Genomic DNA, 55,623 nt, shown 5'->3' with positions numbered 1-55,623 from the left:
GAGGGGCACGCCACCGAGGAGCGGCGCAGCACCCTGGGCCGCACCGGCCGCCTGACCGGCGACCTCGGTGACGGTGCCCTCCTTCTGCACCGAGTCGGTGGCGCCGCTGACGGTGTCGACGATCGGTTCGACACCCTGCGGCGCCGCCTCAAGCACCTGGTTGACGCCACCGTCGAGGCTGAAAACGGGGGCCGTGGCGGTGGTAACGGCGAAGGCGGGAGCAGCCGTTCCGAGAGCAACCACGGAACCGGCAACGAACGCAGCTGTCTTCGCGTACTTCACTTTTCGGGTTCCCTTCTGCGGCGGCATCTGTTTCGGTCGCGTCCCCGCGCCGCACAAGTCTTCTTTACCTGTGACCTCTGCCGCTTTCGCCCTGGGTAACGATCCGATTCCGGCCGGGCAACTGTGTGGTCTCCTTTTTCTGTCGGACCACTCGATCGATTGCATGACTAATCACCGGAACGAGTGTCGTCGGGGTTCCGGGGCCGGAATCAGTGGTGCACTGTCAGGTGCTCCGTTCTGCGCAGCTGTCCGGGTGTCAGCCTCCAGCCGCCGGCGCTCCGCGCCCCGGGCCGGTGGAATGTCTCCGGTCGTTCCGCCGCACCCGGGCAGTGCCGCGTACCTCCGGAACGGAGAACGCAGAAAAGAGGAACGCCCCGGATCGCAGGAGATGCGATCCGGGGCGAACCGGCAATGAGCACGGGGCTCCGCCGAAAGCGGTCAGCTGTTGGCGCAAGCGCTGCCGAATGCCGGGTTGAGCAGACCGATCACACTCAGGGTGTTGCCACAGGCGTTGACCGGAACGTGAATCGGAACCTGGATGACGTTGCCCGAAAGGAGGCCCGGGGAGTTGAGAGCGGAACCATTGGCACCGGAGTCGGCGAAGGCGGGCGTAGCGGCACCGATCGCCATCAGCGTTCCGGCGGCGATAGCGGCAACCTTGGTGTACTTCACTTTCATCCCTTTCTTTGACGGAGTCCGGAGCGGTCACGACTTTCGTGCCGCACGAGCGCGGTCCTGATCGCTCGTAACTCCGCCACTGTAATTCGTAACGATGTAAGACCGTGCGCGAAACTCTTCAAGGAAAGAATTCGCGGAAATCCGCCCGAATGACGCAATACCCCGATCGCCCGGCGCCACCGCCGGAATCATCCGGCATCTCCGATGCGCCGAGGGAGTGGCGGGCAGCAGCAGGCCCGGGCCGCGCAGGGGAGGAACGCCGGCGGCCCGGGCCAGTTCGGTGCAGCTGGATCAGCTGTTCGAAGCGCCGTTGCCGGAGAGCACCGGGATGTTGTCCAGGATGTGCGACAGGGGCTCGTCACCCTTGGCCTGGGTGGAGTTCTCCGTGCACTGCTGGTTCTGCGGCGAGGACAGGACGTTGACGTCCTGGACCGCGACCGGGACGACGCCGAGGAGCGAACCGGCGTTGACCTTGGCCGGGAGGCCGACGCAGGGCTTGTTCAGGCTGCCCTGGACCAGACCGAACTGCGGGCTCCAGTCACCACGGGTCTCGGAGTTGCCGAAGGACTGCGAGGTGCCGTTGCCGTTGACCGACGTGGTGCCGGTGTCGTTGCCGATGGCCATCGCCTGCGGAGCGAGCGTTGCCGAGATACCGACAATGGAGGCGGCGACGGCACCCGTAGCCAGAACCTTCTTGATCACGATTAACCCTTCTCGTACTTGACGCCCCGTGTCGGAGCGCCCTGCCCAACTCGGCGCAGGACGTTTGGTTCTCTTCATTCACCCGAACGCCCAGGCGTCACGGACACTCGTACGAAGGCGCGTCAGGAAACTCACAATTCCACCTGGACAACGGGCTGACGAACATGCGTGCGTCAGCCGTCCGGGTGGTCACGCAATTCCCGTGGACTTTCGAGTTTCCTTCACCAATTCCCCATCGTTACGACTGTCGACAAGCGCACTTTCGGAGCGTGTCCGGCGCAGATTCACCGATTCCGTCGCGACGCGACCACTGCTTGTCGACCACAAACATGGAGAACCGTCGGGTCGGCAACCCCGGGCGGTTACTGCCACCGCCTAGTGAGAGAAATGCGGGCATTCCGCCCGCGCACGATGTCTTAAGAAAGGGCAACCAATGCGTAAAGCCTTGAGTAAAAGCATGATCGTCATGGCGGCGGCGTCAGGAATCCTGACCGCGGCGGGCGGCTACGCGTTCGCGGATGCCTCGGCCGACGGGGCGTCCGCCAATTCGCCGGGGGTCGGCTCCGGCAATGCCGTGCAGGTGCCGGTGCACGTTCCCGTCAACCTCTGCGGCAACACGGTCAATGTGGTCGGGCTGCTGAACCCGGCCTTCGGTAATGAGTGCGAGAACGCCGACAGCGGTCGGGGCGACGTCGGGACCCGGGGCGCGAGCGCCGAGGGTTCAGCCACCGACTCCCCCGGGGTGCTGTCGGGGAACCTGGTCCAGGCTCCTGTCGATGTCCCGGTCAATGCCTGCGGCAACTCCGTCGATGTCGTCGGTGCGCTGAATCCCGCGTCCGGAAACAAGTGCGGCAACGGGGACCGGCCGTCAACGACCGTGCCGCCCACCACCGTTCCCCCCACCACGGTGCCCCCCACCACGGTGCCGCCCGTCACCGTTCCCCCCGTGACGGTGCCCCCCGTCACCGTTCCCCCCATCACGGTGCCGCCCGTCATCGTTCCCCCCATCACGGTGCCGCCCATCACGGTGCCCCCCGTCACCGTTCCCCCCGTCACGGTGCCCCCCACCACCACCGTGCCGCCCACCACGACCGTTCCCCCGACCACCACGGTGCCCGTCACCGATACGACAGTGCCGCGCACCCCGAACTTCCCCGACTCGCAGCTGGCCCACACCGGGGCTGCCGACCTCGGCCTGGCGGCCGGAGCGAGTGTCGCCCTGCTGCTCGGCGGCACGGTGCTGATGCGTCGCGCCCGCGCCGGGCAGAAGTGACGTAGCAGCTGGATCGCGGACAGGTCCGGTAGGACGGCTTCGGCCGTCCTACCGGACCTGTTTCCGTAGGTACGGCCCGTCAGAGGCGGGCCAGCCCGGCGCGGTCCAGGCACGCGGCGATCCTCGCGGTCTCCGCGGCGTCCAGGCGGCGCATCGGCGGACTCATCACATTGATGGTGATGACGCCGCGCAGCATCAGCGCCGTCTTGAACGCACCGAGGCCGGCGGCGGTGGCGGAGGCCGTGCCGGGGCTGACCGCGCGAATGATGTCGAACAGGTCGACAAGGCGGTCCTGTTCGGCTTTGGCGGTGGCCCAGTCACCCCGTACCGCGGCCTCGTGAAGACGTACGTACCCGTGCGGGTCGACATTGCCCAGCCCGGGAACGGAGCCGTCTGCGCCGGCGAGCATCATCGCGTCGACGACCAGCTCATGGCCGGTGAGCACGGAGAATCCGGGTAGTTCGCGAGCGCCGAGGGCGAGCCGGCGGAACGAGCCGTCGTCACCGCTGGAGTCCTTCACTCCGGCCAGCACACCGTCCGCGGCGAGCTCCAGCAGGAGTTCCGGACCGAGCTTGCTGTGGACGCAGACCGGCACGTCGTACGCGAGGACCGGCAGGTCGAGGGCGGCGGCGACGTCACGGAAGTGCCGGTCGATCTCGGTGTCGTGGGTGCGGGTGTAGAACGGCGCGGTGACGACGACCGCCTCGGCTCCGAGCGCCGCGGCGACGCGGGCCCGTTCGATGGCGCGGTTGGTGGTGGTCTCGATCGCACCGACGAGGACCGGGACCTGTCCGGCGGCCGCGGCCGTGATGACCTTGATGACCTCGTCCTGCTGCCCGGGCGTCAGATAGGCCGTCTCGCCCGAGCTGCCGAGGGCGAACAGTCCGCTGACCCCGCCGTCCAGCAGATGGTCGACGACCCGCTCCAGGGAGGGCCGGTCGATCTCGCCGTCCGCGGTGAGCGGGGTGACGACGGGCGGAATCACTCCGGTGCGGCGGAGGGTTCGGGCGGTCATGCGGTGCTCCTTGTCGACGGTACGGGAGCCGGTGCCCCGGTGGGGGACCCGGGGGTCTGCGGATGGACGCAGTGCCAGCGGTGCTCGGCACTGCCGGCGGTCATGGCGGGAAAGACCGTGGCGCACGCTTCGTCCGCCTTCCAGCAGCGGGTGCGGAACGGGCAGCCGGACGGCGGGTTGGTGGCCGAGGGGACGGGGCCGGTCAGCACGATCCGTTCGGTGGTCTCCAGCAGGCTGGGGGTCGCGGAGAGCAGTGCCTCGGTGTACGGGTGCGCTGGGGCGCCCGCTACATCCGCCGCGCGCCCCTCCTCGACGATGCGGCCGAGATAGAGGACGGCGATGCGGTCGGCGAGGTAGCGCACGGTCTGGATGTCGTGCGAGATGAACACCATGCCGAGACCCAGGCGTTCACGCAGGTCGACCAGGAGGTTGAGGACCTGGGCGCGGACCGAGACGTCGAGGGCGGAGGTCGGCTCGTCCGCGACGATCAGCTCCGGTTCGAGGGCGAGCGCGCGGGCGATGGCGACACGTTGACGCTGGCCGCCGGAGAGCTGTCCGGGCAGGGCGGCAAGGGTGTGGCCGGGCAGCCCGACCAGGTCGAGCAGCTCCTCGACGCGTGCCTCGCGCTCCTCGCGCGTACCGCGCCGGTGCACGTCGAGGGGGTCGCGCAGGATCTGGCGGACCGTGAGCCGCGGGTTGAGGGCGGTGGACGGGTCCTGGAAGACGACGCCGACGGCGGAGCCGAATTCGTCGCGGCGCCGGTCGGCGGACATCTCCCACAGGTCACTGCCGTGGAAGTGGACCTGGCCCTCGGTGGGCTTCTGCAGTCCGGTCAGCACGCGGGCGAGGGTGGACTTGCCGCAGCCGGACTCGCCGACCAGGCCGACGATCTCACCGCGCCCCACCTCCAGGGTGGCGTCGGTGAGGGCATGCACCGCGTCGCGGCGGAACACCCCGCCGCTGCGGGCCTTGTGGCGTACGTGAACGCCGTCGAGCCTGATCACAGGGCGCTCCCTTCCAGCAGTACGGCCTGCGCCGGGTGGTGGCAGGCGAAGCCGTGGTCGTTCGTGGTGCCACGCCGCGTGAGACCGGGGGTGGTGGTGCGGCACAGCTCGGTGGCTGCGGCGCAGCGCGAGGCGAAGCGGCAGCCCTCGCCGAAGCCCTGCGGGGCGGGGACGATGCCACGGATCTGGTGCAGCCGGCCGGCGCCCGCTTCCAGGGAGACGACCGAGCCCAGGAGGCCACGGCTGTAGTGGTGGGTGGGATCGGTGAGCACGGAGCGGGTGGCGCCGATCTCGGCGAGGCGGCCCGCGTACATCACGGCGACGCGGTGCGAGAGGTCGCCGACGAGCGCGAGGTCGTGCGAGACGAGGACCATGGCGAAGCCGAGCTCGTCGCGGAGCCGGACGAGGAGTTCGACGACCTGGGCCTGGACGGTGACGTCGAGGGCGGTGGTCGGCTCGTCCGCGATGAGCAGACGCGGACTGCGGGACAGGGCCATGGCGATCAGGACACGCTGGCGCTGGCCGCCGGAAAGCTCGTGCGGATAGCTGCGCAGGGTGCGTTCGGGGGCGAGGCCGACCAGTTCGAGGAGTTCGGCGGGGGTTTTCGTGCCGCCGCGCGAGGTGAGCTGCTTCAGCTGGGTGCCGACGAGTACGGACGGGTTGAGGGAGGAGAGCGCGTCCTGGTAGACCATCGCGATCTCGGGGCCCATCAGGGCGCGGCGTTCCTTCGGCGGGAGTTTCAGCAGGTCCCGTCCGCGATACAGGATCTCGCCGCTGACCTCGGCGTTGCGGGCGAGGAGGCCCATCACGGCGAGGCTGGTGATGGACTTGCCGCAGCCGGACTCGCCGACCAGGCCGAGGGTCTCCCCCTCGTGGACGGTGAAGTCGAGTCGGTCGACGACGGGGATGGCGCCGTAGCGGTCGGGGAAGCGGATCGCGAGGTCGCGTACGACGAGGAGTTCGGCGGCGTCCTCACGTACCGCAGTGATGGTCGGCTCGGTGGCGTCGATGCGGTTCGCGAGTTTGGTGAGGGCGGCGTCGATGTCCACGGTGGACGTGGCCTCGACGGGGTCGGGGGCCGTGGCCGTGGTGGGGTCGGTGGCGGCGCGGGCGCTCTTCGGCGCGGCGGAGGCGTCGGTGAGCCCCTCGGAGAGGATGTTGAGCGCGAGGACCGTGATCAGCAGCGCGAGGCCGGGGAAGAAGGTGGCCCACCAGCCGCCGGCCAGGAGAATCTGCCGGCCGTAGGCGAGGACGCTGCCCCAGCTGGGGTCGGGGTCCTGCACTCCGGCGCCGATGAAGGAGAGGCTCGCCTCGAAGATGATCGCCTCGGCGACCATGACGGTGGCGAACACCATGACGGGGGCCATGCAGTTGACGGCGACATGGCGGAGCACGATGTAGCCGCGGCGGGCGCCGATGACCTTCTCGGCGGCGACGTAGTCCTCGCCGTACTGGGACAGCACATTGGCGCGGACCACGCGGGCCAGCGACGGGGTGTAGACGAACGCGATGGTGAAGATGATCACCGGGATGCTGGTGCCGAAGACCGCCACGAGGACGGCGGCCAGTGCGATCGGCGGGAACGACATCACGACGTCGAGGGTGCGCATGACGGACTCGTCGCCGAGCCTGCGGGAGGTCGCGGCGAGCGAACCGAGGACGGCGCCGACGGCCAGGGCGACGGCGGTCGCACCGAGTCCGATGATCAGTGAGTAGCGGGAGCCGTGCACGACCCGGGCGAAGACGTCGCGGCCGGCCCGGTCGGTTCCGAACCAGTGGGCGCCGCTGGGCGCTTGCACCGGGGTCCCGGTGGTCAGCGGGTCCTGGGTGACCAGCGGGGCGAGAACGGCGCCGAGGATGACGACGAGCAGCACGCCGAGCGCGATGCGGGAGGTGACCGGAAGGGCGCGGAACGCGATGCCCGGTCGGGACAGTCTGTTGGCCAGTCGGCCCGTGGCGAACATGTCACACCGTCCTGATGCGCGGATTGACCAGCAGATAGAGCAGGTCGACGATGACGTTGACCACCAGGAACGCGATGGCGATGGTCAGTACGGTGCCCTGGACCAGGGCGACATCGCCGCCGGTGACACCTTCGAGGATGAGCTTGCCCATGCCCGGCAGGTCGAAGATCGCTTCGATGACGACGGCGCCGCTGAGCAGGTAGCCGACCTTGATGCCGAGCACGGTCAGCGGGGTGACGAGCGCGTTGCGCAGCACCGAGCGGATGACCAGGAGCGGCGGAAGTCCGTTGCCGCGGGCGGTACGAACGTAGTCACGGTCGAGTTCGGCGACCATCGACGTCCGTACGAGACGGGCGAGCGAGGCGGACACCGGGAGTGCGAGTGAGACAGCGGGCAGCGCCATGGTGGTGAGCCAGCCGCTGAAGGAGTCGGCGGGGTTGGTGTATCCGCCGGTCGGGAAGACCGGCGTGTTCAGTGCGAACTGCTGGATGAGCAGCACCCCGAGCCAGAAGGACGGGATGGCGACCCCGGCCATGGACAGCACCCGGAAGAGCTGGTCGGGCCAGCGGTCCCGGTACATCGCGCCGGTCACACCGAACAGGACGGCGAGGACGACCGCGAGGATCAGCCCGAGGAACGTCAGCTGCACGGTGAGCGGGAAGGCGGCGGTGATCCGGTCGAAGACGGGCTGGCTCGGCGGGACGGTCATCCCGAGGTCGAAGTGGAGCAGTTGTCCGAGGAAGTGGACGTACCGCACGGGCAGCGGGTCGTCCAGCCCGTTGGCCTCGGCGAAGGCCGCACGGGCCTCGGGGCTGGCGCTCTCCCCGAGCGCGTTGAAGGCCGGGTCGACCGGCGAGAACTGCAGCACCACGAAGACGAGCAGCGCGATGCCGAGGATCATCACCGGCATCATCGCGACGCGGCGCAGCGCAAGCCGGAGAAAAGCAACCATCGTCGGGTTCCTTGTGGTTGGTCGGCCGGGTCCGGTCCACCTGGCTGGGGTGGACCGGACCGGGTGATCGGGTGCGGTGGTTCGGCACCGGGTGATCAGGCGTGGGGCTCCGTCGCCGGAGGCCCGTCGGACGGATGCACGGCGGCGGAGGACGGGCGCGGCGTATCCCCCGCCGGCCCGGTCGGGCGTCGCGCGGTCAGGCGCGGCTGACGTCCAGGAACGACAGGCCCGTGGTGGGCAGCGGCTTGAAGCCGGGCAGGGCCTTCTCGTTCCAGGCGGTGGGCAGCTTTCGGTGCAGGATCGGGTAGAGCGCGGCCTCGTCGGCGACGAGGTCGGTGACCTGGCCCCACAGCTCCTTGCGCTTCGTCTCGTCGACTGCCTGGGCGGCCTTGTCGAGGAGCTGCTTGACCTGCTTGTACGCGGCGGACTTGCCCCAGCCGTACCGGCTCTCCGGCCAGAAGCCGTAGTAGAACCAGCGCAGCAGCAGATCGGCGTCGTTGCCGAAGACGGACGGGTCGCCGGGGGCGACGAGGACGTCGAAGGCGCCCTTGTCGATCTTGGCGTACTGGGCGGGCGACTGCGCGATGTCGAGCGTGACCTCGACGCCCGCCGCCTCCCAGCTCTCCTTCAGCAGAGGAGCGATGTCCTTGACCCAGCCGGTGTCGGTCGTGAGCACCGTGAAGGACAGGTCCTTGACGCCCGCGTCGGCGAGCAGCTTCTTCGCCCTGGCCACGTCGTGCGTGTAGACGGTGGCGGCCTTGTGGTAGTCGGGGTGGGTGGCCGGGACATAGCCCGTGGCCGCCGCGGCGTTGCCGACCATCGCGGTGGAGATGATCTTCTCGGTGTCCAGGGCGTAGTGCAGCGCCTGGCGCACCCGCTTGTCGGCGAACCGCTTGTCGGCGGTGTTGAACATCAGGAAGAGCAGCCCGAAGGACTGCACCGACTCGGTCTTCGTCGAGCCGGAGAGCCGCTTCACGTCGATGTACGGGACGTCCTCGATGGCCTGGACCCGGCCGGACTCCATGGCGCTGACGCGCGCCGACTGGTCCGACATCAGGCGCCAGATCATCTTCTTGGCCTTGGCCGGGTGCGGGCCGTTGTACTTGTCGTAGGCCTCGAAGACGATCTTGTCCTCGCGGGTGGCCGAGACGAACGCGTACGGCCCGGAGCCGACCGGCTTGGCGTCGAACGCCTTGGGGTCGGGTTCGACGATCTTCCTCGGGACGATCCGGGCCACGGCGATACGGGACGGGAAGAGCGCGAAGGCGTACTTGAGCTTGAACTCGACCGTGCTCGCGTCGACGGCCTCGACCGTGTCGATGAACGGCACGAACTGCGCCATGAGCGAGGCGTTCTTCGGGTCCAGGATGCGTTCGAAGCTGAACACCACGTCGTCGGCGGTGACCGGCGATCCGTCGTGGAAGGTGGCGCCCTTGCGGAGCGTGGCCCGGTAGGTCGTGGCGTTGATCTTCTTCGGCATCTCGGTGGCGAGCGCGGGGCGGGCCACGAGCGTTGCCGGATCGAGATCCACAAGGCCTTCGAAGATGTGCATGTTGGCGGCGTACGGAGTCGCGCCCGAGGTGATCATCGGGTCGAATCCGGTCGACAGGGGGTACGAGAGACCGGCCTCGATGAGGCCGCTGCCGCCGCCCTTGCCCGACGAACCGTCGGTGGTCGAGGTCGGTCCGCCGCATGCGGAAAGGCTCGCCGTGATGGCTGCTGCCGCACCGACAGCAGTGGTGTAACGCAGGAAGGTGCGGCGCTCGACACCGGCTGATCTCAGCTCGGGCACGGGTCCTCCAGGGACGTCAGGGGTGGGGCGGAAGGGCGGGAAGGAGCGAGGGCGGAAGCAGGATCACGAGGATCGCGAAGCCCGAAGCATAAGACGTCAGATGTCTGATGCCTTGATAGCGTGGGAACGTAGCTTGACAATGGAGAGGGGTCAAGAGGTGGGGAGTTCACATATGTCCGGTACGAGGCCCGGCCGGCAGCTGCTCCGGCAGGAAGTCGTCGAGGGCATCAAGCGCTACATCCTCGAGGAGCGACTCCGCCCCGGGGACCCGCTGCCCACCGAGCCGGCCCTGTGCGAGGCGCTCGGCGCCAGCCGCTCCAGCGTCCGCGAGGCCGTCAAGATCCTCAATGCGCTGGACATCGTCGAGGTCCGCCACGGGCACGGCACATACGTCGGCCGGCTGAGCCTGTCCGCCCTGGTGGAGAGCCTGACCTTCCGCGGGCTGCTCTCCCCCGACGACGACTTCCAGGTGATGGCCGACCTCGTCGACGTACGCGAGCTCTTCGAACGCGGGATGGCCGACCGGATCGTCTCGCTGCTGACCCCGGAGCAGCTCGACTCGCTGGAAGGCCTGGTGGCCACCATGCGCGCGACCGGGGCGCAGGAGGGGAACGGCTTCGTAGAAGCCGACCGGGCGTTCCACGCACTGCTGGTGGCACCGCTCGGCAATCAGCTGATCGGCCAGCTGTCGATGGCCTTCTGGGACGTGTACACGATCGTCGCGCCGCATCTCGACGGGTTCACGCATGCCGACGAGACGGCGACGATCGCCGCCCACCAGAACATCGTGGACGCCGCGCGGGCCGGTGACATCGCCGGGTTCACGAAGGCGCTGGGCGAGCACTACGCGCCGGTCAGGCGGCGGATCGCGGAGGCCCGCGCCCGCGACGCGGCAGCCGTGGACTGACCGGGGCGCCGACGCCCACCGGGGAACGGAGCCAGGCCCTGCCGCTCGCAGGACCTGGCCCTGCGGACCCTTGACGAGTGCCGCGGTGGCTCCTAGGGTCCGTGTGCCAACAGGACATCAGACGTCTTCTGTCTGGCTCTCATCCTGGCGCGCAGTACGCCGCACCCCCACACCATCCCGCGAGGACTCCTCCATGCCATGGACGGGTCACTCGCCCGCGGACTGCGCGGTGCCCTCCCTGTTCGCGGGGCGACCGGCCGAATGGACCGCCCGCCCCCCACCGAGAAGAGGAATCGTTCATGCAGCGCAGAGTCTCCGTCGCCCTGCTGTCCGCCGCCCTGATGGTGCTGGCCACCACCGGCACCGCGCACGGCGCGGCGGCCCCCGCCGCAGGCGAACTGACCTCCCAGGACCTGACCGTCGCGGGAGTGGGCTCGCCCCACTACCGCATCCCCGCCCTCACCACCTCGGTCAGGGGCACCCTGCTCGCCGCCTACGACGCCCGCCCCACCCTCGGCGACCTGCCGAGCCATATCGGCATCGTGCTGCGCCGCAGCACCGACGGCGGCGTCACCTGGCAGGCACAACAGGTGGTCCGCAAGGAGGCGGCGCCCAACGGCTACGGCGACCCGAGCCTGCTCACCGACCGGACGACCGGCCGGATCTTCCTCTTCTACGCGGGTTCGGTGAACCAGGGCTTCTTCGGCTCCGGCACGGGCAATGACGAGACCGACCCGAACATCCTGCAGGCCGATTACAGCTACTCGGACGACGACGGTGTGACGTGGACCCACCGCCGTATCACCAAGCAGATCAAGAACCCTGCCTGGGCAGGCATGTTCGCGGCTTCCGGCGAGGGCATCCAGCTGCGGCACGGTACATACCGGGGCCGGCTGATCCAGCAGTACGCGATCCGCAACAACGGCGCCAACTACGCGGTCAGTGCGTACAGCGACGATCACGGCGAGACCTGGCACATGGGCAACCCCGTCGGTCCGGGCGGCGACGAGAACAAGACCGTCGAACTGTCCGACGGCACGGTCATGCTCAACAACCGGTCCAGGCCCTACCGCACGATCGCCCACTCCACCGACGGCGGCGTCAACTACACCCCGTTCACCCAGGACACCAGTCTGGTCGACCCGGCGAACAACGCGTCCGTCATCCGCTACAACCCCGGAGCCCCGGCGTCGAACCCGCAGTCGTCCTGGCTGCTGTTCAGCAACACCGAGGACACTTCGGCGCGGCGCAACCTCACGGTGAAGATGTCCTGCGACAACGGGAAGACCTGGCCGATCAGGAAGGTCGTCGATCCGGGCGCCGCCGCCTACTCGACGCTGACGCGGCTGCCGGACGGCCGGGTGGGGCTGCTGTACGAGCGCGCCGACTACCAGCACATCACCTACGCGTCGTTCGATCTGAAGTGGCTGGCCGGCACCTGCGCGGACATCACCCTCACCCCGCCCGCGGCCCTGACGGCAGGCACCAGCGCCGAGATGACGGTCCGGGTCGTCAACAGGATGAACGTACGGCGGAGCCAGGGCACGCTCGACCTGACCGTGCCCGGCGGCTGGGGGACGCAGCAGGTGACGGTGCCCGCGCTCAGGCCGGGCCAGGGAGCCGACGTCAAGGTGCCGGTCACGGTCGCGGCGGGCGCCTCAGGGAGCGCCACGCTGACAGCCACCTACCGGACGGACGGGAAGCAGGCTTCGGGAAGCCGGACGGTGACGGTCACGCCCGTCGGGTAGGTGGCGGCACCCGCGTACGCATGGCCCCGTCCCCGGGCAGCACGTACGCGGGTGCTCCTTCAGCGGCCGCCGGACACCGGCAACCGCGCCACACCGGTCAGCTCCGCCATGTCGACGATCCGGTCGGCTGCCGCCGCCACCACCGGATCGTGGGTCGCGACGACGGTGACGCACCGGTCCCGGCGGGTGCGGTCGGCGAGGAGAGCGGCCAGTTCGCCCGCCTGCGAGCGGTCGACGGCCGCGGTCGGTTCGTCGACCAGCAGCAGCTTCGGCGCGAGGAACAGTGCGCGGGCCAGGGCGACGCGCTGGCGTTCGCCGCCGGAGAGCTCTTCCGGGCGGTGGCGCAGGCGGTGGCCGAGGCCGACCTCGGTCAGCGCTTCCTCGGCGCGGGCACGGTACGCGCGAGGGCGCCTGCCGCTGATGTACACGGCGGCCAGGAGCTGTTCGACAGCGGGCAGCCCGGAGAGCAGGTTGCCGCTCTGGAACATGTAGCCGATCCGTTCGCGGCGGATCGCCGCACGCTGTGCGTCGGTGCGGGTCGCCAGGTCCTCGCCGTCCAGCAGGACCTGGCCGGCGGTGGGCCGCAGCAGGGCGCCCGCGGCGGCGAGCAGGGTGGACTTGCCTGATCCGGACGGGCCGACGAGCGCGGTCGTACAGCCCGGCTCGAAGGTGACGTCGAGACCGTCGAGGACGGTGGTCCGGGCGTCGGCGCGACCGAATTCGACGGTGACGCCGGCCAGTTCGAGGCTCATCGGTTGGCTCCCAGCATGGTCAGTGGGTCGGCGGTGGTGACCCGGCGCAGGGTCAGGGCGGTGCCCGCGAGGCCGACGGCGGCGACGGTGCACATGGTGACGGCGAGCGTGGCGGCGGGCAGACTGAACGGCACCTGCTCACCGACCAGCAGCCCGACAGCTGCGGCGAGAACGGCACCCGCCGCGGTGCCGAGGACGACGACCAGCGCGGCCTGGAGCACGGTGTGGGCGAGCAGCCGCCTGCGGGAGGCGCCGAGGGCGCGGAGCAGGGCCAGTTCGGGCCGGCGCTGCACGGTCCACACCGCGAAGAACGCGCCGACGACAAGCGGGGCGATCAGGTAGAGGAAGACCTGGATCGAGTTCATCGTGACGCGCTCACCGGTGTAGCCGGGGGCCGCCTCGTACGCCTTCTCCTTGGTGAGCGTCGTGGTGGAGAGCCGCTGGTCCAGGGCGGCGAACGAGCCGCCGCCGGAGTCGCGTACGGCCAGGGCGCTGAACTGGTCGGGGATCGTGGCGGTGGCGGAGGCCGGGGCGCCCGGGGTGCTGAAGCGGATGCGCTGCCAGGTGGTCAACGGGACGTAGGCGGCGGGAACATGCCCGTAACTGGAACGGTCGGTGAGGCCGGTGACGTGCAGCCGGATGCCGAGCCGGTCGACGACGAGGGTGTCCCCGACCCGTACCCCCTCGTCGGCGAGCTTGGCGGAGATCACGATGCTGTCGGCGGCGGTGCGGTCGAGGCCCCGGCCCGCGGTGACGGACGGGGCGAGGAAGGAGCCGGGTTCGACGCCGAAGGCGGCGAGGTCGACCTCGGCGCCGCGGTCCGTCGTGCCGCGGGTGATGGAGACGCCCAGGGGGGTCGTGTCGGCGTCGGCTTCCTGGCGCCAGGCGGCCGCCGCCCGGTCGTCGAGGAGGCTACGGGCGAATTGGTCGGACCGGGCGTCGGAGGAGAACACCAGGTGCGTGGCCGGGAGGCGGCGCAGGGCCGAAACGGTGTCGTCGCCGAGGCCGGTGGTGAAGCCGGAGACGATGCCGACGAGTGCGGCGACGAGCACCACGACGGACCCCATGAGCAGAAAGCGGCCACGGGCTGCGCGCAGCTCCAGCAGTGCGAGGAACACGGCGGTTCCCTTCGAGGATCGATGTTAGGGACGGTGCGTCGCCAAGATAGATGATGGCGACGCGCCGTCGCCAAGTGGGTCCCCCGACGGCTTCGCTCAAGCAGGGGAGACCCCGTCCGAGGACGCCCGGCCGCCTTGCGATCGCACCCACCGGACGGCACTCCTCACGGGGCGGACATTGCCGGTCACGGCACTGAGAGGAGCTCGCGAAATGGGAGTCCGATCAGCTCGCGGCGTCTGGTGCGTGCGATCGCAAGGCGCTGGAAGGTCCTCGGACGGGGTCTCCCCTGCTCGAACGAAGCCGAGAGCTCGGGGAAGGAGCTACTAGGGCATTTCGGCAACGCAGCGAGCGTGCGTGCCAGGCGTCGCGAGCCGGGCGCCCATTTTGTGAGCTCCTCTAAACTGGGCCGGTGCCCAAGATCAGCGCCGCCACGGTCGCCGAGCACCACGCCCAGCAGCGGCTGGCCCTGGTGCGGGCGGCACGCGCACTGCTGGAGGGCGGCGACGCGGAAGCGGTGACCTTCACGGCGGTCGCCAAGGTCACGGGCCTGGCCCGCAACAGCGTCTACAAGTACTTCCCCGGCCGCCCCGAACTGCTCGCCGCGGTCGTCGAGGACGCGATGCCGCGCTGGACGTCCGCCATCAGGGCGGGCATGTCGGCGGCCGCCACGCCGGAGCAGAAGATCGCCGCGTATGTGACGTCGCAACTGGAGCTGGTACGCAGTGGCGAGCACCGGATCGCCCAGGCGCTGGCCGGGGTCCGGGATGCAGCCGTGGTGAGGGAGAGCGCGGCGCAGGCGCACCGGGAACTGCTCACTCCGCTGACAGGTGCGCTGGCGGAGCTGGGGGATGACGATCCGCGGCGTACGGCGATGCTGCTCCAGGGGATCGTCAATGCCGCCACGACGGCGATCGAATCGGGGGACGACGCGGTGACGGTGACGGGGCGGGCCGCGCGGATGGCGGTTGCCGCCGCGATGGGGAGCACCGCCTCGGCGTGAGGTGTGCCCGGTGACGGGGTTGCGCGGCCTTCGGCTCGGCTCCGCCTCACATCGCCTGACGGGCCGCCCGGTTGCACCCTGCCGGGCGCGATGTGCCCGGCGGGCTCGACTCCGGTCAGCGTTCGAGGCGCGTGCGGATGCCGTCGAAATGTGTGCGCATCGCTCGCACCGCTCGTTCCCCGTCGGCCGCCGCGACAGCCGCGACGATCTCGCGGTGCTGGGCGCAGGTGACCCCGGGGGCCTGGTGGCCGTCGTCGAGATCCTCGCGCACCCGGTCCATGGCCGCCCAGAACGCGTCCAGCACCTCGCTCAGCAGGTGATTGTCGAGCGAGGAGTACAGCGCGAGGTGGAACGCGCGGTCGGTGGAGCGCGCGACACGTCCGGTGCGCGCCTCGACCTCCATCTTCGCCACGAGCCCGTGCAGCACGGCCAGATCCTCTTCCGGCATGCCGGCCGTGACGGCTCCGACCAGCCCCGCCTCCAGCGCCTCCCGAACCTTCATCAGCTCGGCGAGCCCGGGCTCCCCCCGGCGGTGCCGGACGGCCGCACGGAAGGCGAGCGCCTCGACGAACGGCGAGAGGGAGAGCGAGCCGACGAACATGCCGTAGCCGCGGCGGATCTCCACGACGTTGACGGCCTGGAGCGCCTTCAGGGCCTCGCGCACGGAGACACGCCCGACCCCGAACATCTCCATCAGCTCGGCCTCGGTGGGCAGCGCGTCGCCGGGGCCGAGTCTGCGTTCCAGGATCAGCTCCTTGACCTGGCGTTCTATGTCCTGAGCCATGGTGGGCCGCGCCACAACGTCCTCCTGAGGTGCTGTTGCCCCTTGACCGGTCGCAGGAGCATCTGTTTAAGGTGAGGTCAGACATAGGACATCTTACGTCTCATGTCTCGATCTGCGCAGCCGCCACAGGCCGCGATCGGTGTACCGACAAGCTGGAGCCTTCACCCATGCCTCTGACCGCACCGCTGCACGGCGTCGTCCCGCCGGTCTGCACCCCGCTCGACTCCCACGGGGAGGTCGACACCGCCTCTCTGGCCGCGCTGGTCGAGCACCTCATCGGCGGGGGCGTGCACGGACTCTTCGCGCTCGGTTCCACCAGTGAGGTCGCCTACCTCACCGACGAGCAGCGCGCCACGACGCTGGAGACCGTCGTCCGTGTGACCGACGGCCGCGTCCCGGTACTGGCGGGTGTCATCGACACCACCACCGCACGCGTCGCCGAGCACGCCAGGACCGCCGCCGGCCTCGGCGCGGACGCACTGGTCGCGACTGCGCCGTTCTACACCCGCACCCACGGCAAGGAGATCGCCCAGCACTTCCGCCGACTGCGGGCGGCCGTCGATCTGCCGCTGTTCGCCTACGACATCCCGGTCGCCGTCCACAGCAAGCTTTCCTCCGCGCTGGTGCGCGAACTCGCCGAGGACGGCACGCTGGCCGGCCTCAAGGACAGCAGCGGCGACGAGGGCGGGCTGCGCCGGCTGATCGTGGAGCTCGGCGGGCGCGAGGGCCGCAGGGAGGGACCGGCTCCGGAGTTCAGCATCCTCACCGGTTCCGAACTCACCGTGGACGCGGCGCTGCTGGCCGGCGCCGACGGTGTCGTGCCGGGCATCGGCAATGTCGACCCGGCCGGGTACGTCCGGCTGTACGACGCCGCGCGGGCCGGCGACTGGGCGCTCGCCGCGAGGGAGCAGGAGCGGCTCGTCGCGCTGTTCGCCATGGTCGATGTCGGCCCGGAGGCGGACATGGGCCGCAGCTCGTCGGCGCTCGGGGCGTTCAAGGCCGCACTGCAGCTGCTCGGGATCATCGCGTGCGGCGACACCGCGTTCCCGCAGATCCAGCTGAGCGACGAGTCGGTCGCCCTGGTGGCGCAGCGGCTGCGCGCCGCAGGCCTGCCCACGGTCCGATGAGCCAGAGCCCGCCGTCCTCGGCCACCGGTGCCCCAGTGATCGGACTCGACCTCGGTGGTACGAAGATCGCCGCCGCGCTCTTCGGCGCGGACGGCACCGTCCTGGCGCGGCACACCCGGCCCACCCCGGCCCGGGACGGCGCCACGGCCGTGCTCGACGCGCTCGCGACGGCGGCCGCCGAGGTCGACCCGGCGCGGCTCGCCACCGCGCTCGGCATCGCCGCCGCCGGAGTCGTCGATCCCCGCACCGGCAGGGTCACCAGCGCCACCGACTCGCTCCGCGGCTGGGCGGGCACCGCGCTCGGTGCCGGGCTCGCGGACCGTACCGGACTACCGGTGGCCTGCGACAACGACGTACGCGCCACGGCCGGGCCGGAGCTCGCCGCGCTGGTCGCGGAGGTTTCGGCCCATGCGTCACTGCTGTTCGCGGCCATCGGTACCGGTGTGGGCGGTGCGGTTGCCGTCGACGGCCGGATGCTGCACGGCGCCTCGGGCATCGCCGGCCATCTCGGCCATCTGCCGAGCCCCGAGGCGGCGGGGCTGCCCTGCACCTGCGGTGCCACCGGCCACCTCGAGGTCATCGCCTCGGGCCCCGGCATCACCGCCCACTACGAACGGCTCACCGGCACCTCGGTGGACCGGCTCGAAACCGTTGCCGAGCGGGCCGGGCGGGGCGACGCGGACGCCGTCCACGCCATCACCACCGGCGCGGCGGCCACCGGCCGGGTGCTCGGCGGGCTCGCCAATGCCCTCGGCCCCGACCGGGTCGTCATCGGCGGCGGGGTCCCCCGGATCGGCCCGCTGTACGGCGATGCGCTCGCCGCGGCGTTCGCCGCCGAGCTGATGCCGCCGATGCGGGGACTCGCACCCGTCGCGCCACTGTTCGGCAACGACGCCGCGGTGCTCGGGGCCGCCGCCCTGACCACCACCCTCCCTCTCCACCACCCAGGAGTTCTCCGATGACCGCGCAGGAACTGGCCGCCTCCCTCCAGGGCAAGCTGATCGTGTCCTGTCAAGCACCTCCCGGTGACCCGATGCGGGAGACCGGCACCCTCGTCCGGCTCGCGCAGTCCGCCGCAGCCGGTGGCGCCGCCGCGATCCGGGCCAATGAGCCGGAGGTCGTCGCCGCGATCGCCGCGGCCGTCGACCTGCCGGTCATCGGGCTCTGGAAGGACGGCGACATCGGCGTCTACATCACCCCGACCGTCCGGCACGCCCTGGCGATCGCCGCGGCGGGCGCCGCCGTCGTCGCCGCCGACGCCACCGACCGGCCGCGCCCCGACGGGTCGGCCTTCGCCGACTTGGTCACCGCGGTCCACGAGGCCGGTGCGCTGGTCATGGCCGATGTGTCGACGCTCGCCGAGGGCCTCGCCGCGGCCGCCCAGGGCGCGGACTTCGTCTCGACGACGCTGTCGGGCTATGTGCCCGGGACGCCGAAGCAGACCGGACCCGATCTCGACCTGGTGGCGGCGCTGTCCGCAGCGATCGACGTCCCGGTGGTCGCCGAAGGCCGTATCAACACCCCCGAAGAGGCCGCCGAGGCCCTGGACCGCGGTGCCCACAGCATCGTCGTCGGCACCGCCATCACCGCTCCCACCGCCCTGACCACGCGCTTCGTGGCGGGCATAGCCCGGCCCTGAACCAGCCCCCACCACGCGGGCGGCCGCTCGAGGGCGAGCGCCGTGCCGCATCCTGGAGACACCGTGCAGACCACCACACCCCCCGCGCTCCCCTGGTACCGCGAGGTGAGCCCCACCCAGTGGAAGTCGTTCTTCGCCGCCTGGATCGGTTACGTCCTCGACGGCTTCGACTTCGTGCTGATCACTCTCGTCCTCACCGAGATCAGTGACGACTTCGGTCTGAGCACGGTGCAGGCGGCCAGTCTGATCTCCGGTGCGTTCATCACCCGCTGGCTGGGCGGTGCGGTGCTCGGCGCCGTCGGAGACCGGTTCGGGCGCAAGCTCTCCATGATCCTGTCGATCCTGCTGTACTCGCTCGGCACCTTCGCCTGCGGGTTCGCCTGGAACTATCACAGCCTGTTCGCCGCCCGGCTCGCCATCGGCATGGGCATGGCCGGTGAGTACAGCGCCAGTTCCACGTACGTCATGGAGAACTGGCCGGCGAAGCTGCGCAGCCGGGCCAGCGGCTTCCTGATCTCCGGCTTCTCGGTCGGCTCGGTGCTCGCCGCGCAGGTCTACAACTGGGTCGTGCCGTCGCTCGGCTGGCGCTGGATGTTCTACCTGGGCCTGATCCCGATCGCGATCGCGCTGTGGATGCGCCGGGCGCTCCCGGAGGCCGAGGAGTGGACGGAGTCCGTCGCGGACAAGGGCGCCAAACCCAATCCGTTCCGGCCGCTGTTCGTCACCCGCGCCCGGGCCACCGTCAACACGGTGCTCGTCGTCCTCGCCACCGTCTCTCTCTTCATGATCTTCACCCCGACCGGTACGGGGATGGTGCCGGTGCTGTCGGTGGTCGCCGGCCTGACGCTCGCGGCATTCGCCGTGCAGCTGGGCGGGAAGCGCAGCTGGCTGCTGTATCTGTCGATGATCGTGACGCTGTTCTTCGCGTTCCTGTACTCGTGGCCGATCCAGGCGTTGCTGCCCACGTATCTGAAGACGGAGCTGGGCTACACCCCCGACCAGGTCACCGATGTCCTCTACTTCGCGGGCTTCGGCACGATGGTCGGCTGCTGGACGGCGGGCTTCCTGGGCGACCGGATCGGCGCCAAGAAGGCGTACGCCCTGACGCTGCTGGCATCACTCGCCTTCGTCTATCCGGTCTTCGCCGTGCACAACAATCTGCTGCTGCTCGGCGTCCTGCTCTTCCTGCTGCAGGCGACGAGTTTTGGTATCTCGGGGCTGCTGCCGCGCTACATCGGCGGCCACTTCCCGACCCGGAGCCGGGGCGCGGCGCTCGGCTTCACGTACAACGTGGGAGCGCTGGGCGGCGCCGTCGCACCGGTGCTCGGGGCGCATCTCGCGTCCGGCATGGACCTGGGCCAGGCACTGGCCGTGCTGACGTTCGCGGGCACGGTGATCGTGGTGCTGCTGGTCGGGTTCGATGTACCGGCACGGCTGAACCGGCTCACGGACCCGGATGCGGAGTGGGACCATCTGGCGGTGCCGCTGGACTCGGAGCGGGTGGCCTGAGACCGGCCGCGACCCCCGTCGGCCGGGCTCGCACGCAGCCCGGCCGACGGGGGTCGCGGCCATGGAAAGGCGGGGCGCGGCTACGGATAGAAGTGCGTCAGCGACTCCGCCACGCACGCCGGCTTCTGTGACCCTTCGAGCTCGAAGGTGAAGGCCCGGGTCATCTGTACGCCGCCCCGCGCGACCTCCTTCACCTCGGCGACCGCGGCATGCAGCCGGACCCGGCTGCCGACCGGCACGGGAGCCGGGTAACGGACCCGGTTGACGCCGTAGTTGAGGGCGCGGCCCACACCCTCGACCCGGAGCAGTTCGCCGAACATCGGGATGCCCCAGCTCAGCACCATGTATCCGTGGGCGATGGTGCGTCCGTACGGGCCGGACGCGGCGCGCTCGACGTCGGTGTGGATCCACTGGTGGTCCCCGGAGACGTGCGCGTACGCGTCGATCAGCTCCTGGGTGATCTCCTTCCAGTCGGAGTGCCCGAGGTCGCGCCCGCTCAGAGCGAGGATGTCCGGGATGCCGTTCACGGTCAGCGGCATGGCGGCCGGCCTCCGTATCTCTTCTCGCAGGGGTGGGGGTCAGGCGGTGGCGGTGGCGGCGCGCGGTACGGAGACCGGCTCCGTCGCCTGCTCGTCGTGGTTGGGGCGCTTGAGCAGGAGCAGCATGCAGCCCAGGGTCAGCGCCACCTGGAAAATCGCGTAGACGATGACGGCGGTGATCGAGCCGGTACGGTTCAGCAGGTACTGGCCGATGATCGGGGTCGTACCGCCGAGCAGCGTGCCGCAGAGCTGGTAGCAGAGGGAGATGCCGGTGTAGCGGAGGTGGGCCGGGAACCGGCTGGCCAGCATGCCGGCCAGGGCCGCGTAGTAGAGGCAGTGCGGGATGGTGGCGACGGCCACGCCGACCATCGCGAGACCGTAGTTCTCGGTGCGGATCAGCAGGAACATCAGCGGCATCAGGATCAGTTCGGGCAGCAGCATCACCGTCACCGCGCGGGACCAGCTCTTCATCCGGGTGGCGATGAGCGCACCGAAGGGCTGCACGACGATCTGGGTGATGTTGGCGACGAGAATGATCGTCAGGAACGAGCTGCGGTCGAAGCTGAGCGACGAGGTGGCCCAGGACAGGGCGAACGTCGACTTGAAGTACGTCGCCGACAGACCGATGGTGCAGGCGCCGATGCCGAGGACGATCAGCATGGGGTGGGAGCGCAGGACCTCGGTCAGCGGAACCTTGACGACCTCCTTCTTCTCGATGAGCTTCGCCATCGCCGGGGACTCGGCGACCTTCAGCCGGACGAAGAGTCCGACGATGACGAGGGCGGCGGAGAAGAGGAACGGCACACGCCAGCCCCAGGAGACGAACGCCGAGTCGGGCAGCTGGCTGATGGCGAGGAAGCTCAGGGTGGAGAGCGTGTTGCCGACGGGCGAGCCCTGCTGGGCGAACGCCCCGTACAGCACGGACTTGCCCTTGGGAGCGTGCTCGGAGGCGATCAGGACGGAGCCGCCCCACTCGCCGCCGAGGCCGATGCCCTGCACCATGCGGATGCAGATCAGCAGGATCGGGGCGGCGACGCCGATGGAGGCGTAGCTCGGCAGCAGACCGATCGCGGTGGTCGAGATGCCCATCATCAGCAGGGTGATGACCAGGGTCTTCTTGCGGCCGAGGCGGTCGCCGTAGTGGCCGAAAATGATGCCGCCGAGGGGGCGGGCGAGGAAGCCGACCCAGAAGGTCGCGAAGGCGACCAGCGTTCCGATCGGTCCGTCCAGTTCGGGGAAGAACACCTTGTCGAAGACGAGTGCTGCCGCGGTCCCGTAGATGTAGAAGTCGAACCACTCGATGGTCGAACCGATGAAGGCACCGAATCCGGCCCGGTTGGCGGCTCTGGTTCGCTCTCGCGCGGTGGCGGTGGACGCACTCATGGTGGCTCCCGTGAACGTCATGGATCAAGCGGATGGCAGGGGGAAGGGAAGGGGCGTCGCCCGAGACGCCCGTTGCCGCACGGGGAAGTGGGGGACGGCGGCGTGGGTGATGGCGGTTACGGTGCCAGCCGGGACCCAGAGCGGTCCAATACCGAATTACCGGGGCAGTGAGACGCTGTGCGTCTCACTGCCGATCGGCTGCCGTGCGTACGCGTCAGGCCGCGATGCGTTCGAAGACGGCGGCGAGGCCCTGTCCGCCGCCGATGCACATGGTCTCCAGGCCGTACCGGGCCTCGCGCCGGTGCAGCTCGCGGGTCAGCGTGGCGAGGATGCGGGCGCCGGTGGCACCGACGGGGTGTCCCAGGGAGACTCCGGAGCCGTTGACGTTGATCCGCTGCTCGTGGTCGATGTCGCCGAGTCCCAGTTCACGCGTGCAGGCGAGCACTTGGGCGGCGAAGGCTTCGTTCAGCTCGATCAGGTCGAGGTCGGCCAGGGTGAGTCCGGCGCGGGCCAGGGCCGCACGGGTCGCCGGGACGGGCCCTATGCCCATCGTCGCGGCCGGGACTCCGGCTCGCGCGAAGGAGACCAGCCGCACCAGCGGGTTCAGCCCGAGGCGTTCGGCGGTCGCCGCGCTCGTCACCAGACAGGCGGCGGCCGCGTCGTTCTGACCGCTGGCGTTCCCCGCGGTGACGGTGGCGTCCGGGTCGGACTTCAGCATGATCGGCCGCAGCGCGGCGAGCTGTTCGGCGGTGGTGTCGGGGCGCGGGTGCTCGTCCGCGGTGACGGTCGTCTCACCCTTGCGGGTACGCACGGTGACGGGGACGGTCTCCGCGTCGTACCGCCCCTCCGCCACGGCGCGGGCGGCGCGCTGCTGCGAGCGCAGGGCGAGGGTGTCCTGGTCGGCGCGGCTGATGCCGTACTCCCGCCGCAGGTTCTCCGCGGTCTCGATCATCCCGCCGGGGACCGGGTGGTTGACGCCTCCCGCGGTGACCCGGCCGCGGGCCAGCGAGTCGTGGAGCTGCAGCCCGGGGCCCTTGATGCCCCAGCGGCCGTCGTGCGTGTAGTACGGGGCGGCGCTCATCACGTCGACGCCTCCCGCGATCACGACCTCACTGAAGCCGGCCCGGATCTGCATCGCCGCGTCGAGCACGGCCTGCAGTCCGGAGCCGCAGCGGCGGTCGATCTGCGCACCGGTCACGGATTCCGGGAGCCCGGCGTCGAGGGCGGCGACCCGGCCGATGGCCGGGGCTTCGGAGGACGGGTAGGCGTGGCCCAGGATGACCTCGTCCACGGCGGCCGGGTCGACGCCGGTACGGGCGACGATCTCGGCGATGACGCGCGCGGCGAGAGCGGCCGGGGTCTGCTGGGCGAATGCCCCGCCGAAGCGGCCGATGGGCGTGCGCAGCGGTTCACAGATGACGATGTCGAGCTGCTGGTCGGGCACGGCGGGACCTTCCGGTGGCGAGGGGTGTGTGCGCCGACCCTCGCACTTCGCGACTGAGTCGGTCCAATATCCACTTCGCCCTGGTTCAAGACGTTGCGCGTCTCAATCGGCTGCGGCCGGGTGCACGGGTGTCGGCAGGGCGTCCTCCGCCACCGCGAGCACCGCCCGCAGAGCGGCGGACGGGTTGTCGGCCCGCCAGGCCAGCGCCGCCTGGAGCCGGATGGGCGGCCCGGCGAGGGGCCGGTAGACGAGCCCGTTCTGCTGGATGTGCTGGACGGAGGTGACCGTGAGCGTCACACCGACGCCCGCGGCGACGAGCGCCAGGATGGTGTACGAGTCGGGGGCCTCCTGCACCACACGCGGGTTGAACCCGGCCGCCTCGCAGGCCCCGACCATCGCGTCCCGCACGGTGGAGCCGGTGTTGGCGGGGAAGGAGACGAAGGGCTCCTCGGCGAGGACCTCGATGGGGACACTGTCCAGCTGGGCGAGCCGGTGGTCGGAGGGCAGCGCGCACACCAGCTCCTCCTCGTCGATCACCCGGTACGCCACGCCGGGCTGGGTCACCGGGAGCCGGATGAACCCCAGGTCCAGTGATCCGTCGGCGACCCTGTCGAGGGCGACGTTGGCGTACGTCTGCCCCTTCATGACCAGTTCGAGTGCGGGGTGGGCGGCGCGCACGGCCCTCGTGAGGAGCGGCAGCGTCTCGTGACTGGAGGCGCCCGCGAAGCCGATGCTGACCCGTCCGTACTCGCCGCGCCCGGCGGCCTTCGCGGCACGAACCGCGGTGTCGAGGTCGTCGAGGACGGTCCGCACCGGCTGCAGGAAGGACTCCCCCGCGCTGGTGAGCCGTACCGACCGGGTGTTGCGCTCGAAGAGCTGGACCCCCAGCTCCTTCTCCAGCTGGCGGATCTGCTGGCTCAGGGGCGGCTGGGCCATCTGCAGCCGCTTGGCGGCCCGGCCGAAGTGCAGCTCCTCGGCCACGGCGACAAACGCGGACAGATGACGCAGCTCCATACCCGGCCTTCCGCTCACCGGCCTCCGGACCGGATTCATTAATCCATCGTCTCGATGCGACCTTAATTTGGTATTGGACAGCAATCAATAGCCGCTGACACGGTGGAACGACGCGCACGCACCGGCAGAGGAGCACCGTGGCCACGACGGACCGCAGGGACAAAACGATGTCGATGAAGGCGGCGATCGCCACCTTCGTCCACGACGGCGGCACCGTCTGCCTCGAAGGCTTCACCCACCTGATCCCGACCGCGGCGGGCCACGAGATCATCCGCCAGGGCCGCCGGGACCTCACCGTCGTCCGGATGACCGCGGACATCGTGGTGGACCAGATGATCGCCGCGGGCTGCGTCTCACGACTGGTCTCGTCCTTCGTGGGCAACTCCTCCGCCGGTTCGCTCGGCGAACTGCGGCGGCGCATCGAGACCGGCGACCCGGCACCGCTCGCCTTCGAGGAGTACAGCCACTACGGGATGATCTGCCGTTATCTCGCCGGTTCCCAGCGGCTGCCGTTCTATCCGCTGCGCAGCTACGGCGGAAGCGATCTGCCGTCCGTCAACAGCGATCTCCGGAAGGTCACTTCGCCCTACCCGGGGCCGGACGGCGAGGCCGAGCAGATCTATGTCGTCCCGCCCGTCAACCCGGATGTGACGATCATCCACGCGCAGCGCGCCGACCGGAGCGGCAACACCCAGATGTGGGGTCTGACCGGCATCCAGGCCGAAGCGGTGTACGCGGCGGACAAGGCGATCGTCGTCGTGGAGGAGATCGTCGACGACGAGGTGATCCGCTCGGACCCGAACCGTACGCTCGTCCCCGCCCATGCGGTCGACGCGGTCGTCGCCTGCCCGCGCGGCGCCCACCCGTCCTTCGCACAGGGTTACTACGACCGGGACAACGCCTTCTACCGGGCCTGGTCGCACATCAGCAAGGATCCGGAACGGCTCCAGGAGTGGCTGGACGAATGGGTGCGCGGCACCGCCGACCATGCCGAGTACGTCGACAAGCTCGGCGAGGAGTTCTGGGCGGGGCTGGCGGTCGGCGAGGCGCTCAGCCGGCCCGTGAACTACGGACGCCGGCTGTGAGTACGAAAACGGGACACGAGAAGGAACGGGTCATGACCACCATCGCACCGGACACCATCACCTCGTCCGAGCTGCTCTCCGTCGTCGCCTCCCGCGAACTGGCCGCGCGCCGCACCGTGTTCGCCGGGATCGGCCTGCCGACGCTCGCCACCGAACTCGCGCATCTGACGGTGGCCCCGGAGATCGAGGTCGTCTACGAGTCGGGAGTCTGCGGCGCACACCCCTCGCACCTGCCGGAGACCATCGCCGACGCGGTCCTGATCACGGGCGCCGAAGCGGTTCTGTCGATGCCCACCCTGTTCGGCTGTGTGCTGCAGGGTGGCCACATCGACGTGGGGTTCCTCGGGGCCGCGCAGATCGACCGGTGGGGCAGTCTCAACACGTCCGTGATCGGCGACTGGGACAGTCCGTCGGTCCGGCTGCCCGGCTCGGGCGGCGGTATCGAGGTGATGGCCAACTCCCGTGAGGTCTTCGTGGTGATGCGCCGCCACAATCCGCGTTCCTTCACCGAAACGCTCGATTTCTGCACCACCCCCGGCCCCGACCGCGCGCTGGCCGAAGGCATCAGGCCGCTGGGCGCCGGTGTCACCCGGGTCATCACCGAACTGGGCATCCTGGCCCGCGCGGGCGTCGGCGAGGAGCTGCGGCTGGTCGCCGTCCACCCGGGCGTCACCGTCGAGCAGGTACGGGCGGCCACCGGCTGGGATCTCGAGGTCGCCGACACGGTGGCGACCGTGCCGCCGCCGACCGCGGCCGAACTTCGGCTGCTGCGCGAGGACGTCGACCCCGAGCGCGTCTATCTTCGTTGAGTTCCGGGCAGGCCCCAGCCGTCCCGCCCACCGACAGCACCGCCGAGAGGACCCCAACCGCCATGCGTATCAGGATCGTCGGCGCCGGAGCCATGGGCCGCGGCATCGCCCAGTGGGCTGCGAGCGCCGGACACACCGTCGAGCTGTGCGATGTACGCCCGGAGGCGGTGACGGCCGCCGTCGACTTCGTGCGGTCCATGCTCGACCGCGCCGTGCAGAAGGGCAGGCTCTCCGCCGAGGAGTCCGCCGCCACTGTGGAGCGGTTGGTGCCGCTGGACGACCCGTGGGCGGACGGACCGGACTGCGAGCTGGTCATCGAGGCGGTACGGGAGGACCTCGCCACCAAGGCGGAGGTCTTCGGCCTGCTGGAACGGGCGCTGCCCGCCTCGACGGTCTTCGCCACCAACACCTCCTCGCTGTCGGTCACCCGGATCGCGGCGGAGCTGAAGGACCCGACACGCCTGGCCGGGCTGCACTTCTTCAACCCGGTACCGCTGATGAAGATCGTCGAGATCGTGCCGGGCGCGGCCACCCGCCCGGAGATCCCGCCGCTGCTCACCGCGCTCGTCGAGGGCTGCGGCCACCGTGCGGTGACGGTCGCCGACACGCCCGGTTTCCTGGTGAACCACGCGGGTCGCGGCCTGGTGACCGAGGCACTCGCCCTGCTGGAGGAGTCGGTCGCCGACCCGGCGGGCATCGACCGGATCGCGCGGGACGTGCTCGGCCTGCGGATGGGTCCGTTCGAGCTGATGGACCTCACCGGTCTGGATGTGACGGCCGCCGTCATCGACTCGATCTGGCAGGGCTTCCGGTACGCGGACCGGCTCCGTCCCTCCTACCTCACCCCGAACCGGGTGGTTGCGGGACTGCACGGCCGCAAGACCGGGCGCGGCTGGTTCGCGTACGGCCCCGACGCACCGGCCCCGGTTCCGGAGCCGCCGGTCACGGGGGATGCGGACCGCCCGGTGTACGTGGTCGGGGGCGCGGCGGACCCGGACGCGACCGCACTCCGGCGGACGCTGACCGCGACGGGCGCCGTCGTCGAGAGCGGTGCGGAGCCGTCCGCCGATGCGCTGGTGCTGGTCCCGGTCTGGGGTACGACGGTGGCCGCCGCGGTCGCCGCGCACGGACTGCCCGCCGGACGCACGTTCGGCGTGGACCCGCTGGCGGCGGTCGGGAAGCGCCGGGTACTGGCCGTGACCCCGGCGGCGGACCCGGCTGCCGCACGGGATGCCCGCGCGGTGCTGGCGCGGCCGGCGGAGGACGGCGACGAGCCGTACGCGGTGTCGGTGGTACGGGACACGGCGGGTTCGGTCGCGCAGCGGCTGCTGGCCTCGATCGTCTCCGTCGCCGCATCGATCGCCGAGCGTTCCCTCGCCACCCCGGCGGACATCGATCTCGCCGTCACCACCGGTCTCGGCTATCCGGTCGGGCCGCTGGCCTGGGGGGACCTGATCGGCGCGGACCGGATGCTGCGGCTGCACCGGTCGCTGCACGCGACGACCGGCGACCCGCGTCACCGCCCGACCCGCTGGGTCACCGAACGCGCCCAGCTCGGCCTGGCGCTGGCGGACCCGGGCACGGTGCCCGCCGACTGCCTGGACCACGAGACGCGTGAGGAGGTGTCCGGCGGGTCAGGGCCGGACAGGGCCTAAGGGGTCCCGTAATCCCTGGTGGATCAGCGCGCGGCGTCGGATGCGGTGCATCGCAAGGCGGAGGAGCGTCCTCGTACTGGGCGTATTCGGGCGCTGCGACAACGCAGCGACGTGCCGCAGCTGTCGTCGTGCGCCCGCCAGGGTTACGGGACAGCCCTTGGTGCCGTGACCGGCAATGTCCGCCTTCTACGTGGTCGACCGCTTCGTCAGCCGGGTTTCCGGCGTATCCGGATCATGCCTCTAGGATCACGGCATGGCGAAGCGCAAGGTGCACCGCAAGGCCGAGAAGGTCCTGGGCAGGGAACCCTCGGCCCTGGTGTGGTGCAGCATCCCCCGGGCCATACCGAAGCCGCCCGAAGACGTGCACCGGGCGGCGGGCAAGGGGCGGCTGAAGGGGCGCCACCACTGGCTGGTGTACGTGGGCGCGGTGGTGTTCTGTGCCGTCATCATCCCGATCTATCTGATCGACATGCTGGGGAAACAGATCGGCCGACGGTCCGAGGGCCGGTCTCGGCGCAATGATCCCACCCGGAGGAGAGAGACGTCGACCAGGGACCGCGGGCCCGGGGACGGTGTCTTCGACGGGGACTGGAATCTGATGGCGGGTCAGCTGATGCTGCGCTGGTTCTCGCAGTCGCCCAGTCCCCGACGGCTGGTCCTGCTGGACCGGGACCGTATCTGTGTCGCGGCCTCGCCGCGCCGCCGTCTCGCGGCCACCAAGGCCGACGACTTCGAGATCGTGGCGGAATTCAGGGGCGACGAGGCGCGCATCGAGGCGGAGACGGGGCAGCCGCGAGGCTTCGCCGCGTTCCGCATCCGCTTCGCGGACGGCTCCTGGCTGGAGCTCGGTGGCCTGGCCGAGCCCGAGGACGCCGACCACTTCCTGCGGACGGCGGCGGCCGAAGCCGGAGCCTGATCTCGGCTGCGGATGCTCCGCGATGGTTGCGTCCACCAGTTTGCGGCTCCGACTCAGGTCTTGCCGAGAGGGCTGTCCGTGCCCACATGCGGCTGGCGGTCGATCACGTGATTGGGAGCCGCTCTTCCAGCACGCCCGGAATCCGCTGATGATCCAACGCAGGCACCGTCACCGGCAGCCCTTCCCGCCGGGCGGCACCGTCGAGCCCGGCACGGTCGACGGTGCCGTGTCCTGCTCCGCCACGGTCACGGTCACGCATGGGACCCAACCGTGGACACGGCCAGGGCCTCGACCAACAGCAGGAATCAACGGAGGTCGGGTCCGCGTGTCATCCATACCGTGAACTGGTCCTTGTTGGAAAGCCCGTCGGCCTTGAGCCCGAACACCGAGGGGTGCGATCCATGCGTCAGGACCGGCTCGGTGGTGGTTCGGCGTCCTGTCGTCGGTGTCCTCGGCGTCAGGGTCTGGGATGACGTTCACGGTGAACCGGATGGCCCTGCGGGCGATGCCAGGCGGTACTTTGCGGACACCTTAGGCTGAGCCGCATGGAGCAGCTCGACGGTGTGGAGATCATCGCCTTCGCGGACGGCACGGCCTTCGAGACATGGCTGGCCGGGCACCACACGCGCCAGGAAGGCGTGTGGATCAAGATGGCGAAGAAGGGCTCGGGCATCGCCTCGGTCAACTCGGACGAGCTGGTGGACATCGGTCTCTGCTACGGCTGGATCTCGGGGCAGCGCCGCTCCCTCGACGAGCGTCACTACCTGCAGAAATACGTGCCTCGCAGGCCCCGGAGCCTGTGGTCGCAAGTGAACGTGGAGAAGGTCGAGCGGCTGGTGGCCGCCGGGCGGATGCGCGAGCCCGGGCTGGCCGAGGTCCGCAAAGCGCGGCAGGACGGGCGGTGGGACGCGGCCTACGCGTCGCAGAAGACGGCGACCGTGCCGCCCGACCTCGGGGCGGCCCTCGACGGCCGGCCCGAGGCCAAGGCCGCCTTCGAGGCCCTCGACAGGACCGGCCGCTACCTGCTGGTCCTGCCCCTGCTCCAGGCCCGCACCCCCGAGATCCGCCGGACCCGGCTCGACAAGGCCCTGCGCACCCTGTCCGGCCAGGACGGCTAGTGCTGCGACCTGAAAGGTTTGCCGGGAAGCTCGCGGCGTCCGGTGCGGTGCATCGCAAGGCGAAGGATCGCCCTCGTACCGGACGTGCTCGGGTGAGGCGACAACGCAGCGAGGTGCCGTGCCGGACGTCGCGAGCCGGTGAACCTTTCCAGGCCACCCGACCCGACGCCCCCGCAGCCCGGCGAGGTCATGACCGATTCGTACAAGACCCGTGGTGCGTGTCCGTTCTACGTTCGGACCATGACTCCACGACTCGACGCGATCGGCATCACGACCGCGGATCTGACCGCATCGCTCGCCTTCTACCGCCGGCTCGGGCTCGACATCCCGGCCGATGCGGATTCCGCACCCCATGTCGAAGTGACCCTGCCGGGCGGGCAGCGCCTCATGTGGGACACCGAGGACGTCATCCGCTCCTACGACCCCGAGTGGTCCGGTGCGCGGGGCGGCGACCGGGTCGGGCTCGCGTTCCGCTGCGACGGTCCCGCGGAGGTGGACGCGGTGTACGACGATCTGACCGGCGCCGGGTACCGGGGCCATCTGAAGCCGTGGGACGCCGTGTGGGGGCAGCGTTACGCGGTGGTCCTCGACCCGGACGGCTGCGCGGTGTCGCTGTTCGCCAACGTCTCGCAGTAGGCGGTCAGGGTCGTACCGGCCAGTTCGCGCATCTCCCGCGCAAGATGCGCCTGGTCGGTGCAGCCCGCCGCGAGCGCCGCCTCGGCGTAAGGCGTTCCGGACCGTACGAGAGCGAGCGCGCGCTGCAGCCGCAGGACCCGGGCCAGGGTCTTGGGCCCGTAGCCGAAGGCCGCCAGGGAACGGCGGTGCAGTTGGCGGGCGCCGAGACCGGCCGTGTGCGCGGTGTCGGCGACGGACCGGCCCCGCGCCAGCTGCAGGGCGACGGACCGCATCAGCGGGTCCGCCGGCCCGGTCTCGGCCGCCCGCCGCAGCGCCACGGACTCCAGGGCCGCGGCAGGGTCGGCGGCATCGGCGATGCGCTCGGCGAGTACCCGCACCTGGGCGGCGGGCCACAGATCGGCGAGCTCGACCCGCTGGTCACGCAGTTCGTCCGCCGGTACACCGAGGAGCGCCGGCGCGGTGCCTGGGGCGAACCGGATGCCGGTGAACCGCCCGCCGGTCGCCCCGGCGGGCTCGTACGCGTGGGTGTCGGGCCCGGCGACGAGCAGCCGACCGTCGATCCAGAGCAGGTCCATGCAGCCGTCGGGCAGTACCGGTCGGAGAGGCCCCTCGGGCACCTGCCGGGTCCAGACGATCGCCCCGCCGAACCGGGACTCCCGCTCCTCGTACGTTTCGCCCATGGCTCCACGCTAAGGGTTGTCCGGTACAGCCCTCAGGAACGGGACTCCCGGGACCCCTTCGTCCCCTGCTCCGCCTCCTTGGCCGGGTCCTTCGCGCTGTCCTTCTCGCCCCTCGGCTGCAGCAGCCGGGACTTCACATCGTCCGGCGGCAGGAACCGCGACCACCGCTCCGGGAACTCGGACGGCATATAGGGACTGTCACCGTCCTCGTCGCAATCCGCCTGCGTCCGCGCCACCAACTCCGCGGCCTGGGCGGCCCGCGCCCGGTCGTTGGCCGCACGTGCCGCCGCCGTCGCCACCGACGGCCACACCCGGTCGATGGCGGCGTTGACCGCCGCCCCCACCAGTACCGCGAACGCGGAGATGCCGATCCACAGCAGCACGGCGATGGGGGCGGCCAGCGACCCGTAGATCGTCGGCCCCTCGACCGTACTGGTCAGGTAGATCCGCAGCAGGAAGCTGCCGACCACCCACATGGCGAGCGCCACGAGCGCGCCCGGCACGTCCTCCATCCAGGGCGACCGGACCGGCACGGACACGTGGTAGAGCGTCGTCAGGAACGCGATCGACAGCACGATCACCAGCGGCCAGTACAGGATGCTGATGACTTCCGTGCCCCACGGGATGAACTCCACGACCCGGTCGGGGCCCACCACCAGCAGCGGCAGTACGACCGCGCCGAGCAGCAGCGCGACGATGTACAGCAGGAAGGAGAGCAGCCGCGTCTTGACGATGCCGCGATGGCCGTCGAGGCCGTACATCACGGTGATCGTGTCGATGAAGACGTTCACGGCGCGGGACCCGGACCAGAGCGCGATCGCGAAACCGATCGAGATGACATCGGGCCGGGCACCGGTCGTGACGTCCGCCAGGAGCGGTTTCGCGAAGTCGTTGACGCCCCGCTGGGACAGGACCGTCTGCGCGGCATTGAGGATGTTGCTCTCGATGGACGCGACCGTGGTGGTGTTCGTCCACTCGTCGACGTAACCGAGCAGTCCGATAAGTCCGAGCAGCAGCGGCGGCAGGGACAGCAGGGTGAAGAACGCCGCCTCGGCCGCGAGTCCCAGAATGCGGTACTCCATGCACGAATTGACGGTGTCCTTGAGCAACTGCCAGACCATCTGCCGCTTGGATACGTTGCGGTAGAGGACTCGGGCCCGGTGGAGCCGACCCGGTGGCCGCTCGGGTGTTTCATTTGCTGCCTGCACATCTTTACCGTAGCGGCATGGCAGCCACCACCCACACCGTGTCCAATCAGGTCCCGCCGCTGGTCGGCTACGACGTCTTCGCGGCCGACCGCGCGCTCACCGAGGCCGTGGAACGGCATCTCGCGCCCGAGCTGCTCGACGGCGCACGGGACGAGCTCACCGAGCTGGGCCGGTCCGCGGGGTCGGCACAGGCCCAGGAGTGGGGTGCGCTGGCAAACGAGTATCCGCCGAAACTGCGCACCCATGACCGTTACGGGCATCGCATCGACGAAGTGGAGTTCCATCCCACCTATCACCGGCTGCTGGGGCACGCGGTCGGCGCGCGGCTGACCGATGCCTGGGGCCGACCGGGCGGTCATGTGCGTCGCACGGCCGGGTTCCTCGTGTGGACGCAGGCCGAGGCCGGGCACGGCTGCCCGCTGTCGATGACGCACGCGGCGGTGCCCGCGCTGCGGACCGATCCGGTGCTGGCCGCCGAGTGGGAGCCGCGACTGACGTCGTCGGTGTACGAGCGGGAGCTCCGCCCCGCCGCGCAGAAGGCCGGTGTGCTCTTCGGGATGGGCATGACGGAGAAGCAGGGCGGCACCGATGTGCGGTCCAACACGACACGGGCCGAGCCGCTGTCCGCCGACGGCGAGTATCTGCTCACCGGGCACAAGTGGTTCTGTTCGGCGCCGATGTCCGACGGCTTCCTGGTACTGGCGCAGGCACCCGGCGGGCTGACGTGCTTCCTGCTGCCCCGGGTGCTGCCCGACGGCACCCGCAACGTGTTCGCGATCCAGCGCCTCAAGGACAAGCTGGGCAACCGGTCCAACGCGTCGAGTGAGGTCGAGTTCGACGGGACGTGGGCACGCCGGGTCGGCGAGGAGGGACGCGGGGTCCGCACCATCATCGAGATGGTGGCGGCGACCCGGCTGGACTGTGTGACCGGTTCGGCGGCGCTGATGCGGCAGGCGGTGGCGCAGGCGATCCACCACTGCACGTACCGCAGCACCTTCGGCGGGGTGCTGATCGAGAAGCCGCTGATGCGGAACGTACTGGCCGATCTGGCGCTGGAGTCCGAGGCGGCGACGGTGCTGGCACTGCGGCTGGCCGCCGCGTACGACGCCGGTACGGAGGCGGAGGCCGCATTCCTGCGGATCGCGGTGCCCACGGCGAAGTACTGGGTGACGAAGCGGTGCACACCCATGGTGGGCGAGGCGCTGGAATGCCTGGGCGGCAACGGTTACGTCGAGGAGTCCGGGATGCCGCGGCTGCTGCGCGAGGCGCCGCTCAACTCGATCTGGGAGGGCTCCGGGAACGTACAGGCCCTGGACGTCCTGCGGGCGCTGCAGCGTGAACCCCAGGCCCTGAACGCGTTCCTCCAGGAGGTCGGCAGGGCGCGGGGTGCCGATCACCGGCTGGACGGAGCGATCAAGGGCATGCTGACCGAGCTCGCCGATCTGAACGGGATCGAGGCGCGGGCCCGTCGGCTCGTCGAACGGATGGCGCTGGTACTGCAGGGGTCGCTGCTGGTCCGCTGGGCGCCGCCGGAGGTCGCCGACGCGTTCTGTGCGTCGCGGCTGGGCGGGGACTGGGGCGCCGCGTTCGGGACGCTGCCGCACAGTCTGGACCTGGCGTCGATCGTGGAGCGAGCGCGGCCCGTCGCTCACTGATCCGCCCGGAACAGCGACGGAGGGTGATGCTGCGCCGACACGGCACCACCCTCCATGCTGTGCACACCGAACAACAGGGCACAGGCTCCGCCGTGCGGTGATACGCCACTCTCGTACGCACCTGTGGGTCCCCGCCAGAGTTGCAAAGGGTTGCAACCATTGTGTGGAGTGCACAGTATCGGGAACCCCACAACGGCAGGATGGGCCCCGTGGGCCGCCGACACGGCCCTCGTATCTGGGGGGATTTCGACAGTGGAGACACATGCTGCCGAGCTGACGAAACTGGCGGCCATGGACTCGGACCGGGCCACGCGCCTTCTCCACAGGGCCCGGGAGGCGAGGCTGGCGGGCGACCGGATGCCGGTCGCCCCGCGGGCCGAGATCGGTGCCTCGTGGGAGCGGGTGCTGCGCAGTGGCATCGATCCGGAACAGTCCACGGAGAGCGTGCTGCTGGATCCGGACGAGATCGAGCACCGACGCCGGAATTCGGCGCTGGGTGAGGTGATGCCGCTGCTCAGCGAAGGGCTGGTCTCCATCGCCGACGCCGCGCAGCAGATCATGGTCGTCACCGATGTCGAGGGCCGGGTGCTGTGGCGGGAGGGCAATCCGGGGGTGCTGCGCCGGGCCGACGGCATCTGCCTGGAGGAGGGTGCCGCCTGGTCCGAGGCCGTCACGGGCACGAATGCGATCGGTACGGCACTCGCCGGGCGCGCCCCCGTGCAGGTCCACTCGTCCGAACACTTCGTCCGCAGCCTGCACACCTGGACGTGCGCGGCGGCCCCGGTCCGTGACCCGCGCAACGGCCGGATGATGGGCATCGTCGACGTCAGCGGGCCCGCGTCCACCTACCATCCGACGACGCTCGCCCTGGTCGGTTCGGTGGCCCGGCTCGCCGAGAGCGAGATCCGGAACCGGCACCTGATCGCGATCGACCGGCTGCGCTCGGTGGCCGCTCCGCTGCTCGCCCGGCTGGGCGGCCGGGCGATGGCGGTGGACGCGCAGGGCTGGCTGGCGGCGGTCACCGGGATGCCGCCGGTGGCCCGGCTGCCGCTGCCGAAGTCGCTGCGGCCGGGCCGGGTGTGGCTGCCGTCGCTCGGCATGTGCCGGGTGGAGCCACTGCTCGGCGGCTGGCTCGTGCAGGTGGCGGACGGCCCGTCGGACGGTCCGCCGCGCCGGGTGGTCCTCGACCTGAGCCGGCCGCGCGGCCTCGTGGTCAATGTGGTGGGCCCGGTCGGCACCTGGACCCAGCGGCTCTCACCGCGCCATGCCGAGCTGCTGTACGCGCTGGCGCTGCACCGCGAGGGGCGGACGGCGTCCGAGCTGGCGGAGGACATCTTCGACGATGCGACCCGGACCGTGACGGTCCGGGCCGAGATCTCGCGGATGCGGCGCCACTTGGCCGAGGTGCTGGCGCACCGCCCGTACCGTTTCGGCGAGGGCGTCGAGGTGGAGGTGATCCACCCGGAGCATCCGGGCGATCTGCTGCCGCGCTCGACGGCTCCGGTGGTGGTCAGGGCCCGTACGACGGAGTGACCGGGGAACCGGAATGCTCCGGTCGTACCGGGAGGCAGGCTTTGGCCAAAACTGCACGGCATGGTTCCCTGACTGCCATGAGCAACACGGAACCCACAGCTGCCGCCGCCGAGGTGACCATCTGGTCCCTGGAACAGACCTCCCCCGACGACCTGCGGCCCGCCGCAGCCCCCGAGGGCGACATCCGGATCGTACGGTCGGCGGTGCCGCTGCCCGAGTTCAGCCGGTTCCTGTACACGGCGGTCGGGGGTGACATCCAGTGGACCGACCGGCTCTCGATGACGTACGCACAGTGGCAGGAGGCGCTGGACCGGCCCGGCGCGGAGACCTGGGTGGCGTACGAGAACGGGACCCCGGCCGGGTACATCGAACTGGACCCGCAGGACGACGGCGTCGTAGAGATCATGTACTTCGGACTGATCCCGGCGTTCCGCGGCCGCCGGATCGGGGGCCATCTGCTCGCCTACGGGGCCGCGCGCGCCTGGGACCTGGCGGAGCGCTGGCCGGAGCGGACGCCGACGAAGCGGGTGTGGCTGCACACCTGCTCCAAGGACGGCCCGCACGCGATGGACAACTACCTCCGGCGCGGGTTCCGGCTCTTCGACACGAAGGTGGAGCTGGAGCCGGACGTGGCCACGCCGGGGCCGTGGCCGGGGGCGCAGCGGTAGGAGTCGGGCCGGCGCCGTGCGCGCCGCGAGGCCGTCCCGGGACCGCGACCAGGCCGTCCCGGGACCGTGGCCCCCTGTTGCGCCCCGCCGCGCGAGCCGCCGCGCGTTCGCCGGGTGCCTGCGGTCGCCCGGGGGCGGCGATCCGACCGCACCCCTTGCGGACACACCGGGAGCTAGCGGCTCATTCGGATCGGAACGCCTCGGCCCCGGCGTGACCGGCAACACATCATCTCACTTTTCGGGACAGTCTCGTCCACATCATGGATAGTGGTGGACTGCTCCGAGATGCGCGTGACACGCTTCCGTCATGTCTGGAACTGGGATTGCCTTGGTGAGTCGACGCCACGTCGACCTCGGCCGCATGTCCAGCGCCATCTGTCCGGCGAGCTGAGAGTCCCAGCACCCGCCGCGTTCCCCCTTTCTCTGCAACTCCTGCGCACCGCCGCGCCTCAGCGCGAGTGTGCAGTTCAGAGCCGCCCTCCCGCAGTCCCGAAGGACGTACTGTCATGGCCGCCACCCCGGAACAGCCTGCGACCACCACGCCCCGCCGCAAGGCCGGACGCCACCGTGGCGAAGGCCAGTGGGCCGTGGGACACCACACTCCGCTCAACGGCAATGAGCAGTTCAAGAAGGACGACGACGGTCTCAATGTGCGGACACGCATTGAGACGATCTACTCCAAGCGCGGATTCGACTCGATCGACCCCAACGATCTTCGCGGGCGCATGCGCTGGTGGGGTCTCTACACCCAGCGCAAGCCGGGGATCGACGGCGGCAAGACCGCGATCCTGGAGCCCGAGGAGCTCGACGACAAGTACTTCATGCTGCGGGTCCGGATCGACGGCGGCCGGCTGACCACCGCGCAGCTGCGCGTCATCGGCGAGATCTCGCAGGAGTACGCACGCGGCACCGCGGACATCACCGACCGGCAGAACATCCAGCTGCACTGGATCCGCATCGAGGACGTCCCGGCGATCTGGGAGAAGCTGGAGGCCGTCGGGCTCTCCACCACCGAGGCATGCGGCGACTGCCCGCGTGTGATCATCGGTTCGCCGGTGGCGGGGATCGCCGCCGACGAGATCATCGACGGCACTCCCGCGGTCGACGAGATCCACGACCGCTACATCGGCAACAAGGAATTCTCCAACCTGCCGCGCAAGTTCAAGACCGCGATCTCCGGCTCACCGGTGCAGGACGTGGTCCACGAGATCAACGACATCGCTTTCGTCGGCGTGGTCCACCCCGAGCACGGTCCGGGTTTCGACGTCTGGGTCGGTGGCGGGCTCTCCACCAACCCGCGGCTCGCCGAACGGCTGGGTGCCTGGGTGCCGTTGGACGAGGTCCCGGACGTCTGGGCCGGTGTGGTGGGGATCTTCCGTGACTACGGCTACCGGCGGCTGCGTACCCGCGCCCGTCTGAAGTTCCTGATGGCCGACTGGGGCCCGGCGAAGTTCCGCCAGGTACTGGAGGACGAGTACCTCGAGCGCCCGCTGATCGACGGGCCCGCCCCCGAGCAGCCGAGCAGCCGCTGGCGCGACCACGTGGGTGTCCACCAGCAGCAGGACGGACGTTTCTACGTCGGGTTCGCGCCCCGGGTCGGCCGGGTGGACGGCTCCACGCTGGCCAAGATCGCCGACCTGGCGGCCGCACACGGCTCGGACCGGCTGCGCACCACCGTCGAGCAGAAGATGCTCATCCTCGACGTCGAGCAGGACCAGGTGGACTCCCTGGTCACGGGACTCGAGGCGCTCGACTTCCAGGTGAAGCCCTCGCCCTTCCGGCGCGGCACGATGGCCTGCACCGGCATCGAGTTCTGCAAGCTGGCGATCGTCGAGACGAAGGCACGCGGTGCCTCGCTGATCGACGAACTGGAGCGCCGCATGCCGGAGTTCGACGAGCCGCTCACCATCAACATCAACGGCTGCCCCAATGCCTGCGCCCGCATCCAGACCGCGGACATCGGCCTCAAGGGTCAGCTCGTCCTGGACGCCGACGGCAACCAGGTCGAGGGGTACCAGGTGCACCTCGGTGGCGCACTGGGCCTGGAGGCCGGCTTCGGCCGCAAGGTCCGTGGCCTGAAGGTCACTTCCGCCGAGCTGCCCGACTACGTCGAGCGGGTGCTGGGCCGGTTCCAGGCGGAGCGCGAGGACGGCGAGCGGTTCGCGACCTGGGCGGCGCGGGCCAGTGCGGAGTCGCTGTCATGAGCGAGCGCGCCGCACCGTTCTACTGCCCGTACTGCGGCGACGAGGACCTGCGCCCGCACGAGACCGGGCACGGCGCCTGGGAATGTGCTTCCTGCAACCGCGCGTTCCGGCTGGGGTTTCTGGGCCTGCTGACCCGGGGGCTGCAACGCAACGACGTTGGAGGGGACGAGATATGACGGAGACTCTGCAGACCGGACAGCTCGGGGCCGAGGAACTCAGGGAGCTGGCCGAGCGGGCGGGCCGGGAACTCGAGGACGCCTCCGCGCCGGAGATCCTGCAGTGGGCGGCCGACACCTTCGGCAAGCGGTTCTGTGTCACCTCCTCGATGGAGGACGCGGTCGTGGCGCACCTCGCGTCCCGCGCCTTCCCGGGCGTCGACGTGGTCTTCCTCGACACCGGTTACCACTTCGAGGAGACGATCGGCACGCGTGACGCCGTCGAGGCCGTGATGGACGTCAACGTCATCACGCTGACCCCGCGGCAGACGGTGGCCGAGCAGGACGCCGAGTACGGGCCGAAGCTGCACGACCGGGACCCCGATCTGTGCTGCAAGCTGCGCAAGGTCAAGCCCCTCGAGGAGGGCCTGACGTCGTACACGGCCTGGGCGACCGGGCTGCGCCGCGACGAGTCCCCGACCCGGGCGAACACTCCGGTCGTCGGCTGGGACGAGAAGCGGCAGAAGGTCAAGATCTCGCCGATCGCCCGCTGGACGCAGGACGACGTCGACGCGTACGTGGCGGAACACGGCGTTCTCACCAACCCGCTGCTGATGGACGGATACGCCTCCGTGGGCTGTAAGCCCTGCACCCGCCGGGTGCTGGAGGGCGAGGACGCACGCGCCGGACGCTGGGCCGGCCGGGGCAAGACCGAGTGCGGGCTGCACGACTGATGACGACTGATCAGGAGATACCGATGAGCGTGACGGAGACGGGTGCCACCATCTGGCTGACCGGTCTGCCGAGCGCGGGCAAGACCACCATCGCGTACGAACTCGCCGGGCGGCTGCGCGGCGAGGGCCACCGGGTGGAGGTGCTCGACGGCGACGAGATCCGGGAGTTCCTCTCCGCGGGTCTCGGCTTCTCCCGCGAGGACCGCCACACCAACGTCCAGCGGATCGGCTTCGTCGCCGAACTGCTGGCGGCCAACGGCGTGAAGGTGCTGGTCCCCGTCATCGCCCCGTACGCGGACAGCCGGGACGCGGTACGCAAGCGTCACCAGGCCGAGGGCACCGCGTACCTGGAGGTGCATGTCGCGACTCCGGTCGAGGTGTGCTCCGTACGCGATGTGAAGGGCCTCTACGCCAAGCAGGCGGCGGGCGAGATCAGCGGACTCACCGGGGTCGACGACCCGTACGAGGCGCCCGAATCGCCGGACCTGCGGATCGAGTCGCACCAGCAGACCGTGCAGGAGTCCGCGGCGGAGCTGTACGCGCTGCTGAGCGAGAGGGGTGCAGCGTGACGACCGTCGCGACTGTCTCGGAAGGTACCGACAATCCGTATGCACTCAGCCACCTGGACTCCCTGGAGTCCGAGGCGGTGCACATCTTCCGTGAGGTGGCGGGGGAGTTCGAGCGGCCGGTGATCCTGTTCTCCGGCGGCAAGGACTCGATCCTGATGCTGCACCTGGCGCTCAAGGCGTTCGCGCCGGCACCGGTGCCGTTCACGCTGCTGCACGTCGACACCGGGCACAACTTCCCCGAGGTCCTCGACTACCGCGACCGCACGGTCGCCGAGCACGGGCTGCGGCTGCATGTCGCCTCCGTGCAGGAGTACATCGACGCCGGGAAGCTCCGCGAGCGCCCGGACGGCACCCGCAACCCGCTGCAGACCGTGCCGCTGACCGAGGCGATCCAGGAGCACCGCTTCGACGCCGTGTTCGGCGGCGGCCGCCGCGACGAGGAGAAGGCACGCGCCAAGGAGCGGGTCTTCTCGCTGCGCGACGAGTTCTCCCAGTGGGACCCGCGCCGCCAGCGCCCCGAGCTGTGGCAGCTGTACAACGGCCGCCACGCCCCCGGCGAGCACGTCCGGGTCTTCCCGATCTCCAACTGGACCGAGCTCGACGTCTGGCAGTACATCGAGCGTGAGGGCATCGAGCTTCCGGAGATCTACTTCGCCCACGAGCGGGAGGTCTTCAACCGCTCCGGGATGTGGCTGACCGCCGGTGACTGGGGCGGCCCCAAGGAGGGCGAGCGGGTCGAGACCCGGCAGGTGCGCTACCGCACCGTCGGCGACATGTCCTGCACCGGCGCGGTCGACTCGGACGCCACGACGCTCGCAGCCGTGATCACCGAGATCGCCGCCTCCCGGCTCACCGAGCGGGGCGCGACGCGCGCCGACGACAAGATGTCCGAGGCCGCGATGGAAGACCGTAAGCGCGAGGGGTACTTCTAAGATGACCGCACTCACCCAGCACGCAGAGCAGTTGTCGACCACGACCCTGCTGCGGTTCGCCACCGCGGGGTCCGTCGACGACGGCAAGTCCACCCTCGTCGGACGCCTTCTGCACGACTCCAAGTCGGTCCTCACCGACCAGCTGGAGGCCGTCGAGCACGCCTCGCGCAGCCGGGGCCAGGAGGCGCCGGACCTGGCGCTGCTGACCGACGGGCTGCGGGCCGAGCGCGAGCAGGGCATCACCATCGATGTCGCCTACCGCTACTTCGCCACGCCGCGCCGCCGGTTCATCCTGGCCGACACCCCGGGGCATGTGCAGTACACCCGGAACATGGTGACGGGGGCCTCGACGGCCGAGCTGGCCGTCGTCCTGGTGGACGCCCGCAACGGTGTCGTCGAGCAGACCCGCCGGCACGCCGCCGTCGCCGCGCTGCTGCGGGTGCCGCACGTGGTCCTGGCCGTCAACAAGATGGACCTGGTCGACTACGCGGAGCCCGTATTCGCCGCCATCGCGGAGGAGTTCACCGCGTACGCCGCCTCGCTCGGCGTCCCGGAGATCACCGCGATCCCGATCTCCGCGCTCGCGGGAGACAACGTCGTGGAGCCGTCCGCGCACATGGACTGGTACGGCGGCCCGACGGTCCTCGAACATCTGGAGACGGTACCGGTCAGCCACGACCTCACCGGCTGCCACGCACGCTTCCCCGTCCAGTACGTGATCCGGCCGCAGACCGCCGAGCACCCCGACTACCGGGGCTACGCGGGCCAGATCGCCGCCGGCGCGTTCCGCGTGGGCGAGGCCGTCACGGTCCTGCCCTCGGGCCGCACGTCGAAGATCGCCGGGATCGACGCGCTCGGCGAGAGCGTGGACATCGCCTGGGCGCCCCAGTCGGTGACCATCCGGCTCGCCGACGACATCGACGTCTCGCGCGGTGACCTCATCGCACCGTCCGACGACGCGCCGGCGGTCACCCAGGACGTCGAGGCGACCGTCTGCCACGTCGCGGACCAGCCACTCGTGGTCGGCCAGCGGGTGCTGCTCAAGCACACCACCCGCACGGTCAAGGCGATCGTCAAGGACATCCCGTCGCGGCTGACGCTGGACGACCTCTCGCAGCACCCGGCGCCCGGCCGGCTCGTCGCCAACGACATCGGCCGGGTCGTCGTCCGTACCGCGGAGCCGCTCGCGCTGGACGCGTACGCGGACTCCCGGCGCACCGGCTCGTTCCTGCTGATCGACCCGGCGGACGGCACCACGCTGACGGCCGGCATGGCAGGCGCCTCGTTCGCCGCCGAGGCCGAGACCGAGGCCGACGCCGCCGACGACGACGCCGAATGGGACTTCTGATGGTTGTCGACATCTACGCGACGTTCGCGAAGGAGGGCGGCCGCATCGGCAGCGGCGCCCTCGGCAGCGGCCAGGGCGGGGTTGCGCGATGTGCGTGATGACGTACGCGCACTGCCTGCGCGCCCGCTTGCACCAGCCGCACCGCCTGCACCGCCAGTTCAGACGAAGACATGCCGACTTCCCGGCCGCGTCCCCGTAACCGATCGAGGGACGTGAGCACCGGGCCAACGAGAGGAAAACCTCCCGTGCCTGCCACCCGTACCACCCTGCGCCGCAGCCTCGCCGCTGCCGCCGCCCTGCCGGTGCTCGCCGTTGCGCTCACCGCCTGCGGCTACGGCGCCGCGGCGAAGGACGACGACGCCAAGAAGGCGAACGTCTCCGCCGACGGCAAGAAGCTCTCCGCGGACACCGTGAAGATCGGCTACTTCCCGAACCTCACGCACGCCACCGCCCTGGTCGGCATCCAGGAAGGCATCATCGCCAAGGAGCTCGGGGGCACGACGGTCAAGCCGTCGACGTTCAACGCGGGCCCGTCCGAGATCGAGGCGCTCAACGCCGGTTCGATCGACATCGGCTTCATCGGCCCCTCCCCTTCCATCAACGGCTTCACCAAGTCCAAGGGCAAGAGCCTGCGGATCATCGGCGGTGCGGCGTCCGGCGGTGTGAAGCTGGTCGTCAACCCGAAGAAGATCAAGAGCCTGGACGACCTCAAGGGCAAGAAGATCGCCACCCCGCAGCTCGGCAACACCCAGGACGTGGCGTTCCTCAACTGGATCTCCGAGAAGGGCTGGAAGGTCGACGCCCAGAGCGGCAAGGGCGACGTCTCCGTGGTCCGCACGGACAACAAGGTGACCCCGGACGCCTACAAGTCCGGTTCCGTCGACGGCGCCTGGGTTCCTGAGCCGACCGCATCCAAGCTGGTCGCGCAGGGCGCGAAGGTGCTCCTCGACGAGTCGACACTCTGGCCGGACAAGAAGTTCGTGATCACGAACATCATCGTGTCGCAGAAGTTCCTCACGGAGCACCCGGACGTCGTCGAGGCGGTACTGCGCGGTTCGGTCAACACCAACGCGTGGATCAACGCCAACCCGGACGAGGCGAAGACGTCCGCCAACACGGCGCTCAAGGAGTTGTCCGGCAAGGAGCTGCCGGCCGAGGTCCTCGACCCGGCGTGGAAGTCGATCCAGTTCACCGATGACCCGCTGGCCGCCACGCTCGACACGGAGGCCAAGCACGCGGTGAAGGCGGGCCTGCTGGAGCAGACGGACCTGACGGGCATCTACGACCTGAAGCCGCTGAACAAGATCCTCAAGGCCGCGGGCAAGCCCGAGGTCGCCGACGCCGGTCTCGGCGTCAAGTAAACCACCCGACCGTTCCAGGATCTCCCAGGAGGTGACGACCATGGCGACGACCACGCTCACCAAGGCCGAGGACCGTACGGCGGTCGGGCACGCCGCCCGTATCGACCACGTCTCGAAGTCCTTCGGCGGACCGGAGGGACAGCAACTCGTCCTGGACGACATCACGCTCGATGTCGCCCCCGGCGAGTTCGTCACCCTCCTGGGAGCTTCCGGCTGCGGTAAATCAACACTGCTCAACCTGGTGGCCGGACTCGACCGCCCGACCGCGGGGTCCATCGAGACCCCCGGCGGGCGGCCGGCCCTGATGTTCCAGGAGCACGCCCTCTTCCCGTGGCTGACCGCGGGCAAGAACATCGAACTCGCGCTGCGGCTGCGCGGCGTACCCAAGTCCGACCGCCGTCAGGAGGCGGAGCGGCTGCTCGAACTCGTGCGGCTCGGCGGGGCGTACGGGAAGCGGGTGCACGAACTCTCGGGCGGCATGCGGCAGCGGGTGGCGATGGCCCGCGCGCTCGCCCAGGACAGTCAACTGCTGCTGATGGACGAGCCGTTCGCCGCTCTCGACGCCATCACCCGGGATGTACTGCACGACGAGCTGACCCGGATCTGGCGCGAGACGAACGTCTCGGTCCTCTTCGTCACGCACAACGTGCGGGAGGCGGTCCGGCTCGCCCAGCGGGTCGTCCTGCTGTCGTCGCGGCCGGGCCGGATCGCCCGGGAGTGGACGGTCGACATCGACCAGCCGCGCCGCATCGAGGACACCGCGGTGGCTGAGCTGTCCGTCGAGATCACCGAACAACTGCGTGGGGAGATCCGCCGACATGGCCAGCACTGACACCACCGCCGAGGGCAGCACCGCCTCGTCCGGCTCCGTCAAGGACGCCGCCCAGGACCTGGCCGGGCTGGAGGCGGGGCTCGACGCGCTCGACGCGGTGCGGGTGAGCCGGACCCCGGTGCGCCAGGTGCTGGTGCGGAAGGTCCTGCCACCGGTCGTGGCCGTCGCGCTGGTGCTCGTCGTCTGGCAGATCCTCATCTGGGCAAAGGTCACCGACGACTACAAGCTGCCGTCGCCGTCGCAGGTCTGGGACGAGGTGACCAACGCGTGGGCGCAGGGCACCTTGCTCGGCTACATCTGGACGAGTGTCTCGCGCGGCCTGCTCGGGTTTCTGCTGGCGCTCGCCATCGGTACCCCGCTCGGGCTGCTGGTGGCGCGCGTGAAGGTGGTGCGCGCGGCAATCGGCCCGGTGCTGTCCGGTCTCCAGTCGCTGCCGTCGGTGGCGTGGGTGCCGCCCGCGGTGATCTGGCTGGGGCTCGACGACAGGATGATGTACGCGGTGATCCTGCTGGGCGCCGTCCCGTCGATAGCCAACGGTCTCGTCGCCGGTGTCGACCAGATCCCACCGCTGCACCTGCGGGCCGGGCAGACGCTGGGCGCCACCGGGCTGCGCGGCACCTGGCACATCGTGCTGCCCGCCTCGCTGCCCGGCTATCTGGCGGGTCTGAAGCAAGGCTGGGCGTTCTCCTGGCGCTCGCTGATGGCTGCCGAGATCATCGCCTCGTCACCCGATCTGGGCGTGGGTCTGGGGCAGTTGCTGGAGCAGGGCCGCGAGACCAGCAGCATGTCGATGGTGTTCCTCGCCATCTTCCTGATCCTGATCGTCGGCATCGCCATCGACCTGCTGATCTTCAGCCCGCTGGAGCGGTGGGTGCTGCGCAGCCGCGGTCTCCTCGTCAGTCGCTGATCCACGAAACCGAACCAGGAACCGAGTACCGTCATGGCTTCCCCCGTTCTTCTCGTCATCGCCCACGGCAGCCGCGATCCGCGGCACGCGGCGACCGTGCACGCGCTCACCGCGCGGGTCCGGGCGATGCGCCCCGGACTGTGCGTGGAGACCGGCTTCCTGGAATTCAACGCCCCGTCCGTGCCGCGGGTGCTGGAGCGGCTGGCCGCGGAGGGCGCCGGCGAGGTGGTGGCCCTTCCGCTGCTGCTGACCCGGGCCTTCCACGCCAAGACCGACATCCCCGCCGTGCTGCACGAGGCACAGACCCGGCTGCCGCGGCTGCGGATCCGGCAGGCGGAGGTGCTCGGCCCTTCGCCGCTGTTGAACTCCGCCCTGGAACGGCGGCTGTACGAAGCCGGGGTCTCCCCCGGCGACCGAAGCTCGACCGGGCTCGTCCTGGCCTCGGCGGGCTCCACGGACCCGGAGGCGATCGCAGTGATCGCTGAAATCGCGCGGGAGCTGCGGCACACCGGTTGGTGCGCCGTGCGGCCTGCGTTCGCCTCCGCTGCATCTCCCGCAGGGTTCCCCCGCACCGAGGACACGGTACGGGCGCTGCGGGCCTCCGGCGTCGACCGTGTCGCCGTGGCCCCGTACGTCATCGCGCCCGGCCGCCTCCCCGACCGTATCGCCGCGGGCGCCCGGGAGGCGGGGGCGGACGTACTGGCCGACGTGCTCGGTCCTTCGCGGGAGTTGGCGCGGATGCTGCTGCGCCGCTACGACGAGGCGTGTGTGCCGCGCGTGGCGGCGCTCACGGCCTGACAGCGGTGCGGGTGGGTCAGCCGACGTCGAGGCTGCCGGTGCGGGTGCGCTTGAGCTCGAAGAAGTCCGGGTATCCGGCCAGTACCCGGAAGCTGTCGAAGAGCCTGCCCGCCTCCTCGCCGCGCGGTGCTGCGCGCAGCACCGGGCCGAACCACACCGTGCCGTCGACATGGATCGTCGGCGTGCCGACATAGCCGTCCGCCTCAGGGTCCTTGCCCGCGTCATGGCTGCGCCGCAGTGCTTCGTCGTAGGTCTCCGCGTGCGCGGCAGCGGCGAGCTCGGCGGGCAGGCCGAGCTCGGCGAGGGATTCGACGATCACCTCGTCGAAGTCCTCGTTCTTCTGCTGGTGGATGCGGGTGCCGAAGGCGGTGTAGAGGTCCCGGAGCACGCCGTCGCCGTGCTCGGCCGCCGCGGCGACCGCGACCCGTACCGGACCGATCGACTTGTCGACCAGTTCCCGGTACCAGTCGGGCAGTTCATTGCCGGTGTTGTGCAGATGGAGGCTCATGACGTGGAAGCGGAGCTCGATGTCGCGCTGCTGCTCCACCTCCAGCATCCAGCGGGAGGTGATCCAGGCGAACGGACAGGCGGGGTCGAAGTAGAAGTCGACGACGGCCCGGTCGGTAGCGTGATTCCGATGAGTGGTCATGGCCCGAGCGTAGCCAGCCATTGGCGTACGACCACGGGCCAATCATCACCCCTTCCAGTGGGCCACTTTCAGGCCGCGGTCCACTGCGGATCGCGTCCGCTGCGGGCCAGTGCGCGCGCGAGGGCGGGCGCCGATCCGGGCACGTCGACCTCGTCGGCGAAGCCGCCGTACTGCCGGTAGAGCTCGGCGGACCCGTCGATGGCGCAGAGGATGTACGCGGCAGCCCCGTCGGAGAGCTCGAGTTCCTGACCGGTCGCGCGGGCCACGTCCCAACTGTGCAGAGCCGTCTCCTCGATGAGCATCGCGGCGATCTCGGCCGCGGGGGAGGACGCATGGCCCAGGTCGATCTCGCCCTCCCAGACGGCCGGGTCCGACCAGGCGGCGACGGCCCGGTCCAGTTGTGCCGCGTACTGCTCGGCCCAGTCGGCGTCGGCGGTGAAGTCACGGGCGATGAGCTCGTCGGGGAGGGGCGTGCGCCGGGCGCGGTGCTCCAGGCCGTGCGAGGTGTAGAGCACCCAGTGGTTGATCAGTTCCCGCAGATCCCAGTCACCGCAGGGAGTGGTGGCCGCGGTCAGCTGTTCGGCACTGATGCCACGGGCGATACGGGCCGCCTCGGCGGCGCATTCGGTCATATGGGCGTGCTCGGTCTTCATGCACCGGACGGTACGGCCGGCCGCTGTCGCCCGTATTGAAGAAATGCGACAGCGGCCCGCGCCGTCCGTCCGGCTCGCTCAGGACGTGGCGTCGACCAGTGCGGTGAGTTCGGCCACGGACATCGATCCGGGCTCCCGCCGCTCACGTGCGAACGTGTTCGCCGTGCGCTGCAGTACGTCGTTGACCGGTGTGGGGACCCCGTGCAAACGCCCGAGCAGCGCGATCTCGCCATTGAGGTAGTCCGCCTCGATCGTGCCCGTACCGCGGCTGAGGCTCTGCCAGGACGAACCGCCGTCGCGCGGCGAGCCGTCGAACGGTTCGAAGCGGATCCGGCCGCCCCGCGCCTTCGCCTGTTCCTCCTGGCCGACCGCGTCGATACCGGCGGCCGCCAGGACCGCCTTCCCCTCCGCGAGGGCCCGCTTGAACAGGGCGACGGCGTCGTCCCCGGTGAGCAGTCCGGTGACCGCCTCGATCGCGTTGGCGAGATTGGACAGGAGCTTGCCGTACTTCCAGCGCATCACGTCCGGCACGACCGGGGCGAGCAGCGTCGACTTCTCCAGATCGGCGGCGATCCGCTCGGCCGTCCCGTCGGTGCCGGCGGGGTAGCGCCCGAGGTGCAGGATGCCGGTCAGCGGGGTTCCGGCCGCGGACACCTCACCGGGCCGGACGAAGGTGGCCGGCAGCCAGACGCACATCCCGTACACGTGCTGGAAGCGTCGCAGCGCGAGGCGTTCGCTCTCCACGCCGTTCTGTGCGCAGACCAGGGGCAGTTGCTCACCTGCGGTACCGCCGCCCGCCACCGGCCGGGCGCTCCAGGCGTCGAGCGCGGCGGTGCTGTCCTGCGTCTTCACGGCGAGTACGAGGACGTCGTCGAGGGTCAGGTCGACAGCTTCGGGCCGGTCGACGACGGGGAGGCGGTGGGTGCGGGGGCCGTCCGGCGTGGTGAGCCGGAGGCCGCCCTCGCGCAATGCCTCGTACTGCACGCCGCGCGCCACGAGGACGACGTCGTGGCCGGCCTCGGCCAGACGTCCCCCGATGGCTCCTCCGACGGCACCCGCTCCCACGATGATGTAGCGCATTCCTGCTCCCGTTCGGTGCGGCCGTACGTCACATGGTGGCGTTCAGATCCTATGCCGGGGCCCGGGAGCTCGTTCCGCTCAGTACCTCGGGACGGGCATCGCGCGACAGCGTACTAATCTCACCGTTGTGTCCGATGCTTCGCGTGCTTTTGATGATTCGTTCCGGCTCGGGGGCGAGCTGCCTGTGCGGCGGCTCGGTTTCGGCACGGCCCAGCTGACAGGTCCGGGTTACTGGGGGCCTCGCGGCACCCGGCAGGATGCCGTCGCGGTGCTGCGGCAGGCGGTGGAGCGCGGCGTGACCCTGATCGACACCGCCGACAACTACGGCCCGGAGCTGGCCGAGGAACTCGTCGCCGAAGCACTCCACCCGTACCACGACGGTCCGGTGATCGCCACCAAGGGCGGCGTGGTGCGGACCAGCGACAGCGCCTGGCACATCGCGGGGCGCCCCGAACAGCTGCGGGCGATGTGCGAGGCCAGTCTGCGGCGGCTCCGGACCGAACGGATCGACCTCTATCAGCTGCACCGGCTGGATCCGGACGTGCCCCTCGCCGAGCAGCTCGGGGCTCTGGACGCGCTGAGGCAGGAGGGTAAGATCCGTTTCATCGGCCTGGACACCATCACCGCCGGCCAACTGCAGGAGGCCCTCTCCCTGACCGGGATCGCCTCGGTGCAGAACCGCTTCAATCTTCTCGACCGTTCGTCGGACGCGGTGCTGAGACTCTGCGAGACCCACGGCCTCGCCTTTCTGCCCTGGTTCCCGCTGGCGAACGGCGCCCTGACCGGTGAGTCCGCCGCGGCGCTCTCCGGTATCGCCGAACGGCATGGTGCCACCCGCGGGCAGATCGCCCTCGCCTGGCTGCTGCACCGCTCGCCCGTACTGTGCCCGACGCCGGGCACGGGTTCGCCCGTCCATCTGGCGGAGAACCTCGAGGCTGCGGCGATCCGGCTGTCCACCGAGGACATGAGCCGCCTGGAGGCGCTCGCCCCCGCATGAAGGAGTACCCGCCGGTGACCATCACCTCCGCTTCCGTCCCTGCCTCTCCCGCCGCGCCGGTGCCGGTGATCCGGGCCCATGACGTGCGGCTCGTCCGGGACGGCGACGTTCTGCTCGACTCGGTCTCGCTGACCGTGCGCAGCGGTGAGCACTGGGCCCTGCTCGGCGCCAACGGCGCCGGGAAAAGCACGCTGCTCGGGCTGCTCGGTGCGGTCACCCATCCCACCGACGGGTCGGTGGAGATCCTGGGACGGACGATCGGACGGGTCGACCTGCGGGAACTGCGGACCCTGCTGGGGCACGTCAACCCCCGCCATCCGCTGCGCTCACCGCTGTCGGTGCGCGAGGTGGTGCTGACCGGTCTGACGAACTCGGTCGAGCCGGTGCCGCGTTGGTCCGCGAGCGACGAACAGGAGGCGCAGGCGGACCGGTTGCTGAAGATGCTGGGCATGGAGGCGAAGACCGGTTCGCGCTGGCCGTCGCTCTCGCAGGGCGAGCGGGGCCGTACGCTCATCGCCCGCGCGCTGATGCCGCAACCCCGGCTGCTGCTCCTCGACGAGCCGGCCACCGGGTTGGATCTCGCCGCCCGCGAACAGCTGCTGGACGCCCTGGACGCCTTGCGCGAGGAACATCCGGAGCTGGCGACGGTCCTGGTCACGCACCATCTGGAGGAGCTGCCCGCCTCCACCACACATGCGATGCTGCTGCGGGCGGGACGCTCCGTGGCCTCGGGTCCGGCCGACGAGGTGCTCACCACGGGCCGGGTCAGCGACTGCTTCGGACATCCGGTGCGGATCGCCCGCACGGACGGCAGGTGGACGGCGCGTGCGCAGCGTGTCCCCCGTGGCTGAGGACGGTCACGCGCCTTTGTGCACCGTCACTCGCCATCGGAGGGCCCGACGGCGAAGAGGGTCGCCTGATGGAAGTAGAGCAGCCAGCTCCGGCCGGTCAGCCGCCACAGCGAACTGCGGTGCGCCCGGAGCCCCTTGGACTCGGTCTCGAAGGTCAGATGGACGAGTCCCTCGGCCAGCTCGACCCCGTGCATCCGGGACGCGGTGAGCGGTCCGGGCCGTGGTGCGTCGTCGGCGATCAGCAGGGCGATGATCGTGTCACGGTTCCAGCAGCGGCCGGTGGCGTCGATCTCGCGGTACTCCGGGTGCAGTACCTGGGCGAGGAGTTCGGTGGAGGCGCGGACCAGCGGGTCGAGGAGGCTGAGCTCGCCCTCGATGGCCGCGGCGACACCGGGCGACGGCTCAGGCACGTCTCATCTCCCCGAGTTCGGTGACGGTGTTCCGGTCATGGGCACACCCTAGGGCGGTCTGCCCGAGCAGCGCGGCCGCCGCGCCCCGTGGGGGAGAGCACGGCGGCCGCCGATTCGGTGGTGCCTGCTACTCGACGACCTTCAGCAGCTTGTTCGGCGTGCCCTCCGTCGCGTTGGAGATCGCGTCGGGGGTGGCGCCGTCGGTGAGCGCCGTGCCGACCTCCTCCGGGGTGGCGTCCGGGTGTCCGGCGAGGTAGACGGCGGCGGCACCGACGACGTGCGGGGTCGCCATGGACGTACCGGAGATGGTGTTCGTCCCGTCGTCGCTGTCGTTCCAGGACGAGGTGATGTCCGAGCCCGGTGCGTAGATGTCCACGACAGGGCCGTAGTTGGAGAACGACGACTGCTCGTCGTCCACCGTGGACGAGGCGACCGTGATGGCCTCCGGGACGCGGGCCGGGGAGCCCTCGCCCGCGTCGGCGGACTCGTTTCCGGCGGCCACCGCGAAGGTGACTCCGGAGGCGATGGCCTTCTGGACCGCTGCGTCCAGAGCCGGGTCGGCGCTGCCGCCGAGGCTCATGTTGGCGACGGACGGGCCCTCGTGGTGCTCGGTGACCCAGTCGATGCCGGCGACGACCTGCTCGGTGGTGCCCGAGCCGGAGTCGTCGAGGACGCGGACGGCGACGATCTCCGCCTTCTTCGCGACGCCGTACGTCGCACCGGCGATGGTGCCGGCCACGTGGGTGCCGTGGCCGTTGCCGTCGTCGGCGCTGTCGTCGTTGTCCACGGCGTCGAAGCCCGAGGTGGCCCGGCCCTCGAACTCCTTGTGCGTGATCCGGACACCGGTGTCGATGACGTACGCCGTGACACCCTCACCCGCACTGTCCGGGTAGGTGTACGCGTTGTCGCCCGCGGTCTCGGCCTGATCGATCCGGTCGAGACCCCAGGACGGCGGGTTGTCCTGGGTCGCGTCGATGTGGAACTTCTTGTTCTGGACGACCTTGGACACGGCCGGGTCGGCCGCGAGCCGCTTGGCCTCCGTCAGCGAAAGTCCGCTGGCGGAGAAGCCATTGATAGCGGAGGTGTAGTTGCGCTTCAGCTTGCCGCCGTACTCCTTGGCGAGCTTCGCCTTGTCGGCCTTCTGGTCCAGCATCACGATGTAGCTGCCCTGGACGGCGGTTGCCGCGTCGGCCCCGTAGACCGTCCCCATCGTCGGGGCGGGCGTGGCTCCGGCGAAGGACGTGCCGAACAGGGTGACTCCGGCGGCTGCGGCCACGGCGGTGATCGCCGCGGTGAGCTTGGTCCGGCGTGCGCGCTTGTGTATGGCCATGAAGAGGGGTCTCCTCGTCATTCTTTGTGGGGGGATTGGCCCTCGGCCGGAAGATCTCCGGGGGCTGGCTCGACCCTCACCCATTGACGCGCACAGATCAACCCCTTCACGCAGCTGTGACTTACTCAACAACCTTTCGTAATAAGGAACCGGCCAGCCAGTTTCAAGTCGGGCACCCAACCTGCCAACGACCTTTACATACAGGGTGCTTGCGCCATCCCCGGACGGGAATGAAACCGTGCCCCTGCTCCCCTGCTTTGCGGGCAGAAGCGGACCGGCCGCCCACGCTCACTCCGCATGAGCTCGGCGTCCACCCGCTCGCCGACCTCCTCCTCGTGCCAGGCTGCCGGGTCGGTCGAGAGGGAGACCGCGGACACACCCAGCGGTGGGCGAGGACGCGGGCCGGGTCCACCGAGGCCGACCGAGCCATGCCTGCTCACCGAGATGGCCGACGTACTGGGCAGGATGCTGAACAACCCGGTGAAGCCCTGAGCGAGATGCTGAAGCACGCGGACACGCCCGACATCCTTTTACGTGTAAGGGCCTTGGACCGTCCCTCTCAGGGATCCACCTGGCCCGCAAGGTGGAGAACAGACCCCGCAGGTTCACCGGAGAGCATGAGGAGACGACTCGATTCCGCCCATAACTTCGGAGCAGCGACGCTGGCAGGGAGCCGATGTCGGTCACGAGGGGGCAGGTCCGTCATGAGAACAGTGGATTCGGCGCGCACGGGGGCGCCACGCGTACGCGGCATCGCCGCCCGGGCCGGCGGCTGGAGCGCACGGCACCGATGGGCGGCGGTGACCGTGTGGGTGCTGTTCGTCGTTCTCGCGATGGGACTCGGCTCGGCGACAGGCCGCGTCGACGTGAAGGAGAGCGATCAGCTGTCCGGCGAGGTGGGCCGGGCCGTGCAGATCACCGAGGACGCCGGGCTGAAGGATCCGGCGGGCGAGACGGTGCTCATCCAGGCCGACAGCCCCTCGGTGAAGGCCACTTCACCGGAGTTCCGCTCGGCCGTCGACGCTGTGATGCAGGCGGTCCAGTCCACCGGTGAAGTGACCGCCGTGACCTCCCCGTACGTGACGAAGACCATCTCGGCCGACGGGCGCAGCGCGCTCGTACAGTTCGAGATGCGGGGGGATCCCGAAACGGCGAGCGCGCGCGTCGAACCGGTGCTGAAGGCCGTCGACAAGGTCCAGGGCGAGCACGACGGTCTCGTGATCGAGGAGATCGGCAGCGCCAGCATGGGCAAGACCTTCGAAGACGCCTTCGGCGACGACTTCCAGCGGGCCGAACTCTCCGCCGTACCGGTCGCCCTGGGCATTCTGCTGATCGCGTTCGGGGCCCTCGTCGCCGCACTTCTGCCGGTAGCTCTGGCCATCACGGCGATCATCGCGACGATGGGGCTGATGGGCGTGGTCAGCCATCTCCAGCCGATGAGCGAGACGGCGAACTCGGTGATGCTGCTGGTCGGTCTGGCCGTCGGTGTCGACTACTGCCTCTTCTATCTGCGGCGCGAGCGCGAGGAACGGGCCAAGGGTCGCGACGCCCGGACCGCCCTGATGATCGCTGCGGCAACCAGCGGGCGCGCGATCATCGTCTCCGGTGTGACGGTCTGTGTCGCGATGGCGGGCATGCTCTTCACCGGTCTCGCCGAGTTCGAGGCGATGGGGCTCGCCTCGCTCATGGTCGTTGCGGTCGCGATGGTCGGCTCGGTGACGGTCCTTCCCGCCCTGCTCTCGCTGCTCGGCGAGCGGGTCGAGAAGGGGAGGGTGCCGTTCCTCAACCGCCTCAAGCGGTCCTCCGGCACCCGGCGGAAGTCGACCGCTCGCGACAACCACCCACACCCGTCGGCCGTGCGACCGGGCGACGCGAGCGGCGAGAGCCGGGTGTGGCGTGCGGTACTCGACTCGGTGCTGCGTCGCCCCTGGACGGCGCTGGTGATCGCGGCGGGCGCACTCACCGCGATTGCGCTGCCCGCCGTCGGCATGCACACCCAGAACCTCACCCTGGACCAGGAGTTCGGCAGCTCGCTCCCGATCGTGCGGACGTACGAGCGGCTCAACGCGGCATTCCCCGGCGGCGCCGACCCGGCCCGGGTCGTGGTGAAGGCCGACGACATCAACGCCGCTCCGGTACGTCAGGCGCTCGCCGACTTCCGCGAGCAGGCCGTCGCGTCGGGCGCCTCCAAGGGCCCGGTCGACATGGTGACCCACGACGCGGAGAACATCGCGGTCATCGACGTACCACTGGTCGGCGGATCCGATCAGAGCAGGGCCGTCAAGAGCCTGGATCTGCTCCGTGACCAGGTGCGCCCGGACACGCTCGGCAAGGTCGACGGCGTCGAGGCGCCGATCACCGGTCAGGTCGCGGGGTCGAAGGACTTCAACGACCAGATCGTCGGCGCGGTGGTGCCGGTATTCGCCTTCGTCGTCGTCTTCGCCTTCCTTCTGATGCTGCTCTGCTTCCGTTCACTGACGATCGCGGTGACGTCCATCGTGCTCAACCTGCTGTCGGTGGGCGCCGCGTACGGCATCCTGACCGCCGTCTTCCAGCACGGCTGGGGCGCCTCTCTGGTCGGTGCGGAAGGGGTGGGGGCCATCATCTCCTGGCTGCCGCTCTTCCTGTTCGTGATCCTCTTCGGGCTCTCGATGGACTACCACGTGTTCGTGGTGTCCCGGATCCGCGAAGCCCGGCTGCAGGGCCGTTCGACCAGGGACGCGATCGCCCATGGCGTGGTGACAACGGCAGGCGTGGTGACCAGCGCGGCGGTCATCATGGTCGCGGTGTTCGCGATCTTCGGCACGCTGTCGATGCAGTCCATGAAGCAGATGGGCGTGGGCCTGGCCGCTGCGGTGTTGATCGACGCGACGATCATTCGCGGGGTGTTGCTGCCGGCCGTCATGGCGCTGCTCGACGAACGCAACTGGTACCTGCCGCGGTGGCTGAGGTGGCTGCCGGACCTGACACACGACGAGTCGGCCGTCGCGGACGGGGTGCGCGACGACCGGACCTCTGGTGCGATTCCCTCCCGTGCCGTGGGGACCACGGGGGAGACCCAGGACAGCACGCTCACCGGGCAGTCCCGGTAATCCCTGCTCAGGCGGGCAGCTCGGCCTCGATGAGGTCGGCTGCCCGCTGCGTGCCGCCCTCCCCCGCCATCCGTTCCCGTACCGCCGCCGCCTTCGCCGCCACCGCCGGGTCCCCGGCCAGAGCGAGCACA

Annotated in this window: 54 protein-coding genes (2 of these 54 running past the window's edge); 31 read left to right on the top strand and 23 right to left on the bottom strand. The window is 70.3% G+C overall.

What is annotated here, in order from left to right; genetic code table 11:
- The 3 genes from ACFU8W_RS17555 to ACFU8W_RS17545 all read right to left on the bottom strand — a co-directional run.
- On the bottom strand, positions 1-282 hold the 5' portion of the coding sequence (locus ACFU8W_RS17555) for a hypothetical protein (RefSeq protein WP_384037595.1). It extends 9 nt beyond the left edge of the window; only the first 282 of its 291 coding nucleotides appear in the window; the start codon lies at positions 280-282; its stop codon lies off the left edge, out of view.
- 438 nt (positions 283-720) lie between these two features.
- A complete protein-coding gene (locus tag ACFU8W_RS17550) occupies positions 721-954 on the bottom strand; it encodes a chaplin (protein WP_384037593.1) in 234 nt (77 codons plus the stop codon).
- Positions 955-1,251: 297 nt separating this feature from the next.
- Positions 1,252-1,662 (bottom strand): rodlin, encoded by a 411-nt coding sequence (locus ACFU8W_RS17545; protein WP_345513973.1) that lies wholly within the window; start codon positions 1,660-1,662, stop codon positions 1,252-1,254.
- 457 nt (positions 1,663-2,119) lie between these two features.
- On the opposite strand from ACFU8W_RS17545, the gene ACFU8W_RS17540 reads away from it, so the two are divergent.
- The gene (locus ACFU8W_RS17540) at positions 2,120-2,935 is read left to right on the top strand and encodes a chaplin (RefSeq protein ID WP_384037590.1); all 816 of its coding nucleotides are present in this window, start codon (positions 2,120-2,122) and stop codon (positions 2,933-2,935) included.
- A gap of 79 nt (positions 2,936-3,014) precedes the next feature.
- Here ACFU8W_RS17540 and ACFU8W_RS17535 read toward each other — a convergent pair whose 3' ends face one another.
- From ACFU8W_RS17535 to ACFU8W_RS17515, 5 genes are all read right to left on the bottom strand, one after another.
- A complete protein-coding gene (locus ACFU8W_RS17535; protein WP_384037587.1) occupies positions 3,015-3,950 on the bottom strand; it encodes a dihydrodipicolinate synthase family protein in 936 nt (311 codons plus the stop codon).
- Complete coding sequence (locus ACFU8W_RS17530; protein WP_384037584.1) at positions 3,947-4,954, bottom strand: oligopeptide/dipeptide ABC transporter ATP-binding protein; 1,008 nt, start codon at positions 4,952-4,954, stop codon at positions 3,947-3,949. Before ACFU8W_RS17530 ends, ACFU8W_RS17535 begins: the two co-directional genes overlap by 4 nt.
- Positions 4,951-6,918 carry a dipeptide/oligopeptide/nickel ABC transporter permease/ATP-binding protein gene (locus ACFU8W_RS17525; RefSeq protein WP_384037581.1) on the bottom strand — a complete coding sequence of 656 codons (1,968 nt, stop codon included), beginning with the start codon at positions 6,916-6,918 and terminating at the stop codon, positions 4,951-4,953. Before ACFU8W_RS17525 ends, ACFU8W_RS17530 begins: the two co-directional genes overlap by 4 nt.
- Before the next feature lies 1 nt (position 6,919).
- The gene (locus tag ACFU8W_RS17520; protein WP_384037578.1) at positions 6,920-7,870 is read right to left on the bottom strand and encodes an ABC transporter permease; all 951 of its coding nucleotides are present in this window, start codon (positions 7,868-7,870) and stop codon (positions 6,920-6,922) included.
- A gap of 196 nt (positions 7,871-8,066) precedes the next feature.
- Positions 8,067-9,662: an ABC transporter substrate-binding protein gene (locus tag ACFU8W_RS17515; RefSeq protein WP_384037575.1), complete on the bottom strand. Its 1,596-nt coding sequence runs from the start codon at positions 9,660-9,662 to the stop codon at positions 8,067-8,069.
- Positions 9,663-9,834: 172 nt separating this feature from the next.
- Between ACFU8W_RS17515 and ACFU8W_RS17510 the strand changes: the two genes are divergently transcribed.
- Complete coding sequence (locus ACFU8W_RS17510) at positions 9,835-10,569, top strand: FadR/GntR family transcriptional regulator (protein ID WP_384037572.1); 735 nt, start codon at positions 9,835-9,837, stop codon at positions 10,567-10,569.
- A 299-nt stretch (positions 10,570-10,868) separates the two neighbouring features.
- The gene (locus tag ACFU8W_RS17505; protein ID WP_384037569.1) at positions 10,869-12,317 is read left to right on the top strand and encodes an exo-alpha-sialidase; all 1,449 of its coding nucleotides are present in this window, start codon (positions 10,869-10,871) and stop codon (positions 12,315-12,317) included.
- Between the two features lie 59 nt (positions 12,318-12,376).
- Here ACFU8W_RS17505 and ACFU8W_RS17500 read toward each other — a convergent pair whose 3' ends face one another.
- A complete protein-coding gene (locus ACFU8W_RS17500; protein ID WP_384037566.1) occupies positions 12,377-13,069 on the bottom strand; it encodes an ABC transporter ATP-binding protein in 693 nt (230 codons plus the stop codon).
- Complete coding sequence (locus ACFU8W_RS17495; RefSeq protein ID WP_384037563.1) at positions 13,066-14,187, bottom strand: ABC transporter permease; 1,122 nt, start codon at positions 14,185-14,187, stop codon at positions 13,066-13,068. The genes ACFU8W_RS17500 and ACFU8W_RS17495 overlap by 4 nt, the downstream gene beginning before the upstream one ends.
- Before the next feature lie 410 nt (positions 14,188-14,597).
- Here ACFU8W_RS17495 and ACFU8W_RS17490 point away from each other — a divergent pair, with 410 nt between their 5' ends.
- A complete protein-coding gene (locus ACFU8W_RS17490) occupies positions 14,598-15,188 on the top strand; it encodes a TetR/AcrR family transcriptional regulator (protein WP_384037560.1) in 591 nt (196 codons plus the stop codon).
- Between the two features lie 115 nt (positions 15,189-15,303).
- Here the strand turns inward: ACFU8W_RS17490 and ACFU8W_RS17485 are convergent, their stop codons facing one another.
- Positions 15,304-15,987, bottom strand: coding sequence for a FadR/GntR family transcriptional regulator (locus ACFU8W_RS17485; RefSeq protein ID WP_384037557.1), 684 nt, complete (start codon positions 15,985-15,987; stop codon positions 15,304-15,306).
- Positions 15,988-16,139: 152 nt separating this feature from the next.
- On the opposite strand from ACFU8W_RS17485, the gene ACFU8W_RS17480 reads away from it, so the two are divergent.
- The 4 genes from ACFU8W_RS17480 to ACFU8W_RS17465 all read left to right on the top strand — a co-directional run bounded on the left by ACFU8W_RS17480 (position 16,140) and on the right by ACFU8W_RS17465 (position 20,247).
- The gene (locus ACFU8W_RS17480; RefSeq protein ID WP_345513988.1) at positions 16,140-17,099 is read left to right on the top strand and encodes a dihydrodipicolinate synthase family protein; all 960 of its coding nucleotides are present in this window, start codon (positions 16,140-16,142) and stop codon (positions 17,097-17,099) included.
- Entirely contained in the window at positions 17,096-18,061 is a 966-nt protein-coding gene (locus ACFU8W_RS17475; protein WP_384037553.1) for an ROK family protein, read from the top strand. The genes ACFU8W_RS17480 and ACFU8W_RS17475 overlap by 4 nt, the downstream gene beginning before the upstream one ends.
- Positions 18,058-18,738, top strand: coding sequence for an N-acetylmannosamine-6-phosphate 2-epimerase (locus tag ACFU8W_RS17470; protein WP_266980057.1), 681 nt, complete (start codon positions 18,058-18,060; stop codon positions 18,736-18,738). The genes ACFU8W_RS17475 and ACFU8W_RS17470 overlap by 4 nt, the downstream gene beginning before the upstream one ends.
- Before the next feature lie 63 nt (positions 18,739-18,801).
- The gene (locus ACFU8W_RS17465; protein ID WP_384037549.1) at positions 18,802-20,247 is read left to right on the top strand and encodes a sialate:H+ symport family MFS transporter; all 1,446 of its coding nucleotides are present in this window, start codon (positions 18,802-18,804) and stop codon (positions 20,245-20,247) included.
- Positions 20,248-20,327: 80 nt separating this feature from the next.
- On the opposite strand, the gene ACFU8W_RS17460 is transcribed toward ACFU8W_RS17465, so the two are convergent.
- The 4 genes from ACFU8W_RS17460 to ACFU8W_RS17445 all read right to left on the bottom strand — a co-directional run bounded on the left by ACFU8W_RS17460 (position 20,328) and on the right by ACFU8W_RS17445 (position 24,627).
- Entirely contained in the window at positions 20,328-20,786 is a 459-nt protein-coding gene (locus ACFU8W_RS17460) for a MaoC family dehydratase (RefSeq protein ID WP_345513992.1), read from the bottom strand.
- A gap of 39 nt (positions 20,787-20,825) precedes the next feature.
- Positions 20,826-22,169 (bottom strand): MFS transporter, encoded by a 1,344-nt coding sequence (locus tag ACFU8W_RS17455; protein WP_345514498.1) that lies wholly within the window; start codon positions 22,167-22,169, stop codon positions 20,826-20,828.
- A gap of 214 nt (positions 22,170-22,383) precedes the next feature.
- The gene (locus tag ACFU8W_RS17450; RefSeq protein ID WP_384037546.1) at positions 22,384-23,613 is read right to left on the bottom strand and encodes an acetyl-CoA C-acetyltransferase; all 1,230 of its coding nucleotides are present in this window, start codon (positions 23,611-23,613) and stop codon (positions 22,384-22,386) included.
- 102 nt (positions 23,614-23,715) lie between these two features.
- Entirely contained in the window at positions 23,716-24,627 is a 912-nt protein-coding gene (locus tag ACFU8W_RS17445; protein WP_266980066.1) for a LysR family transcriptional regulator, read from the bottom strand.
- 167 nt (positions 24,628-24,794) lie between these two features.
- Here ACFU8W_RS17445 and ACFU8W_RS17440 point away from each other — a divergent pair, with 167 nt between their 5' ends.
- The 6 genes from ACFU8W_RS17440 to ACFU8W_RS17415 all read left to right on the top strand — a co-directional run bounded on the left by ACFU8W_RS17440 (position 24,795) and on the right by ACFU8W_RS17415 (position 30,846).
- On the top strand, positions 24,795-25,712 hold the full coding sequence (locus ACFU8W_RS17440) for a CoA transferase subunit A (protein ID WP_384037825.1): 918 nt from the start codon (positions 24,795-24,797) through the stop codon (positions 25,710-25,712).
- 32 nt (positions 25,713-25,744) lie between these two features.
- Positions 25,745-26,521, top strand: coding sequence for a CoA-transferase subunit beta (locus ACFU8W_RS17435; RefSeq protein ID WP_384037543.1), 777 nt, complete (start codon positions 25,745-25,747; stop codon positions 26,519-26,521).
- 62 nt (positions 26,522-26,583) lie between these two features.
- Positions 26,584-28,176 carry a 3-hydroxyacyl-CoA dehydrogenase gene (locus ACFU8W_RS17430; RefSeq protein WP_384037540.1) on the top strand — a complete coding sequence of 531 codons (1,593 nt, stop codon included), beginning with the start codon at positions 26,584-26,586 and terminating at the stop codon, positions 28,174-28,176.
- A 253-nt stretch (positions 28,177-28,429) separates the two neighbouring features.
- On the top strand, positions 28,430-29,092 hold the full coding sequence (locus ACFU8W_RS17425) for a hypothetical protein (protein WP_384037537.1): 663 nt from the start codon (positions 28,430-28,432) through the stop codon (positions 29,090-29,092).
- Between the two features lie 545 nt (positions 29,093-29,637).
- Positions 29,638-30,210 carry a YdeI family protein gene (locus ACFU8W_RS17420; protein WP_384037534.1) on the top strand — a complete coding sequence of 191 codons (573 nt, stop codon included), beginning with the start codon at positions 29,638-29,640 and terminating at the stop codon, positions 30,208-30,210.
- A gap of 189 nt (positions 30,211-30,399) precedes the next feature.
- On the top strand, positions 30,400-30,846 hold the full coding sequence (locus ACFU8W_RS17415; RefSeq protein ID WP_384037531.1) for a VOC family protein: 447 nt from the start codon (positions 30,400-30,402) through the stop codon (positions 30,844-30,846).
- On the opposite strand, the gene ACFU8W_RS17410 is transcribed toward ACFU8W_RS17415, so the two are convergent.
- Together ACFU8W_RS17410 and ACFU8W_RS17405 are read right to left on the bottom strand one after the other, a co-directional pair.
- Positions 30,783-31,526: a helix-turn-helix domain-containing protein gene (locus tag ACFU8W_RS17410; RefSeq protein WP_384037529.1), complete on the bottom strand. Its 744-nt coding sequence runs from the start codon at positions 31,524-31,526 to the stop codon at positions 30,783-30,785. The two genes, ACFU8W_RS17415 and ACFU8W_RS17410, sit on opposite strands and share 64 nt — an antisense overlap.
- A 32-nt stretch (positions 31,527-31,558) precedes the next feature.
- The gene (locus tag ACFU8W_RS17405; RefSeq protein WP_384037526.1) at positions 31,559-32,734 is read right to left on the bottom strand and encodes a YihY/virulence factor BrkB family protein; all 1,176 of its coding nucleotides are present in this window, start codon (positions 32,732-32,734) and stop codon (positions 31,559-31,561) included.
- 17 nt (positions 32,735-32,751) lie between these two features.
- On the opposite strand from ACFU8W_RS17405, the gene ACFU8W_RS17400 reads away from it, so the two are divergent.
- From ACFU8W_RS17400 to ACFU8W_RS17335, 14 genes are all read left to right on the top strand, one after another.
- Positions 32,752-34,389: an acyl-CoA dehydrogenase family protein gene (locus ACFU8W_RS17400; RefSeq protein WP_384037523.1), complete on the top strand. Its 1,638-nt coding sequence runs from the start codon at positions 32,752-32,754 to the stop codon at positions 34,387-34,389.
- A gap of 291 nt (positions 34,390-34,680) precedes the next feature.
- Positions 34,681-35,922: a GAF domain-containing protein gene (locus tag ACFU8W_RS17395; protein WP_384037822.1), complete on the top strand. Its 1,242-nt coding sequence runs from the start codon at positions 34,681-34,683 to the stop codon at positions 35,920-35,922.
- A 77-nt stretch (positions 35,923-35,999) separates the two neighbouring features.
- Positions 36,000-36,590, top strand: coding sequence for a GNAT family N-acetyltransferase (locus ACFU8W_RS17390; protein ID WP_384037520.1), 591 nt, complete (start codon positions 36,000-36,002; stop codon positions 36,588-36,590).
- A gap of 307 nt (positions 36,591-36,897) precedes the next feature.
- The gene (locus tag ACFU8W_RS17385; RefSeq protein WP_309486338.1) at positions 36,898-36,981 is read left to right on the top strand and encodes a putative leader peptide; all 84 of its coding nucleotides are present in this window, start codon (positions 36,898-36,900) and stop codon (positions 36,979-36,981) included.
- 115 nt (positions 36,982-37,096) lie between these two features.
- Positions 37,097-38,794 carry a nitrite/sulfite reductase gene (locus tag ACFU8W_RS17380; protein WP_345514005.1) on the top strand — a complete coding sequence of 566 codons (1,698 nt, stop codon included), beginning with the start codon at positions 37,097-37,099 and terminating at the stop codon, positions 38,792-38,794.
- Complete coding sequence (locus ACFU8W_RS17375) at positions 38,791-38,970, top strand: hypothetical protein (RefSeq protein ID WP_345514006.1); 180 nt, start codon at positions 38,791-38,793, stop codon at positions 38,968-38,970. The genes ACFU8W_RS17380 and ACFU8W_RS17375 overlap by 4 nt, the downstream gene beginning before the upstream one ends.
- On the top strand, positions 38,967-39,683 hold the full coding sequence (locus ACFU8W_RS17370) for a phosphoadenylyl-sulfate reductase (protein ID WP_384037515.1): 717 nt from the start codon (positions 38,967-38,969) through the stop codon (positions 39,681-39,683). The genes ACFU8W_RS17375 and ACFU8W_RS17370 overlap by 4 nt, the downstream gene beginning before the upstream one ends.
- 23 nt (positions 39,684-39,706) lie before the next feature.
- Positions 39,707-40,252 (top strand): adenylyl-sulfate kinase, encoded by a 546-nt coding sequence (gene cysC, locus ACFU8W_RS17365; protein ID WP_030917145.1) that lies wholly within the window; start codon positions 39,707-39,709, stop codon positions 40,250-40,252.
- A complete protein-coding gene (cysD, locus tag ACFU8W_RS17360; RefSeq protein ID WP_266980093.1) occupies positions 40,249-41,184 on the top strand; it encodes a sulfate adenylyltransferase subunit CysD in 936 nt (311 codons plus the stop codon). The genes cysC and cysD overlap by 4 nt, the downstream gene beginning before the upstream one ends.
- Position 41,185: 1 nt before the next feature.
- Positions 41,186-42,532: a sulfate adenylyltransferase subunit 1 gene (locus ACFU8W_RS17355; protein ID WP_384037512.1), complete on the top strand. Its 1,347-nt coding sequence runs from the start codon at positions 41,186-41,188 to the stop codon at positions 42,530-42,532.
- A gap of 245 nt (positions 42,533-42,777) precedes the next feature.
- Entirely contained in the window at positions 42,778-43,893 is a 1,116-nt protein-coding gene (locus ACFU8W_RS17350) for an ABC transporter substrate-binding protein (RefSeq protein WP_384037509.1), read from the top strand.
- A 40-nt stretch (positions 43,894-43,933) separates the two neighbouring features.
- Positions 43,934-44,725 (top strand): ABC transporter ATP-binding protein, encoded by a 792-nt coding sequence (locus tag ACFU8W_RS17345; RefSeq protein WP_266980099.1) that lies wholly within the window; start codon positions 43,934-43,936, stop codon positions 44,723-44,725.
- The gene (locus tag ACFU8W_RS17340; RefSeq protein ID WP_384037505.1) at positions 44,712-45,632 is read left to right on the top strand and encodes an ABC transporter permease; all 921 of its coding nucleotides are present in this window, start codon (positions 44,712-44,714) and stop codon (positions 45,630-45,632) included. The genes ACFU8W_RS17345 and ACFU8W_RS17340 overlap by 14 nt, the downstream gene beginning before the upstream one ends.
- Positions 45,633-45,665: 33 nt before the next feature.
- On the top strand, positions 45,666-46,430 hold the full coding sequence (locus ACFU8W_RS17335) for a sirohydrochlorin chelatase (protein ID WP_384037503.1): 765 nt from the start codon (positions 45,666-45,668) through the stop codon (positions 46,428-46,430).
- Between the two features lie 16 nt (positions 46,431-46,446).
- Here ACFU8W_RS17335 and ACFU8W_RS17330 read toward each other — a convergent pair whose 3' ends face one another.
- From ACFU8W_RS17330 to ACFU8W_RS17320, 3 genes are all read right to left on the bottom strand, one after another.
- Entirely contained in the window at positions 46,447-47,079 is a 633-nt protein-coding gene (locus ACFU8W_RS17330) for a DsbA family protein (protein WP_384037500.1), read from the bottom strand.
- A 68-nt stretch (positions 47,080-47,147) separates the two neighbouring features.
- Positions 47,148-47,732 (bottom strand): TIGR03086 family metal-binding protein, encoded by a 585-nt coding sequence (locus ACFU8W_RS17325; RefSeq protein WP_384037497.1) that lies wholly within the window; start codon positions 47,730-47,732, stop codon positions 47,148-47,150.
- Positions 47,733-47,810: 78 nt separating this feature from the next.
- A complete protein-coding gene (locus ACFU8W_RS17320; RefSeq protein ID WP_384037494.1) occupies positions 47,811-48,812 on the bottom strand; it encodes a ketopantoate reductase family protein in 1,002 nt (333 codons plus the stop codon).
- Between the two features lie 127 nt (positions 48,813-48,939).
- Here ACFU8W_RS17320 and ACFU8W_RS17315 point away from each other — a divergent pair, with 127 nt between their 5' ends.
- Complete coding sequence (locus tag ACFU8W_RS17315) at positions 48,940-49,809, top strand: aldo/keto reductase (RefSeq protein WP_384037492.1); 870 nt, start codon at positions 48,940-48,942, stop codon at positions 49,807-49,809.
- 14 nt (positions 49,810-49,823) lie between these two features.
- A complete protein-coding gene (locus ACFU8W_RS17310; RefSeq protein ID WP_384037491.1) occupies positions 49,824-50,660 on the top strand; it encodes an ABC transporter ATP-binding protein in 837 nt (278 codons plus the stop codon).
- Positions 50,661-50,686: 26 nt separating this feature from the next.
- Here ACFU8W_RS17310 and ACFU8W_RS17305 read toward each other — a convergent pair whose 3' ends face one another.
- A complete protein-coding gene (locus ACFU8W_RS17305) occupies positions 50,687-51,070 on the bottom strand; it encodes a DUF4440 domain-containing protein (RefSeq protein WP_384037489.1) in 384 nt (127 codons plus the stop codon).
- A 127-nt stretch (positions 51,071-51,197) separates the two neighbouring features.
- Entirely contained in the window at positions 51,198-52,400 is a 1,203-nt protein-coding gene (locus tag ACFU8W_RS17300; RefSeq protein WP_384037486.1) for a S8 family serine peptidase, read from the bottom strand.
- Positions 52,401-53,104: 704 nt separating this feature from the next.
- On the opposite strand from ACFU8W_RS17300, the gene ACFU8W_RS17295 reads away from it, so the two are divergent.
- Positions 53,105-55,492 (top strand): MMPL family transporter, encoded by a 2,388-nt coding sequence (locus tag ACFU8W_RS17295; protein ID WP_384037484.1) that lies wholly within the window; start codon positions 53,105-53,107, stop codon positions 55,490-55,492.
- A 7-nt stretch (positions 55,493-55,499) separates the two neighbouring features.
- On the opposite strand, the gene mgt is transcribed toward ACFU8W_RS17295, so the two are convergent.
- A protein-coding gene (gene mgt / locus ACFU8W_RS17290) for a macrolide-inactivating glycosyltransferase (RefSeq protein ID WP_384037481.1) crosses the window boundary here: on the bottom strand, positions 55,500-55,623 show its final stretch. The gene runs 1,067 nt beyond the window's last position; 124 of the gene's 1,191 nt are visible here — the last part of the coding sequence; the start codon falls outside the window, past its right edge — the gene reads right to left on this strand; its stop codon occupies positions 55,500-55,502.

It is taken from the genome of Streptomyces sp. NPDC057565 (assembly GCF_042801455.1).
GTDB lineage: Bacteria > Actinomycetota > Actinomycetes > Streptomycetales > Streptomycetaceae > Streptomyces > Streptomyces yanii.
This window is presented reverse-complemented; position numbering and strand designations above follow the sequence as displayed.

What these genes read in the sequence shown, in the direction of transcription:
- ACFU8W_RS17540 (WP_384037590.1), top strand. Translation starts at nt 2,120, where the DNA reads ATGATCGTCATGGCGGCGGCGTCAGGAATCCTGACCGCGGCGGGCGGC.
- ACFU8W_RS17535 (WP_384037587.1), bottom strand. Translation starts at nt 3,950, where the DNA reads ATGACCGCCCGAACCCTCCGCCGCACCGGAGTGATTCCGCCCGTCGTC.
- ACFU8W_RS17525 (WP_384037581.1), bottom strand. Translation starts at nt 6,918, where the DNA reads ATGTTCGCCACGGGCCGACTGGCCAACAGACTGTCCCGACCGGGCATC.
- ACFU8W_RS17520 (WP_384037578.1), bottom strand. Translation starts at nt 7,870, where the DNA reads ATGGTTGCTTTTCTCCGGCTTGCGCTGCGCCGCGTCGCGATGATGCCG.
- ACFU8W_RS17510 (WP_384037572.1), top strand. Translation starts at nt 9,835, where the DNA reads ATGTCCGGTACGAGGCCCGGCCGGCAGCTGCTCCGGCAGGAAGTCGTC.
- ACFU8W_RS17505 (WP_384037569.1), top strand. Translation starts at nt 10,869, where the DNA reads ATGCAGCGCAGAGTCTCCGTCGCCCTGCTGTCCGCCGCCCTGATGGTG.
- ACFU8W_RS17500 (WP_384037566.1), bottom strand. Translation starts at nt 13,069, where the DNA reads ATGAGCCTCGAACTGGCCGGCGTCACCGTCGAATTCGGTCGCGCCGAC.
- ACFU8W_RS17480 (WP_345513988.1), top strand. Translation starts at nt 16,140, where the DNA reads ATGCCTCTGACCGCACCGCTGCACGGCGTCGTCCCGCCGGTCTGCACC.
- ACFU8W_RS17475 (WP_384037553.1), top strand. Translation starts at nt 17,096, where the DNA reads ATGAGCCAGAGCCCGCCGTCCTCGGCCACCGGTGCCCCAGTGATCGGA.
- ACFU8W_RS17470 (WP_266980057.1), top strand. Translation starts at nt 18,058, where the DNA reads ATGACCGCGCAGGAACTGGCCGCCTCCCTCCAGGGCAAGCTGATCGTG.
- ACFU8W_RS17460 (WP_345513992.1), bottom strand. Translation starts at nt 20,786, where the DNA reads ATGCCGCTGACCGTGAACGGCATCCCGGACATCCTCGCTCTGAGCGGG.
- ACFU8W_RS17455 (WP_345514498.1), bottom strand. Translation starts at nt 22,169, where the DNA reads ATGAGTGCGTCCACCGCCACCGCGCGAGAGCGAACCAGAGCCGCCAAC.
- ACFU8W_RS17445 (WP_266980066.1), bottom strand. Translation starts at nt 24,627, where the DNA reads ATGGAGCTGCGTCATCTGTCCGCGTTTGTCGCCGTGGCCGAGGAGCTG.
- ACFU8W_RS17440 (WP_384037825.1), top strand. Translation starts at nt 24,795, where the DNA reads ATGTCGATGAAGGCGGCGATCGCCACCTTCGTCCACGACGGCGGCACC.
- ACFU8W_RS17435 (WP_384037543.1), top strand. Translation starts at nt 25,745, where the DNA reads ATGACCACCATCGCACCGGACACCATCACCTCGTCCGAGCTGCTCTCC.
- ACFU8W_RS17430 (WP_384037540.1), top strand. Translation starts at nt 26,584, where the DNA reads ATGCGTATCAGGATCGTCGGCGCCGGAGCCATGGGCCGCGGCATCGCC.
- ACFU8W_RS17425 (WP_384037537.1), top strand. Translation starts at nt 28,430, where the DNA reads ATGGCGAAGCGCAAGGTGCACCGCAAGGCCGAGAAGGTCCTGGGCAGG.
- ACFU8W_RS17420 (WP_384037534.1), top strand. Translation starts at nt 29,638, where the DNA reads ATGGAGCAGCTCGACGGTGTGGAGATCATCGCCTTCGCGGACGGCACG.
- ACFU8W_RS17415 (WP_384037531.1), top strand. Translation starts at nt 30,400, where the DNA reads ATGACCGATTCGTACAAGACCCGTGGTGCGTGTCCGTTCTACGTTCGG.
- ACFU8W_RS17410 (WP_384037529.1), bottom strand. Translation starts at nt 31,526, where the DNA reads ATGGGCGAAACGTACGAGGAGCGGGAGTCCCGGTTCGGCGGGGCGATC.
- ACFU8W_RS17400 (WP_384037523.1), top strand. Translation starts at nt 32,752, where the DNA reads ATGGCAGCCACCACCCACACCGTGTCCAATCAGGTCCCGCCGCTGGTC.
- ACFU8W_RS17395 (WP_384037822.1), top strand. Translation starts at nt 34,681, where the DNA reads ATGGACTCGGACCGGGCCACGCGCCTTCTCCACAGGGCCCGGGAGGCG.
- ACFU8W_RS17390 (WP_384037520.1), top strand. Translation starts at nt 36,000, where the DNA reads ATGAGCAACACGGAACCCACAGCTGCCGCCGCCGAGGTGACCATCTGG.
- ACFU8W_RS17385 (WP_309486338.1), top strand. Translation starts at nt 36,898, where the DNA reads ATGTCTGGAACTGGGATTGCCTTGGTGAGTCGACGCCACGTCGACCTC.
- ACFU8W_RS17380 (WP_345514005.1), top strand. Translation starts at nt 37,097, where the DNA reads ATGGCCGCCACCCCGGAACAGCCTGCGACCACCACGCCCCGCCGCAAG.
- ACFU8W_RS17375 (WP_345514006.1), top strand. Translation starts at nt 38,791, where the DNA reads ATGAGCGAGCGCGCCGCACCGTTCTACTGCCCGTACTGCGGCGACGAG.
- ACFU8W_RS17370 (WP_384037515.1), top strand. Translation starts at nt 38,967, where the DNA reads ATGACGGAGACTCTGCAGACCGGACAGCTCGGGGCCGAGGAACTCAGG.
- cysC (WP_030917145.1), top strand. Translation starts at nt 39,707, where the DNA reads ATGAGCGTGACGGAGACGGGTGCCACCATCTGGCTGACCGGTCTGCCG.
- ACFU8W_RS17355 (WP_384037512.1), top strand. Translation starts at nt 41,186, where the DNA reads ATGACCGCACTCACCCAGCACGCAGAGCAGTTGTCGACCACGACCCTG.
- ACFU8W_RS17345 (WP_266980099.1), top strand. Translation starts at nt 43,934, where the DNA reads ATGGCGACGACCACGCTCACCAAGGCCGAGGACCGTACGGCGGTCGGG.
- ACFU8W_RS17340 (WP_384037505.1), top strand. Translation starts at nt 44,712, where the DNA reads ATGGCCAGCACTGACACCACCGCCGAGGGCAGCACCGCCTCGTCCGGC.
- ACFU8W_RS17335 (WP_384037503.1), top strand. Translation starts at nt 45,666, where the DNA reads ATGGCTTCCCCCGTTCTTCTCGTCATCGCCCACGGCAGCCGCGATCCG.
- ACFU8W_RS17330 (WP_384037500.1), bottom strand. Translation starts at nt 47,079, where the DNA reads ATGACCACTCATCGGAATCACGCTACCGACCGGGCCGTCGTCGACTTC.
- ACFU8W_RS17325 (WP_384037497.1), bottom strand. Translation starts at nt 47,732, where the DNA reads ATGAAGACCGAGCACGCCCATATGACCGAATGCGCCGCCGAGGCGGCC.
- ACFU8W_RS17320 (WP_384037494.1), bottom strand. Translation starts at nt 48,812, where the DNA reads ATGCGCTACATCATCGTGGGAGCGGGTGCCGTCGGAGGAGCCATCGGG.
- ACFU8W_RS17300 (WP_384037486.1), bottom strand. Translation starts at nt 52,400, where the DNA reads ATGGCCATACACAAGCGCGCACGCCGGACCAAGCTCACCGCGGCGATC.
- ACFU8W_RS17295 (WP_384037484.1), top strand. Translation starts at nt 53,105, where the DNA reads ATGAGAACAGTGGATTCGGCGCGCACGGGGGCGCCACGCGTACGCGGC.